The 57671-nt window shown below is 46.1% G+C and carries 52 protein-coding genes (2 of these 52 cut by a window edge); 19 read left to right on the forward strand and 33 right to left on the reverse strand.

Annotation, left to right across the window (positions count from 1 at the left end; genetic code table 11):
- The 3 genes from ACKI5J_RS15125 to ACKI5J_RS15135 form a co-directional block, all read right to left on the reverse strand.
- Positions 1–667 carry the beginning of a sialate O-acetylesterase gene (locus ACKI5J_RS15125; protein WP_407430319.1) on the reverse strand. The gene continues 1331 nt to the left of window position 1, outside the view, so the window shows 667 of its 1998 coding nt (coding positions 1–667); its start codon is at positions 665–667; its stop codon lies beyond the left edge, outside the window.
- A gap of 99 nt (positions 668–766) precedes the next feature.
- Positions 767–3325: an adenosylcobalamin-dependent ribonucleoside-diphosphate reductase gene (locus ACKI5J_RS15130; protein WP_407430320.1), complete on the reverse strand. Its 2559-nt coding sequence runs from the start codon at positions 3323–3325 to the stop codon at positions 767–769.
- A gap of 460 nt (positions 3326–3785) precedes the next feature.
- The gene (locus ACKI5J_RS15135; RefSeq protein ID WP_407430321.1) at positions 3786–4550 is read right to left on the reverse strand and encodes a hypothetical protein; all 765 of its coding nucleotides are present in this window, start codon (positions 4548–4550) and stop codon (positions 3786–3788) included.
- Positions 4551–4659: 109 nt separating this feature from the next.
- On the opposite strand from ACKI5J_RS15135, the gene ACKI5J_RS15140 reads away from it, so the two are divergent.
- From ACKI5J_RS15140 to cysM, 7 genes are all read left to right on the forward strand, one after another.
- A complete protein-coding gene (locus ACKI5J_RS15140; RefSeq protein WP_407430322.1) occupies positions 4660–4956 on the forward strand; it encodes a Dabb family protein in 297 nt (98 codons plus the stop codon).
- 163 nt (positions 4957–5119) lie between these two features.
- A complete protein-coding gene (kaiC, locus tag ACKI5J_RS15145) occupies positions 5120–6856 on the forward strand; it encodes a circadian clock protein KaiC (RefSeq protein WP_407430323.1) in 1737 nt (578 codons plus the stop codon).
- 1 nt (position 6857) lies between these two features.
- Positions 6858–7160, forward strand: a complete 303-nt coding sequence (locus tag ACKI5J_RS15150) for a circadian clock KaiB family protein (RefSeq protein WP_407430324.1) — start codon at positions 6858–6860, stop codon at positions 7158–7160.
- Positions 7161–7165: 5 nt separating this feature from the next.
- On the forward strand, positions 7166–7477 hold the full coding sequence (locus tag ACKI5J_RS15155; protein ID WP_407430325.1) for a circadian clock KaiB family protein: 312 nt from the start codon (positions 7166–7168) through the stop codon (positions 7475–7477).
- Between the two features lie 8 nt (positions 7478–7485).
- Positions 7486–9147, forward strand: coding sequence for a PAS domain S-box protein (locus ACKI5J_RS15160; RefSeq protein WP_407430326.1), 1662 nt, complete (start codon positions 7486–7488; stop codon positions 9145–9147).
- The gene (gene epsC / locus ACKI5J_RS15165) at positions 9140–9946 is read left to right on the forward strand and encodes a serine O-acetyltransferase EpsC (RefSeq protein ID WP_407430327.1); all 807 of its coding nucleotides are present in this window, start codon (positions 9140–9142) and stop codon (positions 9944–9946) included. The genes ACKI5J_RS15160 and epsC overlap by 8 nt, the downstream gene beginning before the upstream one ends.
- Positions 9947–9952: 6 nt before the next feature.
- On the forward strand, positions 9953–10825 hold the full coding sequence (gene cysM / locus ACKI5J_RS15170) for a cysteine synthase CysM (protein WP_407430328.1): 873 nt from the start codon (positions 9953–9955) through the stop codon (positions 10823–10825).
- 3 nt (positions 10826–10828) lie between these two features.
- Here cysM and ACKI5J_RS15175 read toward each other — a convergent pair whose 3' ends face one another.
- A complete protein-coding gene (locus tag ACKI5J_RS15175) occupies positions 10829–11848 on the reverse strand; it encodes a threonine aldolase family protein (protein WP_407430329.1) in 1020 nt (339 codons plus the stop codon).
- A 108-nt stretch (positions 11849–11956) separates the two neighbouring features.
- On the opposite strand from ACKI5J_RS15175, the gene ACKI5J_RS15180 reads away from it, so the two are divergent.
- Entirely contained in the window at positions 11957–12811 is an 855-nt protein-coding gene (locus ACKI5J_RS15180) for an N-acetylglucosamine kinase (RefSeq protein WP_407430330.1), read from the forward strand.
- A 66-nt stretch (positions 12812–12877) separates the two neighbouring features.
- Here ACKI5J_RS15180 and ACKI5J_RS15185 read toward each other — a convergent pair whose 3' ends face one another.
- Positions 12878–13573, reverse strand: a complete 696-nt coding sequence (locus ACKI5J_RS15185) for an NUDIX hydrolase (protein ID WP_407430331.1) — start codon at positions 13571–13573, stop codon at positions 12878–12880.
- A gap of 114 nt (positions 13574–13687) precedes the next feature.
- On the opposite strand from ACKI5J_RS15185, the gene pfkA reads away from it, so the two are divergent.
- The 3 genes from pfkA to gap (ACKI5J_RS15200) are packed head-to-tail and all read left to right on the forward strand — an operon-like array spanning position 13688 to position 16529.
- A complete protein-coding gene (pfkA, locus tag ACKI5J_RS15190; RefSeq protein ID WP_407430332.1) occupies positions 13688–14671 on the forward strand; it encodes a 6-phosphofructokinase in 984 nt (327 codons plus the stop codon).
- 8 nt (positions 14672–14679) lie between these two features.
- The gene (locus ACKI5J_RS15195) at positions 14680–15528 is read left to right on the forward strand and encodes a hypothetical protein (protein ID WP_407430333.1); all 849 of its coding nucleotides are present in this window, start codon (positions 14680–14682) and stop codon (positions 15526–15528) included.
- A 5-nt stretch (positions 15529–15533) separates the two neighbouring features.
- On the forward strand, positions 15534–16529 hold the full coding sequence (gene gap, locus ACKI5J_RS15200; protein WP_407430334.1) for a type I glyceraldehyde-3-phosphate dehydrogenase: 996 nt from the start codon (positions 15534–15536) through the stop codon (positions 16527–16529).
- A gap of 71 nt (positions 16530–16600) precedes the next feature.
- Here the strand turns inward: gap (ACKI5J_RS15200) and glgB are convergent, their stop codons facing one another.
- Complete coding sequence (glgB, locus tag ACKI5J_RS15205; protein ID WP_407430335.1) at positions 16601–18565, reverse strand: 1,4-alpha-glucan branching protein GlgB; 1965 nt, start codon at positions 18563–18565, stop codon at positions 16601–16603.
- Positions 18566–18582: 17 nt separating this feature from the next.
- Positions 18583–21039 carry a glycoside hydrolase family 31 protein gene (locus ACKI5J_RS15210; RefSeq protein WP_407430336.1) on the reverse strand — a complete coding sequence of 819 codons (2457 nt, stop codon included), beginning with the start codon at positions 21037–21039 and terminating at the stop codon, positions 18583–18585.
- Between the two features lie 80 nt (positions 21040–21119).
- Between ACKI5J_RS15210 and ACKI5J_RS15215 the strand changes: the two genes are divergently transcribed.
- Positions 21120–22106, forward strand: coding sequence for an acyl transferase (locus ACKI5J_RS15215; protein WP_407430337.1), 987 nt, complete (start codon positions 21120–21122; stop codon positions 22104–22106).
- A gap of 277 nt (positions 22107–22383) precedes the next feature.
- On the opposite strand, the gene tyrS is transcribed toward ACKI5J_RS15215, so the two are convergent.
- Positions 22384–23667, reverse strand: coding sequence for a tyrosine--tRNA ligase (gene tyrS, locus ACKI5J_RS15220; protein WP_407430338.1), 1284 nt, complete (start codon positions 23665–23667; stop codon positions 22384–22386).
- A 110-nt stretch (positions 23668–23777) separates the two neighbouring features.
- Here tyrS and ACKI5J_RS15225 point away from each other — a divergent pair, with 110 nt between their 5' ends.
- The 3 genes from ACKI5J_RS15225 to dapA all read left to right on the forward strand — a co-directional run bounded on the left by ACKI5J_RS15225 (position 23778) and on the right by dapA (position 27471).
- On the forward strand, positions 23778–24467 hold the full coding sequence (locus ACKI5J_RS15225) for a hypothetical protein (RefSeq protein ID WP_407430339.1): 690 nt from the start codon (positions 23778–23780) through the stop codon (positions 24465–24467).
- Positions 24468–24490: 23 nt separating this feature from the next.
- The gene (ligA, locus tag ACKI5J_RS15230; protein WP_407430340.1) at positions 24491–26506 is read left to right on the forward strand and encodes an NAD-dependent DNA ligase LigA; all 2016 of its coding nucleotides are present in this window, start codon (positions 24491–24493) and stop codon (positions 26504–26506) included.
- An 86-nt stretch (positions 26507–26592) separates the two neighbouring features.
- Positions 26593–27471, forward strand: coding sequence for a 4-hydroxy-tetrahydrodipicolinate synthase (dapA, locus tag ACKI5J_RS15235; RefSeq protein ID WP_407430341.1), 879 nt, complete (start codon positions 26593–26595; stop codon positions 27469–27471).
- Between the two features lie 40 nt (positions 27472–27511).
- Here the strand turns inward: dapA and ACKI5J_RS15240 are convergent, their stop codons facing one another.
- From ACKI5J_RS15240 to gap (ACKI5J_RS15325), 18 genes are all read right to left on the reverse strand, one after another.
- On the reverse strand, positions 27512–27709 hold the full coding sequence (locus ACKI5J_RS15240; protein WP_407430342.1) for a histone H1: 198 nt from the start codon (positions 27707–27709) through the stop codon (positions 27512–27514).
- 109 nt (positions 27710–27818) lie between these two features.
- Positions 27819–29060 (reverse strand): aminotransferase class I/II-fold pyridoxal phosphate-dependent enzyme, encoded by a 1242-nt coding sequence (locus ACKI5J_RS15245; protein WP_407430343.1) that lies wholly within the window; start codon positions 29058–29060, stop codon positions 27819–27821.
- 132 nt (positions 29061–29192) lie between these two features.
- A complete protein-coding gene (ftsZ, locus tag ACKI5J_RS15250) occupies positions 29193–30809 on the reverse strand; it encodes a cell division protein FtsZ (RefSeq protein ID WP_407430448.1) in 1617 nt (538 codons plus the stop codon).
- Positions 30810–30935: 126 nt separating this feature from the next.
- Complete coding sequence (gene ftsA / locus ACKI5J_RS15255; RefSeq protein ID WP_407430344.1) at positions 30936–32285, reverse strand: cell division protein FtsA; 1350 nt, start codon at positions 32283–32285, stop codon at positions 30936–30938.
- A gap of 49 nt (positions 32286–32334) precedes the next feature.
- Complete coding sequence (locus tag ACKI5J_RS15260) at positions 32335–33144, reverse strand: cell division protein FtsQ/DivIB (protein ID WP_407430345.1); 810 nt, start codon at positions 33142–33144, stop codon at positions 32335–32337.
- On the reverse strand, positions 33137–34489 hold the full coding sequence (gene murC / locus ACKI5J_RS15265) for a UDP-N-acetylmuramate--L-alanine ligase (RefSeq protein WP_407430346.1): 1353 nt from the start codon (positions 34487–34489) through the stop codon (positions 33137–33139). Before murC ends, ACKI5J_RS15260 begins: the two co-directional genes overlap by 8 nt.
- 8 nt (positions 34490–34497) lie before the next feature.
- Positions 34498–35595: an undecaprenyldiphospho-muramoylpentapeptide beta-N-acetylglucosaminyltransferase gene (murG, locus tag ACKI5J_RS15270; protein ID WP_407430347.1), complete on the reverse strand. Its 1098-nt coding sequence runs from the start codon at positions 35593–35595 to the stop codon at positions 34498–34500.
- Positions 35596–35606: 11 nt separating this feature from the next.
- Positions 35607–36779 (reverse strand): FtsW/RodA/SpoVE family cell cycle protein, encoded by a 1173-nt coding sequence (locus tag ACKI5J_RS15275; RefSeq protein WP_407430348.1) that lies wholly within the window; start codon positions 36777–36779, stop codon positions 35607–35609.
- 18 nt (positions 36780–36797) lie between these two features.
- Positions 36798–38144 carry a UDP-N-acetylmuramoyl-L-alanine--D-glutamate ligase gene (gene murD, locus ACKI5J_RS15280; RefSeq protein WP_407430349.1) on the reverse strand — a complete coding sequence of 449 codons (1347 nt, stop codon included), beginning with the start codon at positions 38142–38144 and terminating at the stop codon, positions 36798–36800.
- Positions 38144–39385, reverse strand: a complete 1242-nt coding sequence (gene mraY, locus ACKI5J_RS15285) for a phospho-N-acetylmuramoyl-pentapeptide-transferase (protein WP_407430350.1) — start codon at positions 39383–39385, stop codon at positions 38144–38146. The genes murD and mraY overlap by 1 nt, the downstream gene beginning before the upstream one ends.
- Positions 39385–40848, reverse strand: coding sequence for a UDP-N-acetylmuramoyl-L-alanyl-D-glutamate--2,6-diaminopimelate ligase (locus tag ACKI5J_RS15290; RefSeq protein WP_407430351.1), 1464 nt, complete (start codon positions 40846–40848; stop codon positions 39385–39387). The genes mraY and ACKI5J_RS15290 overlap by 1 nt, the downstream gene beginning before the upstream one ends.
- Complete coding sequence (locus ACKI5J_RS15295; RefSeq protein ID WP_407430352.1) at positions 40845–42941, reverse strand: penicillin-binding protein; 2097 nt, start codon at positions 42939–42941, stop codon at positions 40845–40847. The genes ACKI5J_RS15290 and ACKI5J_RS15295 overlap by 4 nt, the downstream gene beginning before the upstream one ends.
- 59 nt (positions 42942–43000) lie before the next feature.
- A complete protein-coding gene (locus ACKI5J_RS15300; protein WP_407430353.1) occupies positions 43001–43411 on the reverse strand; it encodes an FtsL-like putative cell division protein in 411 nt (136 codons plus the stop codon).
- A gap of 26 nt (positions 43412–43437) precedes the next feature.
- A complete protein-coding gene (gene rsmH, locus ACKI5J_RS15305; RefSeq protein ID WP_407430354.1) occupies positions 43438–44340 on the reverse strand; it encodes a 16S rRNA (cytosine(1402)-N(4))-methyltransferase RsmH in 903 nt (300 codons plus the stop codon).
- On the reverse strand, positions 44333–44797 hold the full coding sequence (mraZ, locus tag ACKI5J_RS15310; protein ID WP_407430355.1) for a division/cell wall cluster transcriptional repressor MraZ: 465 nt from the start codon (positions 44795–44797) through the stop codon (positions 44333–44335). The genes rsmH and mraZ overlap by 8 nt, the downstream gene beginning before the upstream one ends.
- A 394-nt stretch (positions 44798–45191) precedes the next feature.
- A complete protein-coding gene (locus tag ACKI5J_RS15315) occupies positions 45192–45374 on the reverse strand; it encodes a hypothetical protein (RefSeq protein ID WP_407430356.1) in 183 nt (60 codons plus the stop codon).
- Positions 45375–45390: 16 nt separating this feature from the next.
- Positions 45391–46581, reverse strand: coding sequence for a phosphoglycerate kinase (locus ACKI5J_RS15320; protein ID WP_407430357.1), 1191 nt, complete (start codon positions 46579–46581; stop codon positions 45391–45393).
- A 50-nt stretch (positions 46582–46631) separates the two neighbouring features.
- The gene (gene gap / locus ACKI5J_RS15325) at positions 46632–47633 is read right to left on the reverse strand and encodes a type I glyceraldehyde-3-phosphate dehydrogenase (RefSeq protein ID WP_407430358.1); all 1002 of its coding nucleotides are present in this window, start codon (positions 47631–47633) and stop codon (positions 46632–46634) included.
- A gap of 117 nt (positions 47634–47750) precedes the next feature.
- Between gap (ACKI5J_RS15325) and ACKI5J_RS15330 the strand changes: the two genes are divergently transcribed.
- Entirely contained in the window at positions 47751–47966 is a 216-nt protein-coding gene (locus ACKI5J_RS15330) for a hypothetical protein (protein WP_407430359.1), read from the forward strand.
- Between the two features lie 43 nt (positions 47967–48009).
- Here ACKI5J_RS15330 and ACKI5J_RS15335 read toward each other — a convergent pair whose 3' ends face one another.
- A complete protein-coding gene (locus tag ACKI5J_RS15335; RefSeq protein WP_407430360.1) occupies positions 48010–49311 on the reverse strand; it encodes a DEAD/DEAH box helicase in 1302 nt (433 codons plus the stop codon).
- A gap of 208 nt (positions 49312–49519) precedes the next feature.
- Here ACKI5J_RS15335 and ACKI5J_RS15340 point away from each other — a divergent pair, with 208 nt between their 5' ends.
- Positions 49520–49714, forward strand: a complete 195-nt coding sequence (locus tag ACKI5J_RS15340) for a hypothetical protein (RefSeq protein ID WP_407430361.1) — start codon at positions 49520–49522, stop codon at positions 49712–49714.
- A gap of 78 nt (positions 49715–49792) precedes the next feature.
- On the opposite strand, the gene ACKI5J_RS15345 is transcribed toward ACKI5J_RS15340, so the two are convergent.
- Together ACKI5J_RS15345 and ACKI5J_RS15350 are read right to left on the reverse strand one after the other, a co-directional pair.
- Positions 49793–50422 (reverse strand): hypothetical protein, encoded by a 630-nt coding sequence (locus ACKI5J_RS15345; RefSeq protein ID WP_407430362.1) that lies wholly within the window; start codon positions 50420–50422, stop codon positions 49793–49795.
- A gap of 67 nt (positions 50423–50489) precedes the next feature.
- Positions 50490–50720 (reverse strand): hypothetical protein, encoded by a 231-nt coding sequence (locus tag ACKI5J_RS15350; RefSeq protein ID WP_407430363.1) that lies wholly within the window; start codon positions 50718–50720, stop codon positions 50490–50492.
- 131 nt (positions 50721–50851) lie between these two features.
- Between ACKI5J_RS15350 and ACKI5J_RS15355 the strand changes: the two genes are divergently transcribed.
- Positions 50852–51034, forward strand: coding sequence for a hypothetical protein (locus ACKI5J_RS15355; RefSeq protein ID WP_407430364.1), 183 nt, complete (start codon positions 50852–50854; stop codon positions 51032–51034).
- Here ACKI5J_RS15355 and ACKI5J_RS15360 read toward each other — a convergent pair.
- The 4 genes from ACKI5J_RS15360 to ACKI5J_RS15375 form a co-directional block, all read right to left on the reverse strand.
- Positions 51010–51558, reverse strand: a complete 549-nt coding sequence (locus tag ACKI5J_RS15360) for a hypothetical protein (protein WP_407430365.1) — start codon at positions 51556–51558, stop codon at positions 51010–51012. The genes ACKI5J_RS15355 and ACKI5J_RS15360 overlap by 25 nt on opposite strands.
- Positions 51558–53684 carry a DNA topoisomerase 3 gene (locus tag ACKI5J_RS15365; protein WP_407430366.1) on the reverse strand — a complete coding sequence of 709 codons (2127 nt, stop codon included), beginning with the start codon at positions 53682–53684 and terminating at the stop codon, positions 51558–51560. The genes ACKI5J_RS15360 and ACKI5J_RS15365 overlap by 1 nt, the downstream gene beginning before the upstream one ends.
- 335 nt (positions 53685–54019) lie before the next feature.
- Positions 54020–54997 (reverse strand): c-type cytochrome, encoded by a 978-nt coding sequence (locus ACKI5J_RS15370; RefSeq protein WP_407430367.1) that lies wholly within the window; start codon positions 54995–54997, stop codon positions 54020–54022.
- Positions 54998–55110: 113 nt separating this feature from the next.
- Complete coding sequence (locus ACKI5J_RS15375) at positions 55111–56127, reverse strand: aldo/keto reductase (RefSeq protein ID WP_407430368.1); 1017 nt, start codon at positions 56125–56127, stop codon at positions 55111–55113.
- Positions 56128–56286: 159 nt separating this feature from the next.
- Here ACKI5J_RS15375 and ACKI5J_RS15380 point away from each other — a divergent pair, with 159 nt between their 5' ends.
- Positions 56287–57671 carry the 5' portion of a PQQ-dependent sugar dehydrogenase gene (locus tag ACKI5J_RS15380; protein ID WP_407430369.1) on the forward strand. It continues 73 nt past the right edge of the window, so 1385 of the gene's 1458 nt are visible here — the first part of the coding sequence; the start codon lies at positions 56287–56289; its stop codon lies off the right edge, out of view.

Raw genomic sequence — 57671 nt, forward strand, 5'->3', positions numbered from 1 at the left:
TTTTCAACGCGCCACCGCTCGTCCACGCTTCAGCGATGGTACCACCCCATGAAGTATGGATCAAACCAATAGGGACACCCTTCTTCTTATAGATATCCCGGGCAAAGAAGTACGCCACAGAAGAAAAGTTGGCGATACTGGCCGGACTGCATGCCTGCCAGCCGCCCTCCCATACCTGAGCATCCTCCTGGGGAGTCATGCTGGTTTGATGCTCCACCTGCAACAGGCGTATATGGGGATAAGAGGCCGCATCGATTTCCTGCTGATAGTTGTTAATCCTACCCCAACCGGCAAGCGGCATTTCCATATTGGACTGGCCTGAGCAAACCCATACCTCTCCCACCAATACATTGTTCAACGTTAGCGGCTCGCCATCTGAGATCTGTAGCGTATAGGGTCCCCCGTGAGAGGGAGTAGGCATGGTGATCTTCCAGTTACCCTTTTCATCGGCTTTGCCCGTATAGGTTTTCTTGTTCCAACCCGGCACCAGCTCCACCGTCTTGCCGGGGTCTGTTTTTCCCCAGACTGCAGCCTCTGTCTTCTGCTGGAAAACCATATTGTCCCCAAATACGGAAGGTAATTTAACTTTAGCCTGAAGATTAGCGCTTAACAGCAATGGCAGCATGATAAAAGCGTGCCTCAGGGAAAGTTGACTTCTTTCGTTCATATAAATTTTAGGTTTATTTAGGAAAATTAAACATACTAAAAAGCCCTTTCAATCTGCAGACTGAAAGGGCTTTTTTATATTTACGATATTCGTTTAATGCTATCCGCATTTAGACGAACCGCAGTCTTTACAAGTTAAACAACCTTCCTGATAAAGCAGGTTAGTTGAATTACAGTTCTGGCACTTTTGTTTCTTAGCTTCCGTTCCATCAGGGATATAACGCTTCAGAGCGCGCGCAACACCATTTTTCCAGGTATTGATGGATTCGTCCAGCTGAAGGCTGTTGATCAGGTCAACTACTTTTTCGATGGCCATTCCGTGTCTCAGCGTACTGGAAATTAACTTCGCATAGTTCCAGTATTCCGGGTTAAACTTATAAGATAAACCTTCGATGGTGGTCTTATGTCCGCGTTTGTTCTGGTACTGAAAATCATACCTGGAACTTCCGTCAGTCTCCCTGTTCTTGATGATCAGGCCCTCGTTCACCCATCTTGGGATCAGGATACCATCCTCATCATCCAGGAAACCGGTAAAGATTTCATAAGGCCTTCCGTCAATCAGACCGATGAACGCGATCCATTTGTCGCGGTTATTCTGGAACCGTACCACATCCGCTTCAAGCACAACAGGACGGATTACCGGGAAGCTTGCGTGATTTTTCTCGTCTTCCTCCGACTTGGCTTCTTTCTCTGAATTTGAGATCAGTACTCCCGAACGTGATCCGTCTCTATAAACCGTCACACCTTTACATCCAGCCTTCCAGGCCTCCATGTACAACTGGCCAACCAGTTCTTCGGTAACATCTTCCGGCATATTGATGGTTACACTGATGGAATGGTCAACCCATTTCTGGATTTCCCCCTGCATCTGGACCTTCTTATGGTAATCCACATCATTGGAAGTGGCTTTGTAATAAGGCGATTGCTTCACCAGGTCATCAAGCTCCTTCTGTCCGTAGTTCTTGGTCAGATCATGACCGTTCACTTCCATCCACTGTTTGAAACGGTGGTGGAAAACCACATATTCTTCCCATGAATCGCCTACCTCATCAACAAAGTCAACGCGTACTTCCTTATCATTCGGATTAACTTTTCTTCTTCTTTTATACACAGGCATGAACACCGGCTCAATACCTGAGCTCGTCTGCGACATCAGACTTGTTGTTCCTGTAGGTGCGATGGTCAATAACGCAATATTACGACGACCATACTCCAGCATCTGGAAATAAAGCTCCGGATCGGCTTCCTTCAAACGCAGGATGAAAGGATTGTTCTTCTCTCTTTCCGCATCGAAAATAGCAAACGGACCTCTTTCTTTTGCTGTCATCACCGAAGCACGGTAAGCTTCAATAGCGATGTTCTTGTGTATTTCTACCGCGAACTTAGTACCCTCATCGCTTCCGTAACGCAGGCCTAAAGCCGCCAGCATATCGCCTTCTGCTGTAATACCAATACCAGTTCTGCGTCCTTCGTTTGCCTTGGTTTGAATATTCAGCCAGAGGTTTCTCTCCGTACGTTTCACTTCAGCCTCTTCCGGATCGTCGTCAATCTTCTTCAGAATTGCGTCGATCTTTTCCAGCTCCAGGTCAATGATATCGTCCATCATGCGCTGAGCGGCATGAATATGTTTCTTAAACAGCTCCCAGTTGAAATACGCATCCTTCGTAAACGGTTTCTCCACATAGGAGAACAGGTTAATGGCCAACAGCCGGCATGAATCATATGGGCACAATGGAATTTCACCGCAAGGATTGGTCGAAACGGTACGGTAACCCAGGTCTGCATAGCAGTCGGGCACCGACTCGCGGATAATAGTGTCCCAAAATAAGATTCCGGGTTCAGCCGAGCGCCATGCGTTGTGAACGATTTTCTTCCACAACAGCGTCGGATCGATTTCCTTTTGATATAACGGAGAGTCTCCGTGGATAGGATATTGTTGAACGTAACTGCGTTTTTCCTCGACAGCACGCATAAATTCATCATCAATACGTACAGAAACGTTCGCTCCTGTAACCTTGCCCTGCTCCATTTTAGCGTCAATAAAGCCTTCAGAATCGGGGTGTTTGATCGCAACGGATAGCATTAGCGCTCCCCTTCTTCCATCCTGAGCTACCTCGCGTGTTGAATTGGAGAAACGCTCCATAAAAGGAACAATGCCGGTAGAGGTCAGAGCTGAGTTCTTAACAGGAGAACCTTTAGGACGAATATGCGAGAGGTCATGACCTACGCCTCCGCGTCGTTTCATCAGCTGAACCTGCTCCTGGTCAATCTTCATGATTCCGCCGTAAGAGTCGGATTCGCCGTTGTTACCGATAACGAAACAGTTCGATAAAGAGGCAATCTGATACGGATTACCGATGCCGGTCATGGGGCTTCCCTGGGGAATAATATACTTGAAATCCCGTATCAATTCGAAGATTTCATCCTCAGTCATCGCGTTTGGATATCGTTGGTCTATGCGTGCGATTTCAGAAGCAATACGGCGATGCATATCATCAGGCGTAGCTTCGTAAATGGCTCCGTACGAATCTTTCAACGCGTATTTATTCACCCAAACCCGGGCTGCCAAATCATCGCCCTTGAAATAAATCAAAGACTTTTGATAGGCTTCGTCCGCAGAATAAGTGGTCTTGATTTCAGATAGATTCTCAATTTCCATGATCAGATTTTTGAAGTGGCAAAGTTAATATTTGTATCCTAGTTAACGCTAAAAGGTTTAGATGTTTACAGAAAAAATTTATAAACATTTATAAATGAGAGCGATAATAATCTTACGACAGTCAAAAGTTAGCAAATTTTCACAACGAGTATACACAGTTTTTATTAACACATGTTAACATCTTTCTTAACCAATTCATACACTGTCATTTAAACAATCCGGCATCCAACTTGCCCCCAGGTGGGGGGCAAGTTGAGGGTAGAGCCGCACTGATCCCGCCTAGCAGCCACGTTGTAGCCACCTTTTTCTGGCAAAACGTGGCTACAAGGTGGCTACAACCCGGCTACAGTGTGGCTGCACCCCTAAGCTGGTCACCACCTGGGGGCAAGCTGATCACCAGACATATAAAAGCCTGCCCAAACCATCTGGCTATAAGCAGGCTCGTTATATTGAACAGGGGTTACAGACTCTTAAAGGCTTCCGATTCAAGAATAGAGAAAGACGGCACGGCGTCGTCAAGTTCATTCGTGTCGACGATCTCAAAATTACGCACCTCTACGGCGTCCTCGTATTCGGGACTCGTATTAACGATCACACCTCCCAGTAAGAAAATCCGGTCGCAACGGAATTCTTTTCGACTCATCCGGATCAGGATGTTGAGCTTTTTATGAATTTCTTCATAAGCTACGTCCGTTATCTCTTTCTCGGGATTAGGAGAAGTCAGAATACGATGCTTATGCGGCATTACGGTACGCTCCAGGAGCGTCTGCTGGTAGTCGAGTTCTGAGTTAATGGGAACATAAACCTCATTTTCCTGCTGCAAACGCTGTAAAGCCAGCATCAGCGCTCCACAGCTGTTGGTTAACTGCTTTTGGCCCGGACGCCGCATTTTGCCGAGTTTACCTTCATCTGTCATACCGATATGCGGACCGTAAAAGATAAATGCATCGCCACCATCCGGGATGTGATGGGCATAAGCCACCATGCCGGTAAAACCGGAAAAGGGTAATCCGCCTAGTCCGCCCATCGAAAACGGACGTGTTAACACTCTGCGGAAGTCTGTGGAAACATTAATATCATCACAACACAACGACGTGGCGAACAGCATTTTCGACAGATCAGAATTATATTCGTTTCTTAAAAAATCAAGATAGGTTTCTGTTACCTCAGCTCCGGTCTTCACTTTTGGATAATGTGCCTTGACGAGGGGTTCGAGCTCTTTCATAGGCTAAACGTAATTCTAAAATTTCGCTTTTTCAATTTTATGACGTAAGAAGTTCAGAATGGGTCATGTAAGTTTTAATATCTTTACGGCATTAACTAAATACATAACCATGCTTACTCATCATGTACTTTTCTGGCTTAAAGCCGATACCACCGACGAACAAAAAGCTGCTTTCAGATCAAGCCTCGAGACACTGAAAGGTGTTGAAACGGTCAAATCTTTATTTATAGGCACTCCGGCTCCTATCGAGCGTGCCGTGGTAGATACAACTTATACCTTCTCTCTACTGGCGCTCTTTGATGACCTGGAAGGGCATAATGTCTACCAAACGCACCCGCTCCACCTGGCTTTTCTTGATGAGTTCAGATCTTACTTTGAAAAAGTGGTAATATACGACGCCGAATAGTCTAGGTTCGCTTAAATAATCCGCGAGTCACTAAGTCGGATGAACGGTTCTACGGCGCATTTGACTGGGTGTGTCAAACAGAATTTACATTACTTCGTTTGTTAGATAATTATTTCAGACCGGGGCTGCCTTTTGATGTTCCGGTCTGCACATGCACTAACAGATGGAGCAGATAAAAAAAACAAAGCCTTCACTTCTGGCCAAAACGCCAACGGGCATTACCGGGCTCGATGAAATCACCAATGGAGGACTTCCGAAAGGACGGCCTACGCTGATTTGCGGGAGTGCAGGATGCGGCAAAACGTTGATGTCGATGGAGTTTATAGTTCGGGGTGCAACCGAATTCAATGAACCCGGGGTCTTTATGGCGTTCGAAGAGAAGGCTGATGAGCTAACCGTTAATACACTTTCCTTAGGCTTCGACCTGGACAAACTCGTTCAGGAGAAGAAAATAAGACTGGACTATGTTCACATCGACCGAAGCGAAATAGAAGAAACGGGTGAATATGATCTGGACGGATTGTTTGTACGTCTTTCTTATGCTATAGACAGTATTGGCGCAAAACGGGTAGTTCTCGACACGATTGAGAACCTGTTCTCCGGGCTGACCAATGAAAGCATTATACGGACGGAGTTGCGGCGCCTTTTCCAATGGCTTAAGGACAAAGGGGTTACCGCTATCATTACCGGTGAAAGAGGCAAAGACACTTTAACGAGACAGGGTCTGGAGGAATATGTATCTGATTGCGTGATATTGCTTGATCACCGGGTAAAACATCAGATATCTACCCGAATGCTGCGTATAATTAAATACCGGGGTTCTCTCCACGGAACCAACGAATACCCGTTTTTGATTGACAGCGACGGCATTTCTGTGTTGCCCGTAACCAGTCTCAGCCAGGGTAACGAAGCCTCATCTGAACGGGTCTCGACAGGAGTGAAAAGTCTTGACGAGATGCTTGACGGGCAAGGCTTCTATCGCGGCAGCAGCATTCTCATATCCGGTACAGCCGGCACCGGAAAAACAAGTATCGCCACGACATTCGCGGCCGGTGCCTGTGAGAGGGGCGAAAAGTGTATCTACTTTTCATTTGAGGAGTCGGCGAGCCAGATATTAAGAAATACAAAATCCATCGGCCTCGACCTCGAAAAGCACCTGCAGTCGGGCCTCCTTGAGATTTGCGCTTCCCGGCCTACACTGTACGGCCTGGAGATGCACCTGGTGGATATTCACAAACGTATCAAGGCATTTAAGCCCGACACCGTTATTGTCGACCCGATAACCAACCTGATTACCATTGGCTCGATCAGCGAGGTCAAGTCGATGCTGATCCGATTAATCAGTTTTCTGCAGGATCAGCAGGTTACGGTCATGTTTACCGCTTTGGCCCTGAATAATATTGTGCAGGAACAAACGGACGAAACGATATCATCATTGGTGGACGCCTGGCTGCTCGTGCGCGACATTGAGTCTAATGGTGAGAGAAACCGGGGAATGTACATTATGAAGTCGAGAGGCATGAAACATTCCAATCAGGTAAGGGAATTTGTGATTACGGATAATGGACTTGAACTGGTAAACGTCTACCTTGGCCCCAACGGGGTGTTAACCGGATCTGCACGTGAGGAGCAGATGCTCCAGGAACATGCCGGTGAAGTTCTGAAAGGCCATCAAATGAGTGCTAAGGACAAAGAGATTTTGCGGAAACGAAATATTCTTGAAGCAAAGATTGCAAATTTAAAAGCTGAATTTGAATCAGTAGAAGACGAGTTGAACCGCGTATACACAGAAGAACAGATTAAGAAGGAAGCGGCGCGGAAAAACCGAGAGGAGATTACCAACCGGCGACGAGGCTTATCATCAGCAGAGGATCCTGATGAAAACAACATCGAAGAATAGTATGGAAGAACAAGAATTGGAAACAGAACAGATGTGGGAGCTACGCCTGTACATCGCCGGTAAGACCCCCAAAGCCATAACTGCCTTAAATAATTTAAAGCGTTATTGTGAAGAGCACTTGAAAGGAAAATATCAGATCGAAATCATCGATCTTCTCGAGAAACCGCAGCTGGCCGAAGGTGACCAGATATTTGCCGTTCCTACACTCGTCAGGAAGGTACCGGTTCCTATGCGCAAGATCATTGGTGATCTGTCTAATGAAGAAAAAGTACTGGTTGGTTTGAACATCCGGCCCCTTACCTAAACGCTGTGCTAAACGAACCCGGAAACATATTAAACAATACGGATGCTGAAGACTTCGTCCTGCGGTTATTTATCACGGGGGCGTCGCCCAACTCGGCGCGGGCGATATCTAACATCCGCAAAATTTGTGAGTTGTACTTAAAAAACCGATATTCCCTGGAGATTATCGATGTCTATCAACAGCCTGAAAGGGCACAAGCGGAACAGCTTATCGCCCTCCCCCTTTTAATTAAAAAGGCGCCCGGGCCTGAACGTCGCTTACTTGGTGATTTGTCAGATGAAAAGAAAGTTTTGAAAGGGTTGGGCATTGTCATTTAAGCAGAAAAATGGAAACGGAGAAAACAGATGCTTTAATTAAGGAGATAGGCGAACTGAAGCTTCAACTGGAAGAAGCCAGAGATACTATCGATGCCATCCGAACGGGACAGATCGATGCCATAATCGTGGAACATGACACAGGCCATCGTCTCTATACACTAAAGAACGCCGACCATACTTATCGTGCCTTTATTGAAAAAATGACCGAAGGTGCGGTTACACTGGATAAAAATGGCATCATCTTATATAGCAATTCAAGATTTGCTTCTCTTTTGGGTATTTCTCTTGAAAATTTGATCGGGGTACCTTTACTCCACTTTTTTCCTGAGGAGTTGAAGAAGGAATTTAATAAGTTGCTTCAAACAGGGTGGCTGGAGGAGGCAAAGGCGGAACTGGAGCTGGTTGGACATGGAGGCAAGCGGATTCCCTTTCTTCTGTCGCTTACCCCTCTCGAGCTGGAGGACGGCACGGCGATGAGCATCATCATGACCGACCTCAGAGCGGTGATAGAGAACAGGTATGTTCTTCAAGCTAAGAATAATGAGCTCGAGGAAGCTCAGCGCGTTGCGGCACACTTGAATAAGGAGCTTCAAAAGACGATTAAGGAGCGGACCCGCGACTTGCTGATCAGTCAGGGGAATTTTAAATTCCTGTCTGACAATATCCCTGTGATTGTTTGGACGGCCAATGCCAACGGGGAGTTTGACTACTTTAACCAGCAGTGGATTGAGTACACCGGACTCAGTGCAGAGGCGTCTTTGGATTCAAACTGGATCTCTGCCGTGCACCCTGACGATATCGACCGCACTATGGATGCCTGGCGGAACTCTTTTCTTACAGGATCAGAGTTCGAGACGGAATACCGTTTAAGGAAAGGAAGCTCAGGTGAATACCTTTGGCACCTGGCCAAGGCCATCCCTTTTAGCGACGAGGATGGCCAGGTGATGACCTGGCTGGGCACTAAAACCAATATCGAGGACCAGAAGCAGGAGCTGGCGAAAAAGGACGAATTTATAGGAATTGCGAGTCATGAGCTTAAAACTCCGCTGACCAGCTTAAAAGGTTATTTACAGCTGATCTCTTCCTATAAAAAAGAGGAGGTTCCGCCAACGATCAGGCAGTTTACCAGCCGGGCCAACGAAGCTATCGGAAAACTTGCCAACCTGGTAAATGACCTTCTTGATGTGAGCAAAATCCAGACGGGTAAGCTTGCGTTCAGCAAGTCTCCGCTAAGTCTGAATACCTTGGTCCGTTCATGTGCCGACAACGCCAGGTTCATGTATCCTAGCTACAATATCGCGGTTGAGCACGCCGCAGACGTTATTTTGACGGGAAACCAAGAGCGGCTGGAGCAGGTGATCATGAACCTGATCAACAATTCGGTAAAATATTCACCCGTAAACAAAGAAATTATCCTGAGCACGAAAGTGGACGGCGAATCGGTAACGGTATCCGTAAAAGACTTTGGAATTGGATTGTCAGATCATCAAAAAGACCGTATATTCGAGCGTTTCTATCGAGTTGATGATAAAAATTATGCAGCCAGCGGTTTAGGCATCGGCTTGTATATATCTGCAGAGATCATCAAAGCTCATCAGGGAAAGTTTGGCGTCGACAGTAAACTTCACGAAGGCTCTACTTTCTTTTTTATTTTGCCGATTAATGGATAAAGACTTTTACGAATACATTTTTAAGAGGCATCAGCAAATTGAGGCCGTCCCATCCAATAAAGAAATTGCCGGTTGGGCCCTTGGCTTGATACGCCTTTTGTTTCCGGAACAGTCGAAAAGTTTCTTCCTCTCCGTGAGAGATATTGAGATTGAACTTCAGTCGCTTCAGGCGCAGCTGAAAGAGATCATGGACTCAACACGCGCCTGCGAGGAATGCAATAACGAGCAGCGGGCGAAGGCGTTTTTTGAACAGGTTCCGGAACTGTACCGTGCGCTGAATACCGACATTAGCTCCATTCTGCAGGGCGACCCTGCGGCCAGAAGCGAATTTGAAATTATCCGGGCATATCCGGGTTTTTATGCCATATCGTTCTACCGCATTGCCCATGCGCTATTTGTTTTAGACGTGCCATTACTGCCCCGCATACTTACTGAATACGCTCATTCGAGGACGGGTATTGACATTCATCCCGGAGCGGTCATTGGCGACTATTTGTATATCGACCATGGCACCGGGATTGTTATTGGCGAGACGACGCATATAGGCTGTCATGTTAAATTGTACCAGGGTGTTACCCTGGGTGCTTTAAGTGTGGACAAAACGATGGCGTCTAAGAAGCGTCATCCGACGGTGCAGGATCATGTAGTGATCTACTCGGGTGCAACGATCCTGGGCGGCGACACCGTTATCGGAGAAAATAGCATTATTGGAGGCAATGTCTGGCTGACGAAAAGTGTGCCTGCGGGTTCTGTGGTTTACCATGAAACGCAATTTAAAGTTGTTGAACGTAAAAGCTGATTTGGTATGGCTGGGATAATCGATCTGGTTGGAAATACGCCGATGGCGGAGCTCACAAGGCTTAATCCGAACAAGAATGTAAAAATATACGCCAAGCTCGAGGGGAATAATCCTGCTGGCAGTGTGAAGGACCGCGCGGCGCTGAATATGATTCAGAGTGCACTTGAACGCGGCGATATCGAGCCGGGGATGAAGTTAATTGAGGCTACGAGCGGGAATACGGGTATCGCGCTGGCTATGATGGCGCGTTTATTTGGCCTGGAGATCGAGCTGATCATGCCGGCAAGTTCCAGCAAGGAACGAACGGCGACCATGGAGGCCTTCGGGGCCAAAGTGGTGCTCTTGGAAACGATGGAAATCTGCAGGGATTATGCAGAGGAGAAGGGTTTGGAAAGCGAATATTATCTGATGAACCAGTTCTCGAATCCGGATAACTACCTGGCACACTACAAAACCACGGGTCCGGAGATATGGAGGGATACGGAGGGAAAGATTACCCACTTTGTAAGCGCCATGGGGACTACGGGTAGTATTATGGGCAATTCTATGTTCCTGAAAGAACAGAATCCGGATATCCGGATTATCGGCTGTCAGCCTACTGAAGAGTCGTCTATCCCCGGAATCAGGCGCTGGCCGGCTGCCTATATGCCCAAGATATTTGATGCTTCGCGTGTTGATGAAGTGCTGGACATATCGCAGGCTGATGCTACCGATATGGCACGTAAACTGGCCAGAACGGAAGGTATCTTTGCCGGAATGAGTACGGGTGGGGCTGCACACGCTGCTTTGAAAGTGGCTGAGACACTTGACAGCGGCGTAATCGTGTTTATTGCCTGCGACCGCGGAGACAGGTATCTCAGCACTGACCTTTTTGGCTGATGTTTAGTGGAGTTTTTTGCAGACGGTGATGGTATGGTCTATCATTTCGGGCGTGATATCGAGATGAGTGACAAAACGTACCAGCTGATCTCCGAACCTGCTGCATAAAATCCCATTGTCGCGCATACGCTCCACGTATACGTCTGCATGCACTTCATCATCAAGTTTAATAATGACGATATTGGTATCAACCGGCAGCAATTTATCTACATAGGGAAGGTTTTCCAGCGTCTCGCCGAGTACCCGGGCATGCAGGTGATCGGTTTTCAGTCTGTCGATATGATGGTCGAGTGCATAGCTGCCTGCTGCGGCCAGGAAGCCTGCCTGACGCATTCCTCCGCCGAGTACTTTGCGAATACGTCTTGCCTGACGGATGGTCTTGATATCTCCCAGCAAAAGGGAGCCAACGGGCGCACCCAGCCCTTTGGATAAACAGATGGATATGGTATCGAAGAAGTGCCCGTACTGCTCCATGCTGTCACCGGTCTCCACAAGTGCATTAAATAGTCTTGCTCCATCAAGGTGCAGGTTGCATTTTTTTAGCCGGGCAAGGTGGTAAATGGACTCTATTTCGTCGAGGTCGTAATAGCTCCCTCCGCCCCTGTTGCAAGTGTTTTCAAGAACGATCAGTTTCGAATGAGGCATGCAAACATCCTCCGGGTTGATGACTTTCTCGATCATATCTGCAGTCAGACGACCGCGGTCTCCGTATAGCAACTTGACGGATGCGCCAGAGTTGAAGGCAATGCCTCCGGTTTCATACCGGTAAATATGTGAAGACTCATCGCATATCACTTCGTCCATCGGAACGGTATGACATTTAATGGCGATCTGGTTGGTCATGGTTCCTGAGGGACAAAAAATGGCGTCGTCCATTCCAAACATGCCGGCTGCTTTCCGTTCAAGGGCGTTTACTGATTCGTCTTCTTCATAAACATCATCACCGACGTCCGCTGAGAACATGGCGTCAAGCATTTCGGGAGTTGGCTTCGTTACAGTATCACTTCTTAGATCGACTATCATAAATTGGCTCAATTTTCGGCGCTAAGGCAACATTTATGTTTTGTTTTTTATACAATCTTAAAGAATTATTTACATTTACCACTTATTATTTACGCTTATTAAAATAACATGATAATAATAGCTGACGGCGGTTCTACAAAAACCAATTGGTGTCTGTTAAATGACGACAATAAAAAGATCTATTTCAATACGGAAGGGTATAACCCTTACTTTGTTACGGTAGAATATGTAATTGAGTCGCTGAAGAAGAACCTTCCTGACGATCTGGAGTTCGAAAAGATTACAGAAGTGAATTTTTATGGTGCGGGTGTGCACAATAAGGAGAAAGCCGCACAACTGAAAGAGGCGTTCGGAGCTGTATTTACTCATAGCGATATTTTCGTAGGTCACGACCTACTGGCAGCAGCGCGGGCCCTTCTGGGTAAGAAAACCGGCTTTGCGGCGATATTAGGCACAGGAACAAATACAGGAATCTATGACGGTGATGATATCGTTTTTCAGATCGACTCGGCAGCTTATATCCTTGGAGACGAAGGCAGTGGTTGCCACATCGGCAAGAAGCTGCTTACTGACTACCTGAGGGGCTATATGCCGGAGGCGGTAAGAGCCACTTTCTGGGAAACGTTTAAGCTTACACCTGATGATATTCAGGAAAATGTTTATACAAAGCCCCTGGCAAACCGCTTTTGTGCAAGCTTTGCTAAGTTCGTTTATGACAATTCAGATAATATCGGCTATACGCACAACCTGGTAAAGACTTCGTTTACGGATTTCTTTAAGAACCTCGTTAGCCACTATCCGGATTATCAGAAATATGAGCTGAACTGTATCGGCTCTGTAGGCTATAATTTCCGGAATATCCTCGAGGAGGTTGCTGATGAATTCGGAATGAAGCTTGGAAAGCTTATCCGTTCTCCTATAGATGACCTGGTAAAATTCCATATCGATCATCCACGCGGATAACGCGTATTTTAGCTTATTGATAGATGAGGAAGGAGGTCTTTTATGTGAAGAACCTCCTTCTTTGTTTTATGCCTGTTCTTTCGAGAAACTGAGTTCTTTTTTAAATTGTTTATTGTAGGCCCGCCTGTCAAATTTGTAGTAGGTTGCAGCCCGGTATGACACCCCCTGCTGCTTTTCATCAAGCTCCTTAAGTATGCCGTAATTGAGCATCTTCTTCCGGAAATTCCTCTTGTCCAGCTTTTTGTTTAAAATGGCTTCATAGACGTTCTGCAATTGGGTTAGGGTAAACTTTTCGGGCAATAATTCGAAGGCAATTGGCTGGTAGCTGATTTTCCGGCGTATCTTTTGCAGGCTTTTTTCAAATATGAGCCTATGGTCAAAAGCAAGCTCGGGCATGTCGCTCACCGGATGCCAGACTGCCGTTTTCACATACGGGGTGTTGGGGTGCAGATCGGCCTTACCGTTTAGCCTGATCATGGCATAGTAGGCAACTGTGATAACACGCCCCTGGGGATGGCGGTTAACGTCGCCAAAAGTATAGAACTGTTCAAGAAAAATATCCCTTAGTCCGGTGAAGCTATACAGAATACGCTGCGCGGCGTCTTCGATACTTTCATCTTTTTCGACAAAATAACCAGGAAGCGCCCACCAGTTCTGAAAGGGCTTGTCGTTTCGTTCAATAAGCAATACCTTAAGTTCGCCTTCTTCGAAGCCAAAGATGACGCAGTCAATTGAGAATATGGAATCGAATTTTGAAAGCATTGTGTTCGTAGTAAAATCTAACTATGATTGTCATCACAAAAGTGGAAAAAATTCCTAAAAATTCTCTTAGTGTAAGTCCCACACAGTATATTAGCCAAATAAAACAAAAATAAAATGTCCAGCATAAAAAAAATAGGTGTTTTTACTTCTGGTGGTGATGCTCCCGGCATGAATGCCTGCATTCGCGCTGTAGTACGTACTGGCATCTTCCATGGCATGGAAGTGGTTGGCATTCATCAGGGTTATCAGGGAATGATCGAAAAGAAGTTCATCAACATGGATGCCCGTTCGGTACGAAATATCATACAGCTAGGGGGAACGGTTTTAAAAACTGCCCGTTGTGCGGAATTCAGAACTCCTGAAGGAAGGGCGAAAGCATATAAAAATTTAAAAGAAGAGGGTATAGATGCGATTGTTGCTATCGGTGGCGACGGTACGTTTACAGGTGCTGAAGTGCTGTCGAGAGAATATGATATTCCTGTAATAGGTATTCCGGGAACGATCGATAATGACCTGTATGGCTCTGACTTTACTTTGGGATACGATACAGCTACCAATACCGTTTTGGAGGCGATTGACAAGATCCGCGATACTGCGGCCTCTCATGACAGACTGTTCTTCGTTGAGGTAATGGGCCGTGACTCAGGCTGCATAGCGCTGCACTCGGGCGTTGCGGGTGGTGCTGAGGCGATCCTGCTGCCGGAAAAAGAAACAGCGATTGACGACCTGATCACCAAGCTCGAGGCAGGCGCTCTGAGCAATAAAAGTTCCAGTATCGTCATTATTGCGGAGGGTGATAAGAACGGCGGCGCATACAACGTCGCTAAGCGCGTGAAGGAGAAGTTTAACTTCTATGATATCAAGGTTACTATCCTTGGGCATCTTCAAAGAGGCGGAACTCCAAGCAGTTTTGACCGTGTGCTGGCCTGCAGACTGGGATATGCAGCTGTAAAAGCCCTGGTTGCTGGTGAGACCAGAAAAATGGTTGGCCTTCGTGGAAACGAAATCAAGCTTACTGACATTCAGGAGGCGATTAATAATCACTCTTACAAACTGGAAGACGATCTTGTTGAAATGGCCGCCATCCTGTCAATATAATAGAGAATATGATTGCAGTAGTTTATAGCGGATCGAGAAATGCAGACTGGAAGCTTGCCGAAAAGGGAAGGATAGTTTGCGACGTGAAAACTCCTGGAATTAACCCCTTTTTTAACGACGAGAAAGCCATAAGCGCCATTCTGGCCAAGAACCATCAGCTGATATCCTATGCGGAAGAAATCCGGCGTATCTATTTTTTTGGTGCAGGAGCATCTTCAAGGGAACGCCAGCAGGTAGTAGCCTCTTCGTTCAGTAAGTTCTTTACCAAGGCCAGAATTTCGATCAACCATGATCTGAAGGCATCGGCTTTGGCAACCTGCGGTGATCAGCCGGGCATAGTGGGTATCCTTGGCAGCGGTTCGAACGTAGCTTACTTTGACGGTAAGAAAATCAAGGAGAATAACTTCGGTATGGGTTATATCCTCGCCGACGAGGGTTCGTCGAACTGGCTTGGCAGGAATTTGTTACGTGATTACTTTACGGGGACAATGCCTAAAGAATTTGAAAGTATCTTTGTGTTACGGTACAATCCTGACAGGAAGCAAATTCTGGATAAAATTTACAAGCAGACAAGTCCGGTTCTTTTCCTGAGTTCGTATACTGATTTTTTAATAGAACACTTTGACCAGCCGTATGTTAAGAACTTGGTACAAACGGGTTTAAATATTTATTTCAACACGTACGTGATACCACTTACAGACAAATATCCGGGCGTACCACTACATTTTACCGGTCCGGTTGCTGACGGCTTCCAGTCTACACTGAGCCAGATTGCCGGAGAGCACAACCTGAATATAGCGTCGGTTATTAAACGACCGATTTATAATATATTGAATTATTACACGAATAAAAATTAATTAACATGAAAGTTGGAATTAACGGATTCGGCCGCATCGGTCGTTTAGCATTCAGAGCCGCTGTAGACCGCAGCGATATTGAAGTTGTTGGTATTAATGACCTTGTGGAGCCTGATTACATGGCTTACATGCTTAAATACGATTCAACTCACGGTCGTTTCAATGGTACTGTTGAGGTTAAAGACGGCAACCTGGTTGTTAACGGAAAAACGATCCGTGTTACCGCTGAGAAAGATCCTGCTAACCTGAAATGGGATGAAGTAGGTGCTGAGGTAGTTATCGAGTCCACTGGTTTATTCCTTACTCAGGAGTCTGCAGGAAAGCACATCACTGCAGGTGCTAAGAAGGTGGTTATGTCTGCACCTGCAAAGGATGACACCCCTACTTTCGTATTAGGCGTTAACCATAAAGAGTTGAAAGCTGATCAGAACATTGTTTCTAACGCTTCTTGTACAACAAACTGCCTTGCTCCTATCGCTAAGGTATTAAATGATAAATTCGGAATCATCGAAGGTCTGATGAGTACGATCCACGCGGTTACTGCTACTCAGAAAACGGTTGATGGTCCTTCTGCTAAGGATTGGAGAGGTGGACGTGGTGCTTACCAGAACATCATCCCTTCTTCTACAGGTGCTGCTAAAGCGGTAGCTTTGGTTATCCCTGCTTTAAAAGGAAAGTTGACTGGTATGTCTTTCCGCGTACCGGTTCCTGACGTTTCTGTGGTTGACTTAGTAGTTCGTTTGGAGAAACCTGCTTCTTACGAAGACATCAAGGCGGCTATGAAGGAAGCTTCTGAAGGTGAACTGAAAGGCATCCTGGGCTATACGGAAGATGACGTGGTTTCTCAGGATTTCTTAACTGATCCTAGAACTTCCATCTTTGATGCTAAAGCAGGTATCGCTTTGAATGACAACTTTGTGAAAGTTGTATCTTGGTACGATAACGAATGGGGATATTCAAACAAACTGATTGATCTTGTTCAATTAGTTGGTAAAGCTTAATATCTCTTAAGCATAAAAAAAGAGCTTTGCAGACTGCAAAGCTCTTTTTTTATGCTTTCTATTTCTGGCTTCTACCAGAATTTTGATTGTCTGTTAAAGCGTTTCAGCACAAGTGCTGAAAGCGGAGGAAGATTGAGCGTAACGGATTGCTCTTTTCCTTGCCAGGGTAGCTGTTGGGTTGTAATGTTGTAGTTAAGCTCGAAGCCGCTGCCGTAATACTGGACTTCGTCTGAATTGAATATAATCTCCCAGTCTCCGTGCATAGGTAAACCAATGCGGTAGTTATAGCGTGGAACGGGTGTCATATTAAGCACAATTACAAGTTTCTCGTCGTTTACGTCTCCCTTTCTGCAGTAAGCCAGAACAGAATTCTCTGCATCTCCCGCCTCTATCCATCGGAAGCCTTCCCATTCAAAGTTTTTTTGATATAGGGCGCCTTCTGTCGTATAAAGTGTATTCAGATTCTTAACAAGCTGCTTTATTCCCTGGTGAGGCTTATAGGCGAGCAGATGCCAGTCAAGCGATTGTTCAAAATTCCATTCTGACGTTTGTCCAAATTCGTTGCCCATGAAGAGTAACTTGGTGCCGGGATGGGTGAACATATAGCTGTACATCAAACGCAGGTTGGCAAACTTCTGCCACTCGTCACCGGGCATTTTATATACCAAGGATTTTTTACCATGCACCACCTCGTCATGCGACAGGGGCATCATGAAGTTCTCCGTAAAGGCATAAACCGTACTGAAAGTAATTTGGCCATGGAAATATCTCCTATGGATCGGATCTTGCTGAAAGTAGGAAAGTGTATCGTTCATCCATCCCATCATCCACTTCATACCGAAGCCTAATCCATCGCTGAATACGGGCTTACTTACCCCTGGAAATGCGGTAGATTCCTCGGCAATAGTCTGCACGTCGGGAAACTGCCCATACACCGCTATATTCAGTTCTTTGAGAAAGCTGATGGCTTCCAGATTTTCTCTTCCTCCAAACTCGTTGGGGATCCACTCTCCTTCTTTACGGGAGTAATCTCTGTATAGCATGGACGCTACGGCATCAACGCGAAGGCCATCGACGTGGTACCGGTCAAGCCAGAAGAGGGCGTTGCTTATCAGGAAAGAACGAACTTCATTCCTTCCGTAGTTGAAGATGTACGACTTCCAGTCGGGGTGGAAACCCTCTTTATCATTGGCGTGCTCGTAAAGATTGGTGCCATCAAATTTGTACAAGCCGTGCATATCTCCGGGAAAGTGAGACGGCACCCAGTCGAGCACAACACCGATCCCGTTGAGGTGCAACTGTTCGATGAGGTACATCAGATCCTGCGGCGTACCATATCGTGAAGATGCTGCGAAGAACCCGGTGATCTGGTATCCCCACGAAGGATAGTAAGGATGTTCCATCAAAGGCATAAACTCCACATGCGTAAAGCCCATTTCCTTGATATAGGGCACCAGTTCATCCGCCATCAGGCGATAGCCGAGGAATTTCTCGGGAGCTTCAGGACTTCTCTTCCATGATCCCAGGTGTACTTCGTAAACAGACCATGGCCTGTTCAGACTGTTGTTCTTGAAGCGGGAGTCCATCCACTCCGCATCTGTCCATTCAAACCAGGTATCCCATACAATGCTTGCAGTATGCGGCGGTTCCTCCCACCTCAATGCGTATGGATCGGCTTTCTCAAGAACCTCACCAGTGTTTGATTTGATGAGATACTTGTACACCTCTCCTGCAGCGATACCGGGTATAAATCCTTCCCATATACCGGAACTATCCCACCTGCTGGAAAGCTGATGAGACTCTCTATTCCAACCATTGAAGTTTCCTATGACCGACACACCAAGCGCATTGGGAGCCCAGACAGCGAAGTAGGTGCCAGACTGGCCATCTTCGGTCGTGACTACATGCGAGCCCAGCTTGTCATAGAGCTTATAATGTTTACCGGCTTTAAAAAGGTGAATGTCGTAGTCTGTAAAACGCGAATAAGCAATAACGGGGGTCGATATAGGAGTTAAACTTTTTTTCCTGGTTTTCATTATATGGTTTGAGTAGGTTAACTTAACACCTGTATTTCTTTAAAGTTTTTGTTTGCTTTAATACGTACGCGCTTTAGTGCATCAAACTCAAGCTCAACGTTCTGTTCCTTTCCGTCAATAATAACACGCGTTGGAAGGAACGGGAGGCCAATTAACTTAAGATCATACGTTTCGTAACGAGGGGTGTATAAACCTTCGGAGAATTGCCGAACGGTAAGGCTATGGTCATCTCCTTTGACAACGAACTTCTTCTCTGTATAAATTTCCTGTTCATAAGCGAATGTATCGCCATGATCTTCGTAATAGAAGGAATTCACTTCATAAGGTGAGTGATAAATCTGGAACTTAATTTCTTCGAGATCTACCTCGCCCACGTATTGCATTACCGGCCATTCGGGTATGACAGACCCGGCTTTAACGAAGATCGGCATACTGTCGAGCGCTGCATGCGCAGTGTGCTCAGCACCTCCTTCGTAGGTCTCGTAAGTCCAGTAGTTGTACCATTTTCCTTCAGGAAGATAAACGGTCTTAGAGGTTTGTCCGGGATGCAGAATTGGTGATATAAGGATCTTGTCCCCAAATGTGAACTCTTCTTCCCGCGCTCTGTTCTCCATCTTATCCTGCTCCAGCATTACCACTGGCCTTAAGATGGGAAAGCCGTATTTGTGGTGCTCCCAGAAGGTCGAATAGATATAAGGCATCAACTTATACCGGAGTTCAATGAACTTACGGTTGATAGCTTCAAATTCTTCCCCATAGCTCCAGGGCTCTCTTTCCCTTGTATCGCCGGCGGAATGGGCGCGCATAAACGGAGTGAATACGCCTAACTGGATCCATCTGGTGAAGAGTTCTCCGTCGGGTTCTCCGGTGAAACCACCGATATCGGTTCCGCAGAAGGACACACCAGATAAAGAAAGCCTCATGCATTGGAGCAGTGCAAGCTTCAGGTGGTCCCATGAAGCGAGATTATCACCTGTCCAGACAGATGAATAACGCTGAACGCCTGCATAGCCTGCACGGGTGATCGTGAGGGGACGCTTGTTTTTATATAGTTTCTTCAAGCCGTCGTAGGTTGCACGTACCATCTGCATACCATAGACGTTATGTGCCTTTCGATGTGAACCACGGTGTCCATCATACTGGTGTCTGACATCGTCAGGGAAAGTTCCCGAACCGAATACAGCAGGTTCATTCATATCATTCCAAATGCCGGCTACGCCTGTGTCGACAAGGCCCTTGAAAAGACCTCCCCACCACTCGCGTACCTCGGGATTGGTAAAGTCAGGAAACTGACATCGGCCCGGCCATACGTGGCCTTCCATGAAGTAATCGTCGCTTCTGCGGCAGAAGTACTTGTTGTCTTTCCCTTCTTTGTACACCCAATAGTTTTCGTCGACCTTGATTCCCGGGTCAATAATCACTACCGTTTTAAATCCATCGTCAGATAGCTCCTTGACCATCTTCTTGGGATCAGGAAAATATTTCTTGTTCCAGGTGAAGCATCTGTAACCATCCATGTAATCGATGTCAAGGTACAGGGCGTCACAGGGGATCTTTTTGTCGCGGAATGTTTGGGCGAGTTTTTTAACCTTGCTTTCAGGATAGTAGCTCCAGCGGCATTGCTGATAACCGAGTGCCCATTGGGGCGGCATAGGGTGTGTTCCTGTAAGGGTATGATATCTTTTAACCACGTCCATCATATGAGGACCGTGGATATAGTAGTACAATAATTCTCCGCCCTCTGCCCAAAAGCTGGTCTTGTCTTGGTCTTCCTGACCGAAGTCGAAGTAAGTTCTGTAAGAGTTATCGAAAAAGATTCCGTAAGCCGTTGTATCCTTCAGACCTATGTAAAAAGGAATGGATCTGTACAGGGGATCCTGATCCCGTGAGAATGAATAAGTATCTGTATTCCAGTTCTGGAAGCGTCTGCCACGCATGTTAAATGTGGTTGGCTTATCTCCTAATCCGAAATAGCCCTCGCCGGGATGACCTTTCTTGGTACAATATACATAGTAGCCTCCAAAGTCGACGTTCTCTTCCCAGTGCATGGCAGAAAGGTCTTCGTTGATAATATTCTGCTGGTTATCGGCAAACGATATCAGGAAATGCTTCTTGGTGATGATACAGGAGACCGTATTGGTTTCCACACGGTAATCTTCGTCTGTTTCTGAAAATGAGAATACCGTGGCTGTATTCACTAGCTTGGGAACTGCGTAGGAGAAGTCTTCCAGGAATGTACCTTGAGGAGCCATGCGGACGCGGATAATCTCGTCACTCAGGACCATAACTTCAACCGTCGACTCGCCGTCTGTAAAATAAAAGCTGTTGTTAACCTGCTTGAATTCTTTTACAGACTGCAGGTATCGCTTTTCAATGGGCTTTAAACCTATTATCGGATTGTTGACATGCTGTACGCCTTCCTCCAATTGCTCAATGCTGATCTCCGGCAATGATTGCTTTTCTTTTTCTTCCATTATGTAATTCTGTTGCCCTGATGAAAGTGTTTGGGGGTAAATATAGAAAATTGAACTTTAAATGTTGTTACCTTTGCGCCGTGGAACATGTTTTTTCAAAACCGCTATTTCTGAACTACTCAGAAGAAAACTTTAATAATCGGGCGATTGATGTGTTCAGATTTCAGGTAACTCATAATCCTGTATACGCAAGTTTCGTAAAAGGGTTAAGAAAAGATCCTGAATTAGTTACCCATATCAGCGACATCCCCTATATGCCTGTGGAGTTCTTCAAAAATCACAGGATAATTTGCGGTACAGATTCCCCCGCAAAAACGTTCAGCAGTTCTGGAACTACAGGGATGGTCCAGAGTAAGCACGAAGTACTCGATTTATCTGTCTACGAAGAAAGTTTCCGTAAGGCCTTCGAACTCTTCTACGGTGATGTCCGGGATCTGGTAATCCTCGCACTCCTGCCTTCTTATCTGGAGCGCGACGGCTCGTCTTTAATCTATATGGTTGAAGATCTGATTCAACGAACTGGCAATCCGAAAAGTGGCTACTTCTTATACAATCATGACGAGTTATTTCAAACCTTACTTAAGTTGCGCGATGCGGGGAGCAAAGTGATTCTTATTGGTGTTACCTATGCCTTGCTCGATTTTGTTGAGCACTATACTTTGGATTTCCCAGACCTTATCGTGATGGAAACCGGAGGAATGAAAGGAAAACGCAGAGAGATGATTCGGGAGGAGCTCCATGAGCAGCTATGCGAGGGCTTCGGGGTGGATGCTATCCATTCTGAATACGGGATGACGGAACTTCTTTCCCAGGCCTACTCTTCGGGAAGGGGGCTCTTCAGGTGTCCACCCTGGATGCGGATAAATATACGCGATATCAATGACCCGCTTAGTCTTTTAAGTGCGGGAGCAACGGGAGGAATCAACGTGATTGATCTGGGAAATGTTTATTCGTGTTCGTTCATTGCGACTCAGGATCTGGGCAGGAAGTATGAAGACGGCTCCTTCGAGATTATAGGAAGATTCGACAACAGCGATATCAGAGGATGTAATTTACTGGTTCAGTAATATTTTTCAACATTGGAGCTAACGCGTCCGTTGAAAATTCACTGTCGGGGGTGCAAGTATTATAAAAAATGGCGGTCTGTTTATTTTAAGCCCCCACCCAAAAGCACAGGACCAGACTAAGAAAGCCTAACTTCTACACCTATATACCAAGATGTGACCGATAATCGTCATCGCTACATGAAAGAGACACTTTCAGGCCTAGAATAAGAAAAAAAGGTGCAGTGCTGGTAACAGAAAGAATCTATTACCAACACTACACCTTATTATGTAGGTATTTTTAGACTGCGGTGATCAGGAAATAATTCTTCTTTCCTTTTTGTACCACTATAAATTTATCACTGATTAGATCTGTTAGTTGTATCAGATTGGCAGCATCGGCAACCTTGGAGCGGTTGATGGCTAAACCACCTCCCTGGATCATCTTGCGGGCTTCTCCTTTGGAAGGAAAAATCCCGGTGTATTCAGCGAGCATATCAACTACATTCACTTCGGCCGCAAGCATTTCTCTTGAAACTTCAAACTGCGGTATTCCTTCGAATATTTCCAGCACTTCTGCTTCTGACAGTTGAGAAAGGAACTCTATCGGTCCGTTTCCAAAAAGGAAATCAGATGTAGTTAATGCTTTCTGCAGGGCTTCTTCTGAGTGTGTACGAATAGTGATCTCGGCTGCAAGAGCCTTTTGAAGGGCGCGCATATGTGGCGCTGTAGCATGCTCTGCTTCGATAGCTTCAATTTCTTCTTTAGACTTTAAGGAAAAGATCCTGATCCAGTTTTTTGCATCCTCATCACTCGCATTCAGCCAGAACTGGTAAAATTTGTAGGGGGACGTTCTTTCAGGATCCAACCAAACGGCACCAGATTCGGTTTTTCCGAACTTGTTGCCATCAGCCTTCTTAATGAGCTGTGTGGTCATCGCAAAAGCTCCTCCTCCTCCCATGCGGCGTATCAACTCTGTTCCAGTGACAATATTGCCCCATTGGTCGGAGCCGCCCATTTGAACTTTACAGTCTTTGTTCTTCCACAACCAGTAAAAATCATAACCCTGAATCAGCTGGTAACTAAATTCAGTAAATGACAAACCAGCATCTCCTTCCAGCCGCTTTTTGACGGAATCTTTGGCCATCATATAGTTCACCGTGATATGCTTTCCAACGTCGCGGATAAAGTCGAGGAAGTTGAAGTTTTTGAACCAATCATAATTGTTGACCATCTCTGCACTATTAGCCCCGCAGTCGAAATCCAAAAACTTCTTCAACTGCGTTTCAAGCGCATGAATATTCCTTTTAAGTGTATCTTCTGAAAGCAGATTTCTCTCAGCTGATTTTCCTGAAGGGTCTCCAACCATTCCTGTAGCTCCACCCACAAGCGCAAAGGGCTTATGTCCCGCTTTCTGAAAGTGGATCAGGGTCATTATCTGTGTAAGATGTCCCACATGGAGAGAATCAGCAGTGGGATCAAAACCTATATACCCTGATGCCATGCCTTTATTCAGTTCTTCCTCTGTTCCAGGCATCATATCATGTAACATGCCTCTCCATCTGAGTTCTTCTATAAAATTCATTTCGTTTGTTTAAAGTCGCAAAGATAGAAATTCTGCGACTTAATGAGCTCCTGCTTTCCTGAATCAATAAATCTTATTATATTGTAGCAATTGGTCATCACCTCCACCCCATGAATTTCCTTTCCCATTTTTATTTTGACAGAGAAGAAGAGAATCCATACCGGATTATGGGTATCGTATTGCCTGATCTGCTTAAAAATGCCAATAAAGAATGGAATTTACGACCCGAGAAAAATGAGCATCTTTTTTTCCACGATGATTTGCAGAGAGGCCTTCTTGAAGGCTGGAAACGGCATCTGGAAGTTGACCGCTACTTTCACTCTTCCGAATTTTTCAGCAGGCATACCTCGACATTACGCCTGCAGATAGTACCCCATCTTCTCCATTCAGACGTCAGGCCTTCGTTTGTAGCACATATAGCCCTTGAGCTCATGCTCGACAGCCTTCTCCTTACCGAGCTAAGCCTCGACTCCTCGCGCTTCTATACTCAGCTTGAGAGCACAGATGAAGATGTCCTAAGCAAGTTTTTGCTGTTAAACAACATCCCCGAATCGTCCATCTTTTTTAACTTTCTAGAAGATTTCATACGCTCGAAATATCTCGAAAGTTACCGTAAACCGAAGGACATCATGTTCGCTATCGGGAAGATCTGTCAGCGTATCTGGCCCCGGCCTTTCACAGACGAAGAAAAGTTCCGGGTTGCCGGCATCCTTACTGCTTACCTCGAGGTATTGAAAGATGACTTCATCTCTATTTTCGATCAGATCGAACTCCGCCTGGAGCCGTACGTCAGTAAATAATTCAAAATACCTATCTTCGCTTTATGTCAATTTCTGATATCAAAAGCCGCATAGACGCCCTTACAGCTGAGCTTAATCAGCATAATTACAATTATTATGTCCTTGCCCAACCCACCATAACCGATTTAGAGTTCGATCAAAAGCTCAAGGAACTCGAGCAGCTTGAAAAGGAAAATCCGGAGTTGCAGGACCCCTACTCCCCGACCCAGCGGGTAGGCGGAGAGGTGACAAAGGAGTTCAAAACGGTCAAGCATAAATGGGCTATGCTCTCATTAGGAAACACGTATAATGAGCAAGACCTGCGCGACTTCGACGATCGCATCAAGAAAGCTATCGGCACCGACTTCCAATACGTTTGCGAATTAAAATTCGACGGGTTATCCATCAGCCTGACATACGAAGACGGTAAACTCGTAAGAGCCGTAACGCGTGGTGACGGAACCCAGGGAGATGACGTTACGTCCAACGTCAAAACTATTAAGCGCATTCCGCATCACTTAAAGTCTGAAGGTTACCCGGATGCTTTCGAGATTCGGGGGGAAGTATTTATGCACAGGGCTGCATTTGAACGTCTAAATAACGAGCGCATAAATAACGGCGAAGTTCCTTATGCAAATCCCCGCAACTTTGCCTCGGGCACTCTCAAGTTAAGAGATTCTGCTGAGGTCGCCAGGCGACCCTTGGATTGTTTCCTGTACTTCTTATATACCGACAAACGTCTATTCCGGACTCATTGGGAGAGTCTGGAAGCTGCGGGCAAATGGGGTTTCCACGTATGTGAACATAACAGGTTATGCAACAGTATTGACGATGTAATTGAGTTCATCCATTATTGGGAAAACGAGCGTTACACGCTGAGCTACGACATTGATGGAATTGTACTGAAGGTGAACAGCTATGCCCAGCAGGAAGAACTCGGGTTCACCGCCAAATCTCCAAGATGGGCCATCTCTTATAAATATAAGGCGCAGGAAGTTGAAACAGAGCTCAGACATGTGACCTATCAGGTAGGTCGTACCGGTGCTGTAACCCCCGTAGCAAACCTCAAACCGGTGTTGCTTGCGGGAACGACCGTTAAGCGCGCAACCTTGCACAATGCAAATGAGATAGAGCGTCTCGACCTTCATGAGGGCGACACTGTCTTCGTCGAAAAAGGCGGCGAGATCATTCCAAAGATTACCTCGGTGAATACGCTGAAACGGAAAGAAGGAAGTGCTAAGATCGTGTATCCTGAGATCTGTCCTGAGTGTGGGAGTAACCTGATCCGAAAAGAAGGAGAAGCGGCATTCTACTGCCCGAACGACGAAGCATGTCCGCCACAGATCGTTGGCAAGATCCAGCACTTCTGTAGTCGCAAGGCGATGAACATAGACGGCATCGGCAACGAAACTATAGAACTTCTATATCGAAAAGGGCTGATCGAGCATATTAGCGACCTTTACCTTCTTTATCAGAAGCCCGATCAGTTGCGTGAACTTGAGCGTTTTGGCGAAAAGTCAATCAGCAACATGCTCGAAGGCATTGAAAAATCAAAACAGATGCCATTCGAGAAAGTACTTTTCGGACTAGGTATCCGTTATGTCGGTGAGACGGTCGCCAGAAAGCTCACCATGCACTTTAAAAACATCGACAGCATTATGAATGCCAGCTATGATGAACTGATTGCCGCAGACGAAATCGGCGGACGCATTGCTGAGAGTATTCAACTCTATTTCCAGGACCAGCGACATATTGATCAGATCAATCGATTACGGGATAGTGGGCTTCAGTTTGTCCGGCAGGAGCACGAGATAATTCTTTCCAGCGATAAGCTGACCGGGAAGACTTTCGTCATCTCAGGAGTGTTTGAGCGGTTTAGCCGGGAGGAGTTATCCAACCTAATTGAGATGAACGGCGGCAAAATGCTCAGCGGAATTTCCGGAAAGCTGAGCTATCTGTTAGCTGGCGATAACATGGGACCTTCTAAGTTGGAGAAGGCCAACAAGCTGAAGATTCCCATCATTTCAGATGAAGATCTCCTGAAGATGTTAAAGGATTGATAAAACGGAACTATTTTTCAATAAAACCTATTAACTTAGCAGACTAAATTAAAAACCCGGTTATTAGGAATCACAGGCACTTACGAATGAATAAATTTTTAGGAACAGGAGTAGCTATGGTTACCCCGTTCGATCAGGATGGATCAATAGATTATCAGGGACTAAGCAAACTGATCAACTATCAAATAGACGGCGGAGTCGATTACCTTGTTTCTCTTGGAACCACAGGTGAGTCCGCCACTCTTACCAAGAGTGAAAAAGAATCTGTATGGAAGTTTACTGCCGAAGTAGTAAATAAACGGGTTCCTCTTATGGCAGGCATAGGTGGCAACAGTACCGCCGAAGTACTCGAAAGCCTTAAGAAACTAAACATAAAAGGTTACGATGCAATCCTTTCTGTAAGCCCTTTTTACAATAAGCCAACGCAGGAAGGAATTTATCAGCATTATAAAATCATTGCAGAAGAATCTCCGTTACCCGTACTGATCTATAACGTTCCCGGCAGAACAGCCAGCAATATCACTGCCGAAACCACATTGCGGCTGGCCCACAACTGCAACAATATATTCGGAACGAAAGAAGCCTCCGGTAACTTTGACCAATTTAACGCCATACTGCGTGATAAACCGGAAGATTTCCTCTTTATCTCTGGAGATGATGGCATTACCCTTCCCCTTCTAGCGATGGGCGGATCAGGCGTTATTTCCGTAGCAGGCAACGCCATACCGAAACACTTATCGGACATGGTAAGACTCTGCCTTGCAGGAGACTTTAAGGCAGCGGCGCCGATGCATCTTAAGCTGACAAGTTTCTTTAGCAAGCTCTTCTCCGAAAACAACCCAGGAGGCATAAAGTCAGCTCTCAAGCACTTAGGAATCTGTAATGACTACCTCCGTTTACCGCTATGCCCTGTAAGTGAACAGAACAGCAGCGAGATCCGGATCGAACTCGACAAGATCATATAAACAAAAAAAGAGAGTATGAATACTCTCTTTTTTTGTGTAATCACTTCTTTGATGCTACCGAATTCTTAGAGTCCTGAATCTCCAGGCGAATCGACTGTGCAAGGTTTTTAATATCCTGCAAGCCTTTTCTTAATCTAGTCCCGGCAGCACTATTTCCTTTGTTATAGAACTTGTCTGCATCTGCTTCTAAGCCAGCCAGGAGCTCCTTTAGCTCGGTAAACCTTTCAAAATTTGCCATAATAAGTTAGTTTTAGTTCCGCTTCTATTAAGCTTAAGCTAATGTAACAGCTTTTTTGAAGAAAAAAAATAATTATCTACGAATATAGACGGCTGTCTGGCAACTAAAGTTATGCGTTTATAACACTCTGTTCCTTATAATAACCCGCTTTAAGCTTCTCCGCCACTTCTGAGAACGCATCCAGTGTAACCTGAACATCTTCCAGGGAGTGTGCCGCAGTCGGGATTATACGAAGCTCCATTAAGCCTTTCGGAATAACGGGATAAACAACAATTGAACAGAATATGCTGTAATTCTCACGCAGGTCCATTGTAATGGCAGTAGCTTCATTCAGTTCCCCCTTTAGAAAAACAGGAGTGACCATGGTATCCGTTACGCCGAGGTTGAATCCCCTTTCGCGCAGTCCCTTCTGTAAAGTTGTAGCAATAGTCCATAGCTTCTCACGCAGCTCAGGCTTACTCTGCAGCAGCTCCAGTCTTTTACGCAAGCCAATAACCATCGGCATAGGAAGCGCCTTCGCATACGTCTGCGAGCGCATGTTATATCGGAGATAATTAACTATAGTTTCAGTCGAAGACACAAAAGCACCGATTCCTGCCATAGACTTTGCAAACGTTCCGAAGTAAACATCGATTCCGTCAATGCAGTTCTGAGCTTCATGAGTACCTGCTCCTGTCGCCCCCATAGTACCAAATCCATGGGCGTCATCGATAAGCAAACGGAAATTGAACTCGCTTTTCAGAGCAACGATATCAGCCAGCTTACCTTGCGCACCTGACATACCAAATACACCTTCCGTGATGACAAGTATCCCACCACCTGTCTGGCTGGTGAGCTTTGTAGCACGCTCCAACTGCTTTCTGCAGCTTTCAATATCATTATGTTGATAAACGAATCTCTTGCCGATATGAAGTCTTAAACCATCGATAATACATGCATGGCATTCTGCATCATAAACAATAACATCATTACGGTCTACAAGCGTATCAATGATAGATACCATTCCCTGATATCCGTAGTTCAACAAAAACGCATCTTGCTTTCCGGTAAATTTCGCGAGATCCTGTTCCAGAGCTTCATGATGATTTGAGTTTCCAGACATCATTCTCGCTCCCATCGGATACGCCATGCCGAATTCCTGTGCACCTTTCGCATCCGCTTCCCTTACCTCCGGATGATTTGCCAGGCCAAGGTAGTTGTTCAGGCTCCACACCAGGTGATCCTTTCCCCTGAACTTCATATGAGGTCCGATCTCACCTTCCAGTTTAGGAAATGCAAAGTATCCATGCGCCATCTTTTGGTGCTGGCCTAACGGTCCCATGTTCTGAGATATCTTATCGAATATATCCAACGTAATAAAATTTAATTAACTACAAAATAAAGTTGCAAAGTTAGCAATTTAAAAAAGTTTGCCTGCATTAATTCTTACAAAAGCAAAAAGCCCTTACTAAATGCAAGGGCTTTGATTTCTCTAAGAGTTTATTTAATCTACATTATCATGCAAAAAAGAATTATTAGGCCTTATTTCGGTTACCCCATCCTCGTTTGACAAGGTGAAGCGCGAAACCTGAGATTCTGAAGAATGCGGAACCTGCTGTAACGCCATTTGCTTTCTTTTGTATGCCGGCTCTGCTTCAAGCTCCTGAAGACCATTAGCCGAACGTAGCTTCATGCTCAGATCCTTAAGTCTCAAAATACGCTCTCTCGACTTTCTCAACTGCTCTTCTATCGACTCGTCTGTCTTGTTCTCGTCAGGATTATAAGCGACTGGTTCAGCCGGTTTCGCTGACTCAGCATTTGCAGGTGCAGATTGTGCAGGTAGGTCATCAAACTGATACTCGCTGTCCGTTACTTTAAAACCGAAGTCAAAAGACGATTCCTGAACCTGTTTTTCTTCATCCTGCAAAGTATGTCTGATCACTTTTGGCTGTTCAGCAACCTTCTTCTCCTCCACTTTCTTAGGAGCAAAACCTCCAAACAAATCAACCTGCAACTCTGCAGTAAATTGAGATGGAGCCGGCGCCTCTTCCTTCACCTCTTCAACCTGCTCAATGAAAGAGTTTACAGGCATAATCATCGGTGCATTATCCGGCGTTAGCAAAGACACCTTCTTCTGATGGCTCTTTTCTATGGCCCTTTCTTCCTTTGTCTGGAAGCCCGTCGCAATAATTGTTACCGAAATTTTATCACCCAGGTTCTCATCCATACAGTTACCCCAGATAAGGTCAGCAGCTAAGCCAGCTTCATCCTGAATGTAATCAGTAATCACACTCACCTCGTCCATAGAAACTTCTCTGGAACCTGAACTGATGTTTAACAGAATATATCGGGCACCTTCAATCTCGTTATCCTTCAGCAATGGAGATGCAAGAGCACCCTCTACCGCACGCAGAGCACGGCTCTCGCCTTCCGCAGAATAGCTACCCATGATCGCTACCCCACTATTGTTCATCACCGTACGAACATCCTTAAAGTCGACGTTTATATAACCCGGGATGGTAATAATTTCCGCGATACCCTTTGCTGCAGTAGTTAAAATATTGTCAGCCTGGGCGAAGGCCGCACTAAGTGTCAGGTTTCCGAAGATCTCCCTCAACCTGTCGTTGGAAATGACCAGGTAAGAATCCACGTACTTTTTAAACTCTTCCAGTCCTTCTTCAGCCTGCATCTTCCTGCGCTTACCCTCAAAAGAGAATGGCGTAGTAATGATACCCACCGTGAGGATATCCAACTCTTTCGCAGCTTTGGCAATAATCGGACTTGCGCCCGTGCCTGTTCCACCACCCATTCCTGCCGTAATAAACAACATTTTGGTTGTGCTGCCAAGCATGCGTTTTATATCTTCAATATTTTCAATCGCAGAGTTTTTCCCAACTTCAGGTATGGAGCCAGCCCCCATGCCCTCCGTTAAACTTGCACCCAACTGAACCTTGTTAGGGATCGGGCTAAGCTCAAGGGCCTGGGCGTCCGTATTACAGATGATAAAGTCCACCCCTGTAATTCCTTGCCTATACATATGGTTTACTGCGTTACCACCGCCGCCACCAACACCAATTACCTTGATAATTGATGATTTTTCTTTTAACATTTCAAACTGCATATCGTTATCAATCAATAGAGTAGATTTCGAATTTTATCGCCATTGCACCATTGTAATATTAAATAATTTTACACAAAGGTTTTCCACATTTGTTAAGATTGTGGAAAAATAATCCTTTGTTGAAAATTACTTAAGATAATCCTCATCTTTAATGTCATCCTTAATGAACCTCGCACCCGTCTGAAGCAACTTGTCAAACAAGCCAATACTTTTCTTAGCCTTCGGATCCTGAGGCGCTTGCACATAAACACCCGGCTGTTTCATCATTTCCTGAACCTCTTCCGCCTTCTGAATACCTTTGATCAAAAGACCGATACCAGTAGCATACAGCGGACTCTTCAGGTCGTCATATATATTCTTTGGCAAGACCTCATTTTTAGCGAGATGCTCGTTAGGATACCCTACGCGGCAATCAAGCCCTGTAACGTACTCAACCAGTTGCGGAAGATGCTTCAACTGCGCACCGCCACCAGTAATCACGATACCCGCAATCAGTCTTTTTTCATATCCGGAAGCCTTGATCTCATAGTACACATGCTCAATGATCTCTTCCATTCGGGCCTGGATAACATAAGCCAGGTTCTTAACAGAAATCTCCTTGGGTTCCCTTCCTCTCAATCCGGGCACGGATATAATTTCGTTGTCTTTGTTCTCATCAGCAAGCGCAGAACCAAAACGTGTTTTCAAGAGTTCCGCCTGATTACGCATAACCGAACATCCTTCGCGGATATCCTCCGTGACACTGTTGCCTCCGAAAGGAATTACAGCCGTATGCCTGATAATGCCCTCGTGGAAGATCGCAATATCGGTCGTACCACCACCGATATCGACCAGGACTACACCTGCTTCCTTTTCCTCGTCGCTCAATACCGCGTCTGAAGATGCCAGAGGCTCAAGGATCAGTTCCTGCGTCTCGAGATTCGCATTCCGAACGCATTTCAGAATATTCCGAACAGCGCTCACATGACCGGAAATAATATGGAAGTTCGCCTCAAGACGTACCCCTGCCATTCCTATCGGATCTTTGATACCCGGCTCGTTATCAATCGTAAACTCCTGTGGGAGCACATGAATAATTTCTTCTCCAGGAGGCATGACCAACTTATACATATCCTCGATAAGTTTCTCAATATCCTTGCGCTGGATCTCGTTCTGCAGATCTTTTCTCGTAAGAATTCCGCGGTGCTGAAGGCTCTTGATATGCTGGCCTGCGATACCCACGTTCACGATTTTGATCTCCACATTAGACTGGACACTGGCATCTTCAACAGCCTGCAGAATACCCTGAACAGTCTTTTGTATATTAGCCACCACGCCACGGCTCACACCAGCCGATTCTGCCTTGCCCAATCCGAGTATCTCTATCTTCCCATGCCCACTTCTGCGGCCAACTATCACACAAATTTTTGTTGTTCCTATGTCTAAACCAACGACAATAGGCGAATTTTTCGATGATGTAGAAGTGCCTTTATCCATAACTAAGGTGTTAATTTTTTTTGCTGATGTATTGTTAATGTTTTCCGTTTTATTTTTTTGTTGTGACGATCCAGGCACTGTCTGCAAGATTACGCTCGCAGATGATCTGATTCGTGTATTTAATATTTATTGTTTTATAAGCGTTCCATCCCACAACCGGCATAGCCTTTTTGTAGAAAGTCTTCAAGTTGCGCAGCCTTATCTCCAAAGAGTCGGCATCGCCTAAAATGATCTTCTGATTTCCAACACGAGGCACGACCTCAATATCTCGTTGTGCGTTCACATAAAGCTGTTCAAACTGGTCGCGCCATAAAGAATCCTTTTCAACGTACAGAGCTGTTTTATACAAGTCGCGAGTCACTTTTGTTCTAAGCGAATCATCTCTTTTGGTATAATTTTCCATTATGTAACCGTTTGCTACCAACACATGCGGCGTATAGTCCTTAGACGTAGGAATTTTGTTTCCCAGACGGTCAATGTAATAATCCTGATTGCTCAAAGTAATCACTCTCAAAATCGGATCACTCTGGATAACCTTAATATTCACCGTGCCGTCCATATCCGCAAAAACCTTAGCGTCCCTGATATAAGGATTCCGCTTAAACTCATTTTCCAGCTCATGCAAGTTGATCTCATGCAAGTACTTACTGATGATCAATCCTGAATGGTTCAAAATAATTCTGTTCACCTCATTACGGTCAATAAACCCCGCCGTACCGGGAATGATAACCTTAATATCCTTACACTTCAAATAGCTCTTTTTACTGTCAATAAAGCTCATCAAAGTAACCAGTCCTCCGATGCAGAGCAACCACGTGAACACGTACAAAATCCGTTTCCAGGCGATCCTTTTAAGCATGGCTCATCACTTCCTTTAAAGGTCCAACCATAGTGTCAATATCACCCGCTCCCGCTGTGAGCAGAAGCTCCGGTTTACGGATCGAAATATAATGCAGGCACTCCTCCATGCTGCAAAGCATTTTAAGTCCACCTTTCACTTCGTCCAGTATCATCCTTGATGTCACCCCTTCTATGGGCAGCTCCCTCGCAGGATAGATGTCCAGAAGGATCAGCTCATCTGCCATACTCAGTGCTTCGGCAAAGCCCGACGCAAAATCCCTCGTACGGGAATACAAATGCGGCTGAAAAATCACCGTTAGAGTCCGCTCGGGATACAGCGTCTTTACCGCCGAAATACAGGCCTTCAATTCTTCCGGGTGATGAGCATAGTCATCGATATAAACCGATTTTTCTGATCTTACCACATACTCGAACCGGCGTTTAACACCCCGAAAATCAGCAATAGCCGCCTTAATTTTCTCAGCCGGAATCTGTAAATAAAGCGCTGTCTGTATCGCTGCTACCGCATTTTCTATATTATGCAATCCTGGCAGGGGCATCGCAATATCACTTATCGCAATTCCTTCACCCGAAAAGTCGAAAAAGAACTGACCGTTTTCAACCCGGACGCTATGCGCATAACTCTCCGCCTGGCCGGATGCTGAATAAGTCAATCCGCCTGTCAGCGCCAGGCCCTTTTTATGAATGAGCTTTCCACCGCTTTTCAGCTGTGAAGCAAAAAGTCGAAAAGACTCCTTCACCTGATCATCTGTTCCATAGATATCGAGGTGATCTGCATCCATCGACGTCACAATGGCGATATCCGGATGAAGCGTCAAGAACGAACGATCATATTCATCCGCTTCTACCACCATGACGTTATTCGCTCCAAACAACACGTTGGTATTGAAATTCGAAGAAATCCCTCCCAAGAAAGCGGTACAATCATAACCCGTATGCTTCAGTATATGCGCAACCAGCGTCGACGTAGTCGTCTTCCCATGGGTTCCGGCCACAGCAATAGTAAACATCCCCTTGCTGATGATTCCCAGCACTTCCGAACGTTTCTTCAGTACATAGCCCCCATCTTTGAAATAATTCAATATCCTGGATTCCCTCGGAATAGCCGGGGTGTAAATGACCAGAATATTTTCCCTGTCCGTCCAGCTGTCCGCAATATCACTCGTATCATCAATAAACGAAACACTGATATTTTCTTCAACAAGACGATCTGTTAGTGCAGTACGCGTACGGTCATAGCCGCCCACCTGGCATCCTCTTTTATGAAAATACCGGGCCAGCCCGCTCATACCTATGCCGCCGATACCTACGAGATAAACCTTCCTTATTGAATCCAGCTCCATTTATCTGATCATTTAGCTATAATTAAAACTTCTTTTGCAATCACATCATCAGCATCCGGAAGCGCCAGGCCCGCAATATTCGCTCTCAGCTCCCTGCATTTCTGCTCATCCCTGATCAGGCTCACAGCCAGCGATCCCAGCGTTCCCTCTGCTTCCTGATCAGTGATCAGTACCGCCGCATTGCGCTTGACCAGGGCCATGGCATTCTGTGTCTGATGATCTTCTGCCACGTTGGGCGAAGGCACCAGGATCACCGGCTTAGCGATCACACATAGCTCCGCAATCGTACCGGCACCCGCTCTCGATATGATCACATCTGCAGCAGCATAAGCAAGATCCATACGGTTCAAAAATTCAACAATGCGCACATTCTCATGCACTTTATCCTGAGTTTTCTCCAGTATCGACTTATAATAAAACTTGCCTGTCTGCCAAATCAGCTGCACATCTTCTTTATCAAAAAGATCCAACTCAGCCAACATGCTTTTATTCAGCGTTCCTGCTCCAAGACTTCCGCCCGTAACCAGAACCGTCTTTTTATCTCCCGACAATCCGAAACTTGCAAGAGCTTCAGCGCGTTTCCCGTCTACATCAACCGCTTCCTTCCGAATCGGATTACCTGTCATCAACAGCTTGTCAGCCGGAAAAAACTGATCCATTCCGGAGAATGCCACACATATTTTTTCCGCTTTTCTGCCCAGCCACTTATTGGTCATGCCTGCGTAGGAATTCTGCTCCTGGATCAGATAAGGGACGTTCATATTCCCTGCCGCCAGCAACAACGGTCCTGACGCATAACCCCCAACACCTACAGCCGCATCAGGCTTAAATTCCCTGATTACAGCCCTTGCCTTCACTAAGCTTGCTACAACCTTGAAAGGCAGCTTCAGATTTTTCAACAACGAATGGCGTTGAAAGCCCTGAATATCCAATCCAACTATCTTATACCCGGCAGCAGGAACCTTTTCCATTTCCATACGTCCGTTAGCACCAACAAAGAGGATCTCCGTTGCCGGATCAAGGCGCTTCAACGCATTAGCAATGGCTATCGCAGGGAATATATGCCCTCCGGTTCCTCCTCCACTGATGATTATTCTTTTCGCCATTTTCTTCACTCTTACATTGCCGGTATCTCACCCACAACAATTTTATCTTCTACTGATTTTTCCTTACTTTTCTTCTCGTCAATATCCCGACTAACACTCAGGATGATCCCAAAAGCCACGCTCGTAAACAATATCGACGTTCCGCCCATACTAACCAGGGGGAGCGGCACACCGGTAACCGGGCCCAGCCCCACCGCTACCGCCATATTCGCAAATGCCTGAATCGACAGACTAAAACTCAGTCCGGCCGCAAGCAGCGCCCCGAAGGCCTTCGGGCTAGCCGTCACAATCAATACGCAACGATAAAGCAGCATCAGATACAGAAACACGATCCCCATCCCCCCAACAAGTCCATACTCTTCAATGATCAATGCATACACAAAGTCAGAATAAGGGTGCGGCAGGTAATTTCTTTGAGTACTATTACCCGGTCCTTTACCAAAAATACCACCTGTAGCAATCGCGATCTTCGCCTGGTTTGCCTGAAAAGCCTTGTCTGGATCTGCTTTTTCAGGATGCATATACACCTCAATACGCGAAGCATAAGTTGCCCGTCTCGGACCCAGAAAAATAACACCCATTAACACCACCAAACCCGCCAGGCATACCGCCGAAATTTGCTTGATGCTGATCCTTCCAATGATGAGCAACAATATACTCACACCAAACAGCATGATGGCCGTCGAGAGATTTGCAATGGCAATCAAAAGAAAGACCAAAGTCACCCAAAACATGATGGGTAAAAATGATTTCTTAACATCCTTAATCTGCTCCTGTTTCCTGGTCAGCAACCTGGCCAGAAACGTAATGAGCGCCAGCTTGGCAAGATCCGAAGTCTGGAAAGTCTGATTAATGATGGGTATTGTAACCCATCTACTGGCATCATTTACATGATTTCCAAACAGTAAAGTATAGAATAAGAGCGGTATAGCCACAATCATCAGCACCTTGGAAAGGCCCGCATAATACCGGTAGTCCAGCAAATGCGAAAAATACATCAGGGCCAAACCGCCGATGATCATTACCAGATGCTTAAACAAATACTGCTCTGTACCCACCCCCTTTTTATAGGCGAGCGTACCTGTCGAGCTGTACACCGCTAACAATGATAATACAGAAAGTAAAATCACAATCAGCCAGATCCAACGGTCTCCTTTTGCCCTGCTTAATATACTTTCAACCATAACCTTACCGTTTTTTCATTACAAATTCTTTATTGCCGCCTTGAACTGATCTCCGCGATCTTCGTAATTCTTAAATAAGTCAAAACTCGCGCAAGCCGGTGATAGCAATACCGTATCGCCCTTCTTGGCAAGATGATAAGACATCTCCACAGCATCCTGGGCAGAGAAAGTATTCACAATCATCTCCACATCATTTTCAAAAGCCTCATGGATACGCTTATTGTCCTTACCCAGACAAACAATCGCGCGCACTTTCTTACGAACAAGATCTTTGAGGATAGAATAGTCATTTCCCTTATCCACACCGCCCAGAATCAGGATTACGTCCGTCGTCATGCTTTCCAAGGCGTACCATGTGGAGTTCACATTAGTCGCCTTCGAATCATTAATAAATTCAACGCCGGTAATTCGTCCTGCATGCTCTAGCCTATGTTCGATATTCTTAAAATCGCCCATGCTCTCTCTTACGCTTTCGTTGCGCAATTCAAGAACCTTAGCCACAATACCCGAAGCCATAGAATTGTAGATATTGTGCTTTCCCTGTAACGCTAAATCTGTAATAGTCATCTTAAATTCTTGTTCTGTATTGAGTTTAATAATTATCTGATTGTCTTTCATATACGCGCCCCTTTCGAGCTCCTCCTTGATGGAAAAAGGATAAGTCACTGCTACCGCAGGATGCTTCTTTAATATTTCAATCGTTTCAGGATCGTCGGCACAATAAATGAAAACATCACTTTCCGTCTGGTTCTGAATAATCCGGATTTTTGATTCCGCATAGTTCTCCAGCTTGTAATCATAGCGATCAAGGTGGTCGGGCGTGATATTCAGCAATACCGCAATATCCGCCTTAAACTCGTACATATCGTCGAGCATGAAACTACTGATCTCCAGAACGTACCAGTCATGCTCTGACTGCGCAACCTGACGGGCAAAGCTCTGCCCGATATTCCCGGCGAGCCCTACGTTCATACCAGCATTCTTCAGAATGTGGTAGGTTAGCATCGTAGTCGTCGACTTTCCATTAGACCCCGTTATGCAGATGGTCTTCGCGTTGGAATACCTCGAAGCAAATTCAATTTCAGAAACAATTGAAACACCTTTCTCCCGAAGTTTCTTCACCAAAGGTGCCTTTTCGGGGATGCCAGGGCTTTTGATCACCTCATCAGCCAACTCGATCTTCTCTACCGAATGCTGCGACTGCTCGAACGCTATCCCCGCATCCTCCAGCTCTTTTATATATTGTGGAGCGATAGGTCCCGCATCTGACACAAAAACCTCGAAGCCCTGCTTTTGCGCCAAAACAGCTGCTCCTGTGCCACTTTCGCCCGCACCTAAAATCACGATATAACGCTTCGGTTCCATTATCTTAACTTTAAGGTTACAATTGTTAATACCGCCAATATTATCCCTACGATCCAGAAACGTGTCACGATCTTCGACTCGTGGTAACCCTTCTTCTGGTAATGGTGGTGCACCGGCGACATCAATAAAATCCGACGGCCCTCACCAAATTTTTTCTTCGTATACTTAAAGTAAGACACCTGCAGAATGACCGATAAATTCTCAAATAAGAACACGCCACACAGAATCGGGATCAACAATTCCTTCCGGATCATGATCGCGAACGCGGCGATGATACCACCAATCGCCAAACTTCCGGTATCCCCCATGAACACCTGCGCGGGATAAGAATTATACCATAAAAAGCCTACACACGCTCCCACGAAAGCACCCGCAAAAATCACGAGCTCTCCCGAATTGGGGATATACATAATATTCAGGTATTCCGCCATAATGGTATTACCCGATACATAGGCCAGCACGGCCAGCGTAACCCCAATGATCGCCGAGGTCCCCGTCGCCAGCCCGTCTATCCCATCCGTAATGTTGGCGCCGTTTGATACTGCCGTCACGATCACAATCACAAAAAACAGGAACACCACCAACGCATATTTCTCATATCCCTCCCCCAGGAAGCTCAGGAATTTCGCATAGTCAAATTCGTTGTTCTTCACGAAAGGAATATTTGTCATAGTCGACTTCAGGTTCTGGGTGAAATAGTATGAATTACCCTTCTGATGTACCTCGAGCGGACTGGTATTCGTAGTCGGCAAGGTCACCTGCTGCCGCACAACAATATCCGGATGGAAATACATCGTCCAGCCGATGATAAGTGCCAGCACAACCTGCCCCAAGATTTTAAACCTTCCTGCAAGACCTTCCTTATCCTTCTTAAATACTTTGATATAGTCATCAATAAACCCGATAATCCCCATCCACACGGTGGTAACAAGCATCAAAATGATATAGATATTTTCCAGCTTGGCAAACAAAAGCGTCGGAATCAGAATACCCAGAAGAATGATGATACCACCCATTGTAGGTGTCCCCTGCTTCTGCATCTGTCCTTCAAGCCCCAGGTTTCTCACCGTTTCACCAACCTGCATCGCTTGCAGCTTCTTGATCAGTCTACTCCCGTAGATCGTCGTGAACAATAGCGAGAAAATGATCGACATGGCCGTTCTGAAGGATATGTATTGAAACACGCCCGTCCCGGTTAGACCGTATTCATTATGCAACCATGTAAATAGATAATATAACATCAGCCTACCTGGATTAGTTGTTCAGTCAATACTTTCTTGTCATCAAAAGGATGCTTCACACCCTTTATCTCCTGATATTTTTCATGTCCTTTTCCCGCTACCAAAATAATATCTCCAGCTTTTGCCAGATGACATGCGGTACGAATTGCTTCTCCCCTGTCTGCTATTACCAACACCTTTCGCTTATTTTCGGGACTTACGCCCGCTTCCATCTCCCTGATGATATCCATCGGCTCTTCCGAGCGCGGGTTATCAGAAGTCAAAATCACTTTATCACTCCAGTCGCACGCAATCTGCGCCATCGGTTTACGTTTTGTCTTATCCCTGTCGCCCCCGCAACCGATCACCGTTATCACCTGTTCGATTCCTTTTCTGACGGATTGGATGGTACTCAGTACATTCTGCACGGCATCTGGAGTATGAGCGTAATCAACAATCGCGATCACACCGTTAGGGGCCGTTATATAATCAAATCTCCCTTCTGCACTGCTTAGTCTGCTTAATATCGTCAGTACCCTGTTACTATCCTGCTCCAGGAGCATAGCAGTGGCGTACACGCTCAGCAAATTATACGCATTGAAAGTCCCGATCAGCTTGAACCAAACCTCCTGACCATCAATATCCAGAATCAGCCCACTCAGCTCGTTCTCTATAATACGGACTTTAAAGTCGGCCATATTTTTAAGACCATAAGACTTCTTGTAGGCCTTTGTATTTTGCAGCATCACCTGCCCGTTCCTGTCATCCGCGTTCGTAAGCGCAAAAGCCGACTTAGGTAAAGAATCAAAGAAGCCTCGCTTTGCTTTCAGATAAGCATCGAAAGTCTTATGAAAATCAAGATGATCATGCGTCAGATTCGTAAAAACGCCTCCGCTAAACTGCAAGCCGGCGATACGATGCTGAGCAACTGCATGTGAACTCACCTCCATGAAGCAATAGTCGCATCCCGCCGCAACCATCTCTGCCAGGAGCCCGTTCAGAGCAATCGGATCAGGAGTGGTATGCGTAGAAGGAACAACCGTGTTATGAATATAGTTCTCTACCGTAGAAACCAAGCCCACCTTATATCCAAGTTCTTTAAACAATTTGAATAGCAGTGTAGCGACGGTTGTCTTCCCATTGGTTCCCGTAACGCCAACCAGCTTTAGCGATTCAGAAGGATGACCGTAAAATTCAGAGGCAATCAGGCCTAAAGCCATGGCCGAATCGCCAACAACGGCATAGCCTACACCTTCCGACAGCTGCGCGGGCAATGTCTCGCATACAATGGCAGAAGCGCCCAATTGAACCGCCTTCCCGATGTAATCATGCCCGTCAGACACCGTGCCCTTCACCGCAATAAACAATGAACCAACCTTTACCTGTCTCGAATCAAAGCAGATTTCCTCTATTCCGACAGTGCCGGGGCCCTGCAGATCAAGTACGGTAACTCCGCTTAGTAAGTCAGTAAATTTTCTACTCATTGCAATTCTATATTGATTGGGTATCCTTTAACAATTCTTGAACCTGCTGCCAGCGACTGCTTAACCACCTTACCACTTCCTTTCACAATAGGTTTGAGGCCGGCATTACTCAACAGATATACCGCATCTTTCAGTCCCATTCCCGAAACGTCCGGAACGCTGTGCGCATTTATCGACACCTCTTTCACAGACACCCCATTGCTGGTGTCTATAGGATGCACAAATTCACTGTTGGAAGCATAATAAGCTTTTATACCCAATGCCTTGTAAACCTGGCGGGTTGCCTCGTTATGACCCGCTTTGGAAGGAGGCAACTTCGTATTACCCACTAACCTTTCAGGCACAGGATTATACATCTCCTTGTCGTTAGCATAGATCTTATCCGCAATTTCACGGAAAGGAGGACCAGCCACCTGAGCACCATAATATCCGTTTTTGGGTCCGTTAACGACTACAATCAGTGAATACTTCGGATTATCCGCCGGGAAATACCCGCAGAAAGAAGCCTGGTACTGGCGCTTTGCGCGGTAACCCCTGTTGGCGTCGGCTACCTGGGCAGTCCCGGTTTTACCTGCGACTTTATACAGGGGATTGTAAATGATCGTGCGGCCCGTACCCTCTGTGATAACACTCTCCAGCAGCGACTGCATCGTCTTAATAGCCTCATCGGAGGCTATTTTCTCATTAATTACGCGAGCGTCGAAATGCTCTATGGTGTTTCCAAGTCTTCTGATTTCCTTCACGAATATCGGCGCCAGGTATTTACCGTCATTGGCAATCGCATTATAGAAAGAAAGCATTTTCAAAGGCGTAAGCTGCATCTCATAACCATAGGCCATCTGAGGCAGCGACATATTCTTATTCCAGCTTCTGTTGTTCGGATTCTTCACTACAGGCTTAGCTTCTCCGGGAATCTGTATCCCCAATCTTTCATGCAAATGCCAGTTATACAGATGATCGGTAAATTTAGATTGATTATCCTTATAAGTCTGATTGACCAGCTTAGCTACCGCGGCGTTCGATGAAGTATTGAAAGCTCTCTTCACGGAGATTGTACCAATACTACCGTGTGAGTCTTTGATTATATGTCCCGGAATTTTATAGTTTTCCGTTGATACTAATGTGCTAGTGTCTACAGCCTTGTCTTCCAACAGTGCCAGATATGATGCCACTTTAAATGTAGATCCAGGATCCTGATTTCCGGCAATGGCATAATTGAACTTTTCTTCATAAGTACCCTTCCCCGTGCGAGTATAGTTTGCTATAGCACGGACCTCGCCTGTTTCAACCGACATCACAATAGCCGATCCATGGGCCGCATCGCTTTTAATCAGCTGCTTCAGTAGCGCGTTCTGCGTCACGTCCTGAATATTGATGTCGATCGTTGATACGATATCGGCGCCATCCTTAGGGGCAATCTCAATATCTTTATTCACCGGCATCCAGATTCCGCCCGCAATACGCTGCATCAGCCTCCTGCCGCTTTCGCCATTCACATATTCACCAAACGCTCCCTCCAGGCCCACAGGCTGCACATGCTCGTTATTATAACCTATGGTTCTGGCAGCCAGACTCCTAAACGGCAAAATTCGCTTATTCTTCTGAACAGCGATCAAACCACCTTTATATTTCCCCATATTCAGGATCGGGAAGGTCTTGATTATCTTGAGCTCCTGGTGCGTTACGTTCCTCTTCAGCAGAAAGTACCGCTCCCCGTCCCTTCTGGCTTTTCGTAAAATATTGGAATATTGCCTCGAACTCTTGTCGTTAAAAAACCGCGACAATTTCTCCGCCAGCGAATCAACCTTTTCGTAGAATACCTGATCGTTTTCTATCCCTCCCGCTTTCAGGTCAAAACGCAACTCATACTCAGGTACAGATGTTGCCAGCAAACTTCCGTCATGAGATAGAATATTACCCCTGACCGCTTCCACGTTCACAAATTTGGTCGATAAACTATCGGCCATCGCCCTCCACTTTTCACCTTCAGTGATCTGAACGTGGAAAAGTTTAAACAATACAGCAAATGCCAGCAGAACAATCAGTCCGAAGGCTATATAAACACGCAATAAAATGTCAGTTCTGATATTCATAACTCACTGCTTATTTATCTTTTTTCTTGCAATCTGCCACTGGCAGACCATGTATCGTCTTATTTCTCTGTCAATGCCGGAACCATCAGTTTCTTGGGTGGTTCAACCGGCTCCCTCAATCCAAGCGTATCAACTTTTTTCGCTACCTCCGTTTGTGTACTCTTCAACATCAGATCCGCCTTCAACGTCTTATAATCCCACCGCATTTCTTTAACCTCCTTATTGAGCTTATCAATGTTGCGGATATTCTTCTCGGTAAAATGCCTGTTCCCGATATACACCATGCCCAAAAAGGCGATGAAGATGATAAACGGCATCATTTCCGACGCTGCTTCTTTGGAAATCACTCCCTCGGTAAGAAGCACGGTAAAAAAGTTTCGGGGCATAGTTGCCTTTTTCGGAACAGGCTCTACCTCTATCTCCTGCTCCAGTTCCTCTTCTTCTTTCTCTCTTCTGAAACGATTACTCATATACCTTCCAATAATCAGTAAGCACCCTACAGCTTCACAGCAACCCGCAGTTTTGCGCTTCTGGCACGACTGTTTAAGGCAATTTCCTCATCCGTAGCCACTAAGGCCTTGCGCGTTACCGCATCCAGCGGACGCTGTATATTTCCATAAAAGTCTTTCTCCAGCTCTCCCCGAAACTTACCCTTGGCAATAAAGTTCTTAACAAGGCGGTCCTCCAGTGAATGATAAGACATCACCACAAGCCTTCCACCGGGCTTCAGCACATCTGCTGCCTGTACCAAAAATTCCTGCAACGCCTCCAGCTCCTGATTCACCTCTATACGAAGTGCCTGGAAAGCCTGCGCCAGGTATTTATTTTCTTTTCCCTTGGGGATAAGCTTTTTAATCACCTCCTTAAACTCGGCGATAGTATCAATCTGTCTGTTCAGCCTGGCCGTTACCAGCGTTCGGGCAAGCGACCTGGCATTCTGAATCTCCCCGTACATCCCAAATATCCGGTGCAGGTCCTCTTCACTATAGGAAGCGATAACTTCCTTCGCCGTGATGGGGGCCGACTGATCCATTCGCATATCCAGATCTGCATCAAAACGCGTAGAAAACCCCCGCTCTGGCTGATCAAACTGGTGGGATGAAACACCAAGATCAGCCAGAATACCATCCACCTGCATCGCCGAATGTAAACGGCAATAATTCTTTAAAAAGCGGAAGTTTTGATCTACAAAGGTTAACCGATCATCGTTTGGAATATTTTTTTTTGCATCTTCGTCCTGATCAAAAGCCAACAACCTGCCGTGCTCGCCCAGGTTTTTTAGAATTTCCCGCGAATGCCCGCCGCCACCAAAGGTCACATCGACATACACTCCGTCAGGACGAATATTCAGACCCTCCATACATTCTTTCAGCATGACAGGCACGTGATACTCAGACATCAGCCCTCCTTCCTGCTCCACCCATTACCTCTTCAGCCAACTTGGAGAAGTTATCAGGTTCGTTGTCCAGCAATGCGTCATAGGCATCTTTCGACCAAAGTTCAATTTTGTTAAATTGTGAAGCCAGCACAACTTCGGAAGATGCACCTGCATATTCCAACAGCGATTTTGGCAGTAAAATTCTCCCCGCAGCATCCAAAGAAAGCTCAGTAGCACCTCTGGTGAAGTACCTGATGAACTGCCTGTTCTTCTCTTCGTACTGATTAAGCCTGCTTAAATCTTCCATTATCTTGTCCCACTCTTTCCTGCTATAAATCACTAAGTGCTTCTCGAAACCCCGGTTTACAACCAAGCCTTCCTTCTCAGCCTCAGGCATTTGCTTCCTGAGTCCGGCTGGTATCATCAGTCGGCCCTTTGCATCGAGCTTACATTCAAATTCGCCTAAGAAGTGAGACATTAAATCGCTTTACTTTGAGTGGAGTAAAATTACATACTTTTACCACTTTCTACCACATAACCCCACAAAAAGTTTTCAACAGGAGATAATAGTCGGTTTTTAAGCTAAAAAAGGTAAATTCCATGGGAATGAGGACTTAAGCAAAGCACCTGAATCGGGCAAAAAACGACAAAAACCATAGCGATATCGACCTAAGCTACCCTCAAGAATCAGTCGAAACGGCGGTGCTTGATAAACCAAAAGACCGGGTTTGATCCAAGCCGCACCAGTCAGCGGGCAGCTGGTGGGCAGCTGGTGGGCAGCCTCGGATTGCAGCCACGATAAACCCACGGAAATGCCACGGTGTAGCCACCTTTCTCCTGAAAAACGTGGCTACACCGTGGCTACAAGGCGGCTAAGTTGTGGCTACACCCACCAGCTGCCCACCAGCTGCCCACCAGTTGCCCCCCAGTTGCTGGCCACCTGCCCGCCAGTTGCGTGCTACTCTCCCGCTACCCGCCCGCCACTTACCCACCCGCTGGTAGCTCGCTGCCAGGCGCACAAAAAAAGCCGACCCATGTGATGAGCCGGCTCGCAAAGAATTTGGATAACTTCTATTCGTTAATTGCTTTCACGCCTGGTAACTCCTTACCTTCCATGTACTCCAGCAGGGCACCGCCGCCTGTAGACACATAACTAACCTGGTCTTCGAAGCCGAACTTCGCAACCGCCGCAGCTGAGTCGCCCCCTCCTATCAGAGAGAATGCACCATTTTCAGTTGCTTCTACCACAGCTTCTGCTACTGCCTTAGTTCCGGCTTCAAATTTCTCCATTTCAAATACACCCATCGGACCGTTCCAAAGGATGGTCTTGGATTCTGCAACCACTTGCTTATAAACGTTAACAGCATCCGGACCGATGTCCAGACCCATCCAGCCTTCCTTGATATCATCATTTTGAGCGATATCAGTGTCTGCGTCAGCAGCAAACTTATTGGCAACTACTGAATCCGTTGGCAAAATCAGCTTCACACCTTTACTTTCCGCTTTTTCAATAAGGCTCAGGGCAAGATCAAGCTTATCCTCTTCAACGAGCGAGTTCCCGATCTGTCCGCCTTTCGCCTTAGCAAAAGTATAGGCCATTCCACCTCCGATTAACAAATTGTCGACCTTCTCCAGAAGGCGTTCGATCAAAAGGATCTTGTCAGAAACTTTGGCTCCACCCATGATCGCTGTGAAGGGGCGCTCAGGATTGTTCAATACCTTTTCTGCATTGGCCAGCTCGCCGGCCATTAAGTAACCGAAGTATTTTGCGTCAGGGAAGAACTTCGCGATGACTGCCGTAGAGGCGTGGGCTCTATGCGCAGTACCGAAGGCATCGTTAACATATACATCGCCAAGCTTGCTGAGCTTCTCAGCAAAAGCCTCATCTCCCTTTTCCTCTTCTTTGTAAAAGCGAAGATTTTCCAGCAAGAGGACCTCACCGTCTTTTAATGCAGCCGCTTTTTCAGCAGCCTGAGCGCCTATGCAGTCATCTGCAAATTGCACTTCGGTGCCAAGAACTTCTGACAGATGCTTAACGATATGCTTTAATGAGTACTTTTCTGTAGGACCTTCTTTCGGACGACCGAGGTGTGACATCAGGATCACCGAACCTCCATCCGCCAGAATTTTCTTGATTGTAGGCAAGGCACCCTGAATACGGTTATCATCTGTAATATTAAAGTCCTTGTCCAGGGGAACATTAAAGTCAACTCGAATTAGTGCCTTCTTTCCTGAGAAGTTCAGATTATCAATTGTCTTCATATTTATTATAATATAGTGTTTAAGAAATGTTCAGATACATTAAAATACGATCATTTGGCTTTCGCCAGTGCTATGCGCTTAACCATGTCCGTTAGCCTGCTGGAATATCCGTATTCATTATCATACCAACCCACTACTTTTGTTATTCCGCCAACAACAGAAGTGAGGAGCGAGTCAAATATACAAGAATGAGGATTATCTAAAATGTCGACGGACACTATCGGATCTGATGTATATTGTAAAATGCCCTGAAGTTCATTTTGGGCAGCCTTCAAGAAGACCGCGTTTATTTCTTCGACCGTTGGTTGGTTCACCAGCGTGCAGGTAAAGTCCGTGAGTGATCCGTTGAGTACAGGCACCCTGATGCCTGCTCCACCCAACTTTCCTTCCAGGCGGGGAAAGATGCTGGTGATCGCTTTTGCCGCACCTGTTGTTGTCGGGATAATCGATGAAGAAGCGGCCCTTGCACGACGAAGGTCCCGGTGGGGGGCATCATGCAAATTCTGGTCTCCGGTCATAGAATGCACTGTAGTGATATATCCGTTTACGATCCCCCAGTTTTCTTCCAGCACCTTGATCATCGGCGCGATATTATTTGTCGTGCAGGATGCGTTTGAAAGCACCGGAGTGCTAAAATCAACGTCCTGATCGTTCACTCCGAGTACGACAACCTGTACGTCTTTGGTGGAAGGGGGTGCGGATATGATGACCTGCCTGGCTCCCGCCTCAAGGTGCGCTTCTGCGGCAGCACGACTGAGAAAGCGACCTGTAGATTCAATGACAACATCGATCTGAAGGTCGGCCCAGGGAAGGTTTTCAGGCGACGCCTCCGAAAAAGCAGGAATGGAACGACCGTTAACGATAAGTGCATTATCACCGGCTTCGACCTTTCCCTTAAAACCCCTGTGTACACTGTCGTACCGAACAAGATGAGCCAGCGTGGCGGCATCGGCAAGATCATTAATGGCAGCTATTTCGATGTCATCGTTCTCCAGTAGTGTCCGGAAAACAGTCCTTCCAATTCGCCCAAACCCATTAATAGCTACTTTCATTCGAATAAATTTATTTTAAGGATCCGAGTATGTCCTGATCAAAGTTAGGTTTTTCAGTCAAATTAGATGCGTTTGAAACCTTTATTTAGGAACGGAGTTTTATAAAGTAAAACTACGATGACAAATAATCAAAGCAAAAAACCAGAGAAGCTGGAACCACAGGATTCTGAGCAAAAAGATATCAAGCCCGACAGAGATGACAATAAAGCTGTAGTACATCCGGAGGATCTGAACTACGAAAAGGAGGATGCGCGGTTTAAGGATCCGGCGAAGACAAAAGAAACCTCAGAGCAACCTGTAAATCCGATCAAGACGCCTCCCAGAGATAAGTAATGGCCACCCCAAGGCCTGATAGGCTCATGGGGCGGACGTGACCCTAATTGGAGATCTGGATTTTCACCTTCTTATTTTTGATCTTTTCGTCTTTGAGCTGGTTTACCACATCACGGATACGGTCGCGTTTGACGGCAGCGTATGATGAGTGATCCAACACCTCTATCAGGCCAAGGTCTTCCTTAGGAAGCTGGGCTTTCTTGAGAAGCAGGCCGACGATGTCGATCTTATTAACTTTATCTTTTTTCCCGGCGGCAATATAGATGGTGTCCCATTCGGTTGCCTGAGGCACGACAGGTCTTTTGGGGAGAGTAATCATTTCAGGTTCCACGCCAAGATGGGCCGGCAGCTCTTCTTTTGTCAGCATAAGGAATGATGTGCCGGTAGCATGCATACGAGCGGTGCGCCCGTTCCGGTGAATAAAGGCTTCTTTGGTAAGTGGCAGCTGGTAGTGAATAACATATTCGATTTCGGGAATATCTAGTCCCCTTGCCGCGAGGTCTGTAGTGATCAGCAAGCGATAGGTTCCGTTTCGAAACTTCAACAAGGTCCGCTCCCGGTCTTCCTGCTCCATTCCTCCGTGAAATTCTCCGTGAACAATCCCCATATGGTCGAGGAGCTCCCCGATTCTGCCTACTGCATCGCGATGGTTGCAAAAGACCAGGGTGGATTTATTGCCGATCATACAGATAAGTGAGAAAAGTGTTTCCAGTTTGTCTTCAGCACCACTCATCACTGCTTTATAGCGGAGATCGGGCAAATTTTCCTCTTTCGAAAGGTAATTGAGTTCAACCGGATTTTTCACACCGGTAAAGGATGGGATTTCGTCCATTCGGGTAGCCGAGGTCAGGATGCGCCTCTCCAACGCTGCCAGGCACCCGATGATATACGACATATCCTCCTGAAACCCGAATTCTAAGGATTTATCGAACTCGTCCAGGACAAGCGTCCGGATCGCTTCCGTTTTGAAACTCTCTCTTCTCAGATGCCAGGCAATCCTTCCCGGCGTCCCGATCAGCACAGCAGGAGGATGCATCAAACTATTCTTCTCAATCCGGGTGGAATGGCCTCCATAACAGCAGGTCACTTTAAAAGAAGTGCCCATTGCTTTAAACACCTGTTCAATCTGCAGGGCGAGTTCTCTGGAGGGTACCAGTATAAGGGCCTGGACCTGAGATATGCCCGGATTCAGCGATTTGATCAGTGGCAGCATGAATCCCAACGTTTTTCCAGATCCCGTAGGAGAAAAAAGAACAAGATCTTTGCTTAAGGGGGTTTGGAGTGCATGCTCCTGCATTTGGTTAAGAGCAACTATTTTAAGATTTTCAAGTGCTTTCCTGATCATGTTGTGGTAGAAGTTATTCGGCAAAGGTACGGGTTGTGTTGGTATTAGCTTTCAAATACAGCAAACTGTAGGATAAATCCACAACAAAAAAAGGCAGGTGGTTCGATTTTCAAAATTACTCACCTGACTATCAATGACTTACAAATAGCAGATACTTTGGCCTGATTCTTACTCTTTAGGTTGTATAATTCACCTAAAGAAAAATATTATGAGAAAATTATTGTTTTCAGCCGCCATACTAAGTTTTGCAGGAATCACTGCAATTAGCGCAAGCAACCACGAAGTTCAAACAGTTAAAGCTGGCTTTGCCCAGGATACCACTGATACAGCATCTACCACTACAACCACAAGCCCTGTTGACACTACCACGACAACAGGCAGCGACACTACGTCTACTAAATAAAAAACATGTCTTTTGAGCGATGATCGAAGGAGCCAGTGTGAGAGTCTGGCTCCTTCTCTTTTTTAGTCTCTATTTGCCCTACAGTCCGGAGCTAGATTTTTGATCATTAATCAGGTTTTCACACAGTGCAAAAGTGTTGTCGCTCATACGAAAGCACAATCCGGATATCAGCGCCACATTCTGATCGCTTTCATCAATCAGGGTGAGTGATTCGTCTGTCGGAAAGGACAAAAGCCTGTCTGCCTCTTCGGGGATAAACTGGCGGCTATGGGTCAAACGATAAGCTTGCTGCATGAGAAAGTAGATAGTCATGTGGGCATAACCCATCGCATCATTCATCCAGAATTGATACGATCCGAGCTCTTCGTCTTCATTGAGCTCTGAAACACATTCATCCCCAATACCCTCATCGAGTGCTTCTTTCAACGCCACGTCATCAATGTTGTTGATGTTTAGAAGAGTATCGCCTGTCCGCTCAAGGTCATACATCAGCTCGAGCAACAGCTTGATGTTGGGGTCTTTCAATGTCTCCAGTAAGGAAATATCACCGGGATACTCTTCTCCTTCTTCAAAGATTGCTCGTAAGTCACTGAGTTCATCACACAAGGCGGCGTTTAAGCCATATACAAACAACTCCCTGTAAACAACACACATCATGCACGCGCTGTGTAATATCTCTTTTCGGTAATCAAATTGTTCTGCTTCCATAAGGTATACGGCAGGTCTGTTACTCCCCCCACCATGTGAACAAAGAGACGTTGAATATTTTCGAGACTTAGGATAACCGGTAACGCTCGTCAATTATCTGACCTATCGCTTCGATGAGTTCCTGATCGTGTGGCACGTTCCCTTTTAATCGCCATGTGGCCGTGCTTTTCACCAAAGTCCGGGTTACATGATTTAATAAGACCTGAACTTCTATGCACGAATTACTTACTGTAGGGAATTTAATCACCTGAAAATTATAATCAAGATCCTTAAACGTTAAGTTCAATGCCTGTTTCATAAATAGTTCTCCATTCAAAAATACATTGTCAACCTTAGTTCAATGTAAGCAATATATGAAGTTTTTTGTTTTAAAATTTCCCACTCTTCTCTGTATTGGTCAGAATTTCGTAAATAGATGGTCAGATTATCGTGAACGGAACGTCTCTGAGCCTGATCGCGCTAAGGAAAATCGCTATCGCATGGCGAAGCGACCGTCTGCTGGAAGAGCAGACACCATCGTTATTTTACCCAGGCATCACACGGGCTGAGCAGGTTCTGCGGCGACGGTTAGGAAGCGGTGATCTTGCCTATTCCTGGCTCACTTCTGAGTAAGAGCTAAAATACCAGTAACCTTGGTGGTCTTTTCGATAGCAAACGTTAAAGACACTTCCTTCGACCGATAAACGAAAAGAAAAGGCAGAGCTTTGTTTGTCTTTGGGCAGGTAGTTAACCATGACGCTGTCTGCGGCCAGTTCAACCTCCTCCTTTGCTGCTTTTTGGTCAAGCTGCACCTCCAAATCTTCATCAAACAAAGCGTAGTAGAGATTTTGCAGTTGATGCACATACCGCAAAGTTTGTACGTGGCCCCCCAGGGAAAACGTGAACCCGTCGGAAGCGGGGATCAGGACCATACTCCCCTTTTTCCAGCCTCTGTCTTCCGGTGTGTACAAAAATGAGTATCCGTTAAGCCATAACGTCGATAAAGTGACTGCAGCAACTTGCGCCGGGGCCACGGGAGAGTGCTCAAAAAAACTGACTTTATTCTCGTCCAGAGCCCTAACGGTAGCAACAACGGTCTTGTCATTTCCATCGGGATGAAGAATATTGCCGATCCGGAGTTCAGAAAGATTAACCATTAGCCAGTAGTGTTTAGTGTACGAGGTTCAAATACAAAGTGAGCCTTCCCATCAGCCAGTATCAAAGAGGCATCAAATATCTTACCCGACTTGGATTTAAAGCCTCTTATGACATCTGTCTTCCCTTTTTCGATCAACATCATGATCTGCTCCTCGGTAAGCTTCTTTTCAGACATCGTTCGCCAGATGACAAACTTACAGCCACTGGCATAACCGCTGCATCCGGCTGCCTTTTCTGTTATGCGAATGATGCCTTTTTTACATAGCGGACAAACTGTTGCTCCCTCCACGTCTTGAGGCGACAGCTTTCCATTCAGTTCAGCACCTACTTCAAGCAATTCGCGGGTGATTGTGCGGGTATACTCGCGAATTTCATTTTTAAAATCCTGAACTGAGGCGCCTGACCTGATTTCCTCCAATCGCTTTTCCCATAGACCGGTAAGTTCGGCCTGGGCAATCTGCTTATCCTTCACCAGATCGTAAACCGCTAATCCCTTTTCAGAAGGAAGCAGGTTTTTCTTGTCCCGCCGGATATAGTCCCTTTTGATCAGCGTTTCAATAATCGATGCGCGAGTAGCGGGGGTACCAAGACCCGTATCTTTCATTGCCTGCCGCAGCTCCTCATCTTCAATTTCCTTTCCCGAAGTCTCCATAGCTTTCAAAAGGCTTGCCTCATTGTACAGGGGCTTGGGCTTAGTCTGCTTCTCGAGTAACTCCTTTTTTTCTACCTGCAACAATTCGCCCTTGATCACTTTGGGCAGGGTCGGATTCTCCTCGTCTTCCTTCTCCGTATCGGCCTGATTGAATACAGCGCGCCAACCCGCAGTCTGGATGACGGTTCCGTTAGCGACGAACATGGAGCCAGACTCCAGAGAGATCTTGGTAAGCTCCTTTATACATTCCTGATGAAAGGCTTCCAGCATCCTTCCGCTGATAAGATCATAGATCACCTGCTGGTCTTCCGGAAGGTAGTGAGGTTTATTGTTCGTAGGGAGCAGCGCATGGTGATCCGTTACTTTCTTTACGTTTACGCTGCGTTTGTTCAGCTTGGCGGTTTGTAATTCCGCTGCCTGTTTACCAAAGGCAGGATGCCCGGTCTGATTGGCTATCAGAGCAGGGATTTCGGCAAAAATATCATCTCCGATATACCGGCTTCCTGTTCTCGGATAGGTGATCAGCTTGGATTCATAAAGCGTTTGCGCAAGAGTCAGGGTCTGGTCGGCCGTAAACCCCTTGCGTTTGTTCGCTTCCTGCTGCAAACTACTCAAATCATGCAGCAGGGGCGGCTGTTCTTTTCGCGGCTTTACGTCTACGTTAAGCACTTCAGCTCCCTGGTTGAAACCTGATGCCGCGTCCTTCACTGCTTCAAGAACCTGTTGAGCAGCATCCAGTTTATCAAAATTTTTAACAGACAAGGCTTTAAAAAGCTGTCCGTCTTTATTTACCCAAATGGCGATCTGGTAATAGACCTGAGGTTTAAAGTTTTTGTTTTCCAGATAGCGGGCGCAGATCATGGCGAGCGTAGGCGTCTGCACCCTTCCGAGCGATAACACCGAGTGATTTCCCGCCGCTATGCTTAAGGCCTGCGTAGCATTCAAACCAACGATCCAGTCAGACTCCGAACGGCATTGGGCTGAATAAAAAAGCGTATCATATTCTGATCCAGGCTTCAGATTTCGAAATCCTTGTTTAATTGCCTCATCGGTCTGCGATGATATCCAAAGCCTCCTGAAGGGCTTTTTACATTTAAGATGGTAATAAATGTATCTGAAGATCAGCTCCCCCTCTCTCCCGGCATCCGTTGCGACGATAATTTCAGTGGCCGACTCAAACAGGTTCCTGATGACATTGAGCTGTTTAACCACTCCCGGGTCGTCCTTCAAAACGCCATTTACCTTATTTTGCTTAACTGCGAGTTTAAACCGCTCAGGAAGCATAGGAAGGTTCTCCAGGCGCCAGCCTTTGAAGCCATACGCCTCCGGCGCCGCGAGCTGAACGAGATGACCAAAAGCCCAGGTGAACGAATAGTCTTTTCCTTCGACGTAACCTTCTTTTTTCATCGTTGCTCCAAATACCTTGGCAAGTTCACGGGCAACTGATGGTTTCTCTGCGATGACGACCTTCATACCGCAGTAAGGATAGAGCAGTTAGCTGATTCTATTGGAAGCGATCCCCGAAAGAGAATTAAAGGTGCGTTTCTGAAGTGAGCTTTGGACATGACTTTTTTAACAAATGCTGAGCTGCAAATATAACCCAGAAATCAGTCAGGCGATCAGCTTTCTTTCAACGGTCGTTTCCGAACGCAACCTAAAAGCCGACTATTCATCAGATTGTTGAATTTCACTTCTGCCTTTGCTGCTATAATCCGCTATCGAATAAATTAAATAATCCGCTCTTTAGAACCATAGCTGGCCCTGACGCGCTAAGTGCCTTCTGAATCAACCCTGCCGTTAATCCAGGATCAGAACTTAGCACTTACCGTCCGCTCGATGCGATTACTTATCGGCTTTAAGCTTTTGAGATAGGCATGAATCGCTTTAAGATCTGAGGTTTTCATACCTGCGTACATGGTCCAGGGCATGGGCGTATTCAACTCGTCGGCAGTCAGCTCCTGTTTCACGAAGTTAGCGTCATCATACGCCGCAAAACGACTCAGGAACATGGCTTCAGACCAGCTTCCGATACCTGTTTCGCGATCAGGAGTAAGGTTCGGTGTGCGCACGATTCCAGCTGGCTGTTTGAACTCCATACCCCCGCCGAATTCCGTGCCTTTAATTACGCTGCCTTTATCCACCTGGCTATGGCAATCAACACATCCCGCCACATTCACGAGGTATCGGCCGTAGCTCAGCTGATCATTTTCAGAAGGTCTTTTGCTAAAAGACGGTGCCTGAGGCATTGTGTTGATAAGGAAGTTGACTGGAAAATCAATCTCCCGCTCAGGGACTTCGTTTTCAACAGGTTCCAATGTCCGGATATAAGCAATAATACTATATATATCTTCCCTGTCCATTCTTCCGAACCGGTGAGAGGCCATTAAGGGAAATAGCGCCTCACCGTCTTTGTTTACACCGGCTGTCACCGCACGAAAGATCTCTCCGTCAGTCCAGTCATTCAACGCATAAGGGGTAAGGTTAGGTGCAAAGAAGACGCCTGGGAAACCCATTTCCCTGGAGAACTTCTCCCCACCTGCTCCTTGCTTCTCATGGGCCATGGGCCCGGAATAGTATTTCCATTCGCGGGTGGAGTGGCAATCCATACAGACGGCGACGTGGTTTGCCAGGTAGCGGCCTCTTTCCACACGTTCAGCACTTTTCTCAATGGTCAGCTCCGGCGCCGGCCCGGTAGCTGGTAACGCGGTTTTAACATATACACCACCCGCCAAGGCAAGGATGAGAACGAGGGCAAGAATTATGCCGGCTACTTTAAGTACTTTCATTAGATATCTAATTGGTTATTAGCATCTAAAATGCAAAATACTTTTCTCTTGCAAAGCACTGAGAAGACATTTGTTCAGCTGTGGTGGACGACTCCGGGACGACAATAATGAAATTAAAAGATAACTCGTGTAAGTCCCCTTTCGTTCATCTCATTCCAAAAAGCCGCAGGAACGTTCACATTGGCCATTTCGATGTTTCCCCTGACCCTTTTAGCACTACTGGTGTTCAACGCTATAGCTTCAACACCGGGTGCTGACAATCCAAAGCCTACGCAAGCCTCTGCAGGCTTGACCGCATATTTCTCGCAAATTGTGAAAAACATTTCTCGCCAGTTAAATAATTCTGCATCTGCTTCCTTGTCTGCCAAGCGGTAATTATAATAATCGGAGCCGATAAGGAACCCGGCGTTGAACACTGCAGAGTTAATGATCGTGATGCCCTGGTCCTTTAAATTCTTCATAAAAGCAATCAGATCTTCCGGGTGGCTATGCAATGTCATACTGTTTGCAATCATTACCCAGTCGAGCTCTACATCTTTAGATATGCGCTCTATGACGTGCCAGTCTTTTGCTCCGACGCCAACGGCCTTGACTTTGCCCGACTTCTTTAAGTCAGACAGCGCGCGGTAAGCATCCAGAATGTCCTGGTACCTTTTGGTCCGCTCTTCTTCATTGTCTGTTGCCAGGAGGTATTCGTCAGGGTCATGAACCGATACCATTTGCGGACTGTATTCGCCCAGCAAATCATTGCCTTGTTCAAAGCAAGCTAAGATACCGTCATAGCTGATATTTTGAACGGCGTCGTACTTCAAGTCTTTCCATACACCCGGTTCGAATGTAGGTTCCGCCCCTACGAGGTCGGTTCTCATCCATCCCAACTTGTTGCTGATGATAACATCATCAGGATGAACACCAAGGTCTTTTAAACTTTTTCCAAGTGCCTCAAGCGCCAGTCCCGCGCCATACTTGCCTGCCGAATCAAAAACAACTGGCTTTGGAGAATGCTTGATACATTCATCGACTATTGCAAGCTTATCGGAATAATCAAGTGCTGTGTAAAGGTTACCGAGGGCACTTGTTCCGAAAATTACTTTCGGCAGGTGAATTTTGCTCTTGTGTATATCTGTCATTATCAGGAATTTGATTTTTTAGAAAAACAAATTGTAGTTCCTGCAATTATAAAGAAGTCATCTATTATAATTAAATATTATTTGGTTACTTCTGATAGGCTATCATAGCCTGCAAATCACTAAATTAGCAACAGAACTAAACCATTCATTTTCCAGAATATGTTGAAATACTTTAGCGCCGGGACCGTAATGGTCTTTTTCCTTATGATTTGTCTGAGTTTCAATAACGGGGGCACTACAAACAAAGTTGTTAACCCTCCAGGGAACGTAAGCCAGGACAGTCTTGCGAAAAGAAACAAGGTCGCCAGCCTTTATATGGCTAATTGCAGCGGCTGCCACGGCGAGCAAATGAATGCTTTTGTTGACAGACGATGGAAGCACGGAAGTACGCAAAAAGACCTGGTAAAAGCTATTAAGCATGGGTACCCTGATGAAGGTATGCCCGGTTTCGATGCCGCTTTCAGCGATGAGGAAATAACAGATCTGGCTGATTATATTCTTTCGGGCATTAAAAATGTGAACCGGTACATGATCGAGGATAAACCGCAATCGAACACCTTTAAAACAGAAAAATTAACCATCAGGCTGGATGCGGTAGCGGAGGGAATGGACGTGCCCTGGGGCATAGCTTTTCTGCCCGGCAATGAGTTGCTGGTTACCGACCGGAACGGAAAGCTCTACAGGGTAAAAAGCGATAAATCAAAAATTGAAATCAGCGGAGCACCAGAAGTGGTTGCACAAGGGCAGGGAGGACTTATGGATGTGGTTACAGATCCTGCTTTCTCGTCTAACAAGCTGATCTATCTCTCCTATTCCAAGCCTAAGAATGAAGGAGGGAATATCCTGGCGACCACAGCTATTATGCGGGCAAAGTTAAGTGGCGATAAACTGATCGAGCAGAAAGATATCTTCATTGCCAACCCCTATTCGAGAACGCGCCATCACTATGGCTCCAGAATCGCATTTGACGATAAGGGGCACCTCTTTTTCTCGGTTGGCGAACGCGGCAACGAGAAGCAGAACCCCCAGGAGATAAAGGGTAACGATCTCGGAAAGATTCACAGAATTAAAACGGACGGCACTGTAGTGGCGGATAATCCGTTTTTGAAGTCGCCGGGCGCCCAACCCACAATCTATTCCTATGGGCACCGTAATCCGCAGGGCCTGGCCTTCAATCCGCGCACTAAGGAATTATGGTCAAACGAACATGGGCCAAGAGGCGGCGATGAGTTGAACATCGTTAAATCCGGTCGTAACTACGGTTGGCCTGTGATTACCTACGGGATCAATTACAACGGCAAAACGATTAGCGATATCTCTGCCAAGCAAGGCATGGAACAGCCCGAACATTACTGGCTTCCATCTATCGGAACGAGCGGGCTCGCTTTTGTAAGTGGCAGCCGATATCCCGGTTGGGAGAATAACATCCTTTCAGGAGCCTTGAGATTTAAATATCTTAACCGCAGTGAGATGCAAGGCAATAAAGTAGTTCATGAAGAAATCCTTTTCAAAAACATCGGCAGAGTGAGAGACATCCGAATGGG

The organism is Arcticibacter sp., assembly GCF_045629565.1.
Taxonomy (GTDB): domain Bacteria; phylum Bacteroidota; class Bacteroidia; order Sphingobacteriales; family Sphingobacteriaceae; genus Arcticibacter.

Excerpts from the sequence above, each read along its gene's own strand:
- ACKI5J_RS15290 (WP_407430351.1), bottom strand. The coding sequence starts at position 40,848 with ATGAGTAGAAAATTTACTGACTTACTAAGCGGAGTTACCGTACTTGAT.
- ACKI5J_RS15160 (WP_407430326.1), top strand. The coding sequence starts at position 7,486 with ATGGAAACGGAGAAAACAGATGCTTTAATTAAGGAGATAGGCGAACTG.
- ACKI5J_RS15260 (WP_407430345.1), bottom strand. The coding sequence starts at position 33,144 with ATGCTTAAAAGGATCGCCTGGAAACGGATTTTGTACGTGTTCACGTGG.
- ACKI5J_RS15240 (WP_407430342.1), bottom strand. The coding sequence starts at position 27,709 with ATGGCAAATTTTGAAAGGTTTACCGAGCTAAAGGAGCTCCTGGCTGGC.
- ACKI5J_RS15185 (WP_407430331.1), bottom strand. The coding sequence starts at position 13,573 with ATGCTTTCAAAATTCGATTCCATATTCTCAATTGACTGCGTCATCTTT.
- kaiC (WP_407430323.1), top strand. The coding sequence starts at position 5,120 with ATGGAGCAGATAAAAAAAACAAAGCCTTCACTTCTGGCCAAAACGCCA.
- gap (WP_407430358.1), bottom strand. The coding sequence starts at position 47,633 with ATGAAAGTAGCTATTAATGGGTTTGGGCGAATTGGAAGGACTGTTTTC.
- ACKI5J_RS15320 (WP_407430357.1), bottom strand. The coding sequence starts at position 46,581 with ATGAAGACAATTGATAATCTGAACTTCTCAGGAAAGAAGGCACTAATT.
- ACKI5J_RS15360 (WP_407430365.1), bottom strand. The coding sequence starts at position 51,558 with ATGGTTAATCTTTCTGAACTCCGGATCGGCAATATTCTTCATCCCGAT.
- ACKI5J_RS15345 (WP_407430362.1), bottom strand. The coding sequence starts at position 50,422 with ATGGAAGCAGAACAATTTGATTACCGAAAAGAGATATTACACAGCGCG.
- ACKI5J_RS15375 (WP_407430368.1), bottom strand. The coding sequence starts at position 56,127 with ATGACAGATATACACAAGAGCAAAATTCACCTGCCGAAAGTAATTTTC.
- epsC (WP_407430327.1), top strand. The coding sequence starts at position 9,140 with ATGGATAAAGACTTTTACGAATACATTTTTAAGAGGCATCAGCAAATT.
- mraZ (WP_407430355.1), bottom strand. The coding sequence starts at position 44,797 with ATGTCTCACTTCTTAGGCGAATTTGAATGTAAGCTCGATGCAAAGGGC.
- glgB (WP_407430335.1), bottom strand. The coding sequence starts at position 18,565 with ATGAAAACCAGGAAAAAAAGTTTAACTCCTATATCGACCCCCGTTATT.
- ACKI5J_RS15365 (WP_407430366.1), bottom strand. The coding sequence starts at position 53,684 with ATGAAGGTCGTCATCGCAGAGAAACCATCAGTTGCCCGTGAACTTGCC.
- gap (WP_407430334.1), top strand. The coding sequence starts at position 15,534 with ATGAAAGTTGGAATTAACGGATTCGGCCGCATCGGTCGTTTAGCATTC.
- ACKI5J_RS15225 (WP_407430339.1), top strand. The coding sequence starts at position 23,778 with ATGAATTTCCTTTCCCATTTTTATTTTGACAGAGAAGAAGAGAATCCA.
- ACKI5J_RS15210 (WP_407430336.1), bottom strand. The coding sequence starts at position 21,039 with ATGGAAGAAAAAGAAAAGCAATCATTGCCGGAGATCAGCATTGAGCAA.
- ftsZ (WP_407430448.1), bottom strand. The coding sequence starts at position 30,809 with ATGCAGTTTGAAATGTTAAAAGAAAAATCATCAATTATCAAGGTAATT.
- ACKI5J_RS15330 (WP_407430359.1), top strand. The coding sequence starts at position 47,751 with ATGACAAATAATCAAAGCAAAAAACCAGAGAAGCTGGAACCACAGGAT.
- ACKI5J_RS15175 (WP_407430329.1), bottom strand. The coding sequence starts at position 11,848 with ATGATAGTCGATCTAAGAAGTGATACTGTAACGAAGCCAACTCCCGAA.
- ACKI5J_RS15275 (WP_407430348.1), bottom strand. The coding sequence starts at position 36,779 with ATGGTTGAAAGTATATTAAGCAGGGCAAAAGGAGACCGTTGGATCTGG.
- mraY (WP_407430350.1), bottom strand. The coding sequence starts at position 39,385 with ATGTTATATTATCTATTTACATGGTTGCATAATGAATACGGTCTAACC.
- ftsA (WP_407430344.1), bottom strand. The coding sequence starts at position 32,285 with ATGGATAAAGGCACTTCTACATCATCGAAAAATTCGCCTATTGTCGTT.
- ACKI5J_RS15370 (WP_407430367.1), bottom strand. The coding sequence starts at position 54,997 with ATGAAAGTACTTAAAGTAGCCGGCATAATTCTTGCCCTCGTTCTCATC.
- murD (WP_407430349.1), bottom strand. The coding sequence starts at position 38,144 with ATGGAACCGAAGCGTTATATCGTGATTTTAGGTGCGGGCGAAAGTGGC.
- ACKI5J_RS15195 (WP_407430333.1), top strand. The coding sequence starts at position 14,680 with ATGATTGCAGTAGTTTATAGCGGATCGAGAAATGCAGACTGGAAGCTT.
- ACKI5J_RS15130 (WP_407430320.1), bottom strand. The coding sequence starts at position 3,325 with ATGGAAATTGAGAATCTATCTGAAATCAAGACCACTTATTCTGCGGAC.
- pfkA (WP_407430332.1), top strand. The coding sequence starts at position 13,688 with ATGTCCAGCATAAAAAAAATAGGTGTTTTTACTTCTGGTGGTGATGCT.
- ACKI5J_RS15180 (WP_407430330.1), top strand. The coding sequence starts at position 11,957 with ATGATAATAATAGCTGACGGCGGTTCTACAAAAACCAATTGGTGTCTG.
- murG (WP_407430347.1), bottom strand. The coding sequence starts at position 35,595 with ATGGCGAAAAGAATAATCATCAGTGGAGGAGGAACCGGAGGGCATATA.
- ACKI5J_RS15150 (WP_407430324.1), top strand. The coding sequence starts at position 6,858 with ATGGAAGAACAAGAATTGGAAACAGAACAGATGTGGGAGCTACGCCTG.
- ligA (WP_407430340.1), top strand. The coding sequence starts at position 24,491 with ATGTCAATTTCTGATATCAAAAGCCGCATAGACGCCCTTACAGCTGAG.
- ACKI5J_RS15295 (WP_407430352.1), bottom strand. The coding sequence starts at position 42,941 with ATGAATATCAGAACTGACATTTTATTGCGTGTTTATATAGCCTTCGGA.
- dapA (WP_407430341.1), top strand. The coding sequence starts at position 26,593 with ATGAATAAATTTTTAGGAACAGGAGTAGCTATGGTTACCCCGTTCGAT.
- murC (WP_407430346.1), bottom strand. The coding sequence starts at position 34,489 with ATGGAGCTGGATTCAATAAGGAAGGTTTATCTCGTAGGTATCGGCGGC.
- ACKI5J_RS15135 (WP_407430321.1), bottom strand. The coding sequence starts at position 4,550 with ATGAAAGAGCTCGAACCCCTCGTCAAGGCACATTATCCAAAAGTGAAG.
- ACKI5J_RS15300 (WP_407430353.1), bottom strand. The coding sequence starts at position 43,411 with ATGAGTAATCGTTTCAGAAGAGAGAAAGAAGAAGAGGAACTGGAGCAG.
- tyrS (WP_407430338.1), bottom strand. The coding sequence starts at position 23,667 with ATGAATTTTATAGAAGAACTCAGATGGAGAGGCATGTTACATGATATG.
- ACKI5J_RS15350 (WP_407430363.1), bottom strand. The coding sequence starts at position 50,720 with ATGAAACAGGCATTGAACTTAACGTTTAAGGATCTTGATTATAATTTT.
- ACKI5J_RS15335 (WP_407430360.1), bottom strand. The coding sequence starts at position 49,311 with ATGATCAGGAAAGCACTTGAAAATCTTAAAATAGTTGCTCTTAACCAA.
- rsmH (WP_407430354.1), bottom strand. The coding sequence starts at position 44,340 with ATGTCTGAGTATCACGTGCCTGTCATGCTGAAAGAATGTATGGAGGGT.
- cysM (WP_407430328.1), top strand. The coding sequence starts at position 9,953 with ATGGCTGGGATAATCGATCTGGTTGGAAATACGCCGATGGCGGAGCTC.
- ACKI5J_RS15140 (WP_407430322.1), top strand. The coding sequence starts at position 4,660 with ATGCTTACTCATCATGTACTTTTCTGGCTTAAAGCCGATACCACCGAC.
- ACKI5J_RS15340 (WP_407430361.1), top strand. The coding sequence starts at position 49,520 with ATGAGAAAATTATTGTTTTCAGCCGCCATACTAAGTTTTGCAGGAATC.